This is a genomic window from Streptomyces sp. GL_140, from assembly GCF_057834465.1.
In genome coordinates this window covers 7,035,662-7,092,070 of sequence record NZ_CM174404.1, presented here as the reverse complement: position 1 = coordinate 7,092,070, position 56,409 = coordinate 7,035,662, and the positions used below count along the sequence as shown (strand labels likewise).

The window sequence follows — 56,409 nt, the reverse complement described above, 5'->3', positions numbered from 1 at the left end:
CCGATGAACGCAAGTGTTCGACACGAACCGCGCACCGCGGCACGGGAGTACGACATCGTGCTCTTCGGCGCGACCGGGTTCGTGGGCGCGCTGACCGCCGAGTACCTCGCCGTGCACGCCCCCGCCGACTGCCGGTGGGCCCTCGCGGGCCGCGACCTCGCCAAACTGGAGCGGCTGCGCGAGCGGCTGACCGCCCTCGATCCCCGCTGCGCGGACCTGCCGCTGCTGCGCGCGGACGCCCAGGATTCCGGAGCCCTTCGCGAACTGGCCGCCTCCACCAGGGTGCTGGCCACGACCGTGGGACCTTACGTCTGGTACGGGGCCGAACTCGTGGCCGCCTGCGCCGCCGCGGGCACCGACTACGCCGACCTCACCGGTGAACCCGAGTTCGTGGACCGGATGTACGTCGAGCACGACGCCCGGGCCCGCGAGACCGGCGCCCGCATCGTCCACGCCTGCGGCTTCGACTCGATCCCGGCCGACCTCGGGGCGTACTTCACCGTCGGACACCTGCCGGCCGGGGTCCCGCTGACCGTGGACGGGTTCCTGCGCTCCAACGCCCTCTTCTCGGGCGGCACGCTGACCACGCTGCTCACCGCGATGGGCCGGGGTCCGCAGAACCTGGCGGCCGCCCGCGCCCGCCGGCTGCACGAGCCGCGGCTGCTGGGCCGGCGGGTACGGGGGCCCGTGGGCGCACCGCGCTTCAGCCGGGAGACCGGGGCGTGGGCCCTGCCGCTGCCCACCCTGGACCCTCAGGTCGTGGCCCGGTCGGCGGCCTCGCTGGAGCGCTACGGTCCGGACTTCCGCTACCGGCACTACGCCTCGGTCCGCCACCTGCCCGTGGCGGTGGGCGGTACGGCAGCGGTCGGCGCGACCGTCGCGCTCGCGCAGATCCCCCCGGTGCGGCAGTGGCTCGCCGACCGGTGGGAGCCCGGCCAGGGCCCGGACGCGGAGCGGCGGGCGCGCAGCTGGTTCACCGTGCGGTTCGTGGGCGAGGGCGGCGGCCGCCGGGTCTTCACCGAGGTCTCGGGCGGCGACCCGGGCTACGGGGAGACCGCGAAGATGCTGGCGGAGTCGGTGCTCTGCCTGGCCTACGACGCCCTGCCCGAGCTCTCGGGCCAGCTGACCACCGCGGTGGCCATGGGCGACGCCCTCCTGGACCGGCTCCAGAAGGCGGGCATCCGCTTCCGGGTCGCGTCGGCCGGCTGAAGCCGGCGCCCACCGGCCACCGCTCCAGGGCCTATCGTCAAAGTGCCGTCTGCCTCGCGACGCCCGGCAGGCCGCCCTCCGGGCGACGACGCCACTTTGACGACAGGCCCTAGGCGGCGGCGGTGGCTTCGCGCAGGGCACGCCGGCACAGCGAGTCGGCGTGCCGGGTGGTCTCGGGGATCCGGAAGCGGGGGCTGAGGGCGAGGGCGTGCGCGCAGGCGTTGTCCAGCGACACCCGGTGCCCGACCGACACGTAGACGGGTTTGATCCCGTCCTGGGTGCGCAGCGCCCGCCCGACGACGTCGCCCTCGGCCGCGCGCAGCGGGGCCCACTCGCCGCGCCCGGCGCCCGGTTCCCCGTAGGTGAAGGTGAACGGGTTCTTCGCCACACCGATGGCGGGCAGTCCCGTGACGACGCCGAGGTGGCAGGCGAGGCCGAAGCGGCGCGGATGGGCCAGCCCGTACCCGTCGCAGACGACGAGGTCGGGCGTGACGGCCAGCGCCTCCAGTGCGGCGAGCACGGTCGGCAGTTCGCGGAAGGCGAGCAGGCCGGGCACGTAGGGGAAGCTGACGCGGCCCACGGAGGTGGATTCCTCGACGACTTCGAGGGTGGCGCCGTCCAGCACCACGGCCGCGGCGGCGACCAGGTCGCGCTCGTCGTCGTAGGCGACGTCCACTCCCGCGATCAGCCCGGCGCCAGGCGGCGGCCCGGTCTCGGTCAGAACCACGCGTCCGCGCAGTTCGTCCTGTATCGCCTTGGCCTCGGCCTCGTCGGCGGGGATCTTCGCACTCGTCATAGTGGGCGAGAGTAGCCTGGCGATCATGTTCGTCATGGAGCTCACCTACACCGCGCCCGTCGAAGCCGTCGAAGAGGAGATGGACGCGCACATCGCCTGGCTGGACGGCTACTACGCGGCCGGAATCTTCCTCGCCTCGGGGCGCAAGGTCCCGCGCGACGGCGGAATGATCCTGGCCGGCGGGGTCTCCCGCGCGGAGATCGAGAGGATCGCCGCCCAGGACCCCTTCACGGTGGCGGGCGTCTGCTCCTACCGCATCACGGAATTCATCGCGACGAAGACCTCGGCGGACCTGTCGACGGTGCGGGAGAGCCCGGTGGTCTGAGGCCGTCGGCCACCGCCGCCCTCACACGCCCGCCCACCGGCCCAGCGCGAGCCCGTCGCCGTTCCGGCGGACTTCCACGGCTCCCGAGCCGCCGAAGTGCGCCGGGACGAGCAGCTCGCCCTCGTCCGCGGCGCGTTCGAGAATGCGCCGGCGGCTCGATGCCGCCGACCGCGCGTCCATGCAGAAGCAGCTGTTGCAGGCGGGATCCAGGATCTGCACCGGGCTGTGCAGGAGGTCACCGACGAAGACCGCGCGGTCGCCGCCGGAGGCGAGGCGCAGCACGGACGAGCCGGGGGTGTGGCCGGGAGCGGCTTCCAGGGTGAGGTGTTCGTCGATCCGGTGGGATCCCTCCCAGACCACGGCCTGCCCGGCCCGGTGGACGGGGGCGATGCTGTCCTCGTAGATCAGCCGGTCGTCCTCGCGAAGGCCGTTCCCGTACGCGTTGGCGGGACCGAAGTGGAAGTCGTCCGCGGCCGGGATGAGGTACTGGGCGTTGGGGAACGTGGGCACCCACTCCTGCCCCTCCCCCGCGGAGCCCCCCTCGCTGACCGTGTTCCAGCCGACGTGGTCGCCGTGGATGTGGGTGTTGACGACGACGTCCACGTCCTCGGGCCGGACACCGGCGCGCGCCAGGCTGCCGAGGAAGTCGCCCTGCCGGTGGTGGAACAGCGGCGATCCGGGCCGCTCGCGGCCGTTGCCCACGCCCGTGTCCACCAGGACGGTCCGCCCGCCGCTGCGCAGGACCCAGGTCTGGAGCGTGAGCACCGCCCTGCCGGTGCCGGGTTCCCAGTGGTCCGGCGCCAGCCAGTCCTCGTTGTCCTTCCACGTCCGGGCCGTCGAGTCCGGGACGAGGTCACCGGCGGGGGTGAAGGCCCCGTGCCACTCCACGACCCTGCTGACCTCTACGTCACCCAGGACGATGCCCTGCTTGCTCTCGCTGCTCATGCCCTCAACTCTAGGAAGGCCGAGATGAGCGGATCAATACCTGTTCTGATCATTCGAATACGCAGAGCTCTCAACACCGAGACGGTGCGGGTATCCTGCGGACATGGATGTGGTGAGCGACGCGATCTCCGCCGTACGCATCGGGCGGCCCTCCTCGAACCGGGTCCGGGTCGACGGAGGCTGGTGCGCGAGGTTCGCCCCGTACGAGGGCGCGGGCTTCCACGTGGTGATGGAGGGCAGCTGCTGGCTGCTGCCCGACGGCGGCGAGCCGATCACCCTCGGCACCGGCGACGCGGTGCTCCTGCCGCACGGCGCGGGGCACGTCATCGCCGACTCCCCGGCCGATACGAAGACCGTGGAGCGGGCGGTGCCCTTCGAGCGCTGGGCCGCCGAAGGGCAGCCGCCCCGGCGACCGGCCGCCCCGGCCGCACCGGTCGCATCCCGCGAGGTGGAGCTGCTGTGCGGCAAGTACCGGCTCGACCGGAGCCACGCGCACCCGCTCATGGAGGAGCTTCCGCAGGTCGTCCACCTGCCGAACCGGGTCGGCGTCAACCTCGAACTCCGGTCCGCCATCGATTTGTTGGGGCGCGAGCTGGACGGGCAGCGACCCGGCGCCTGCATCGCGGTCCCGAGCCTGCTCGACCTCCTCCTCGTCTACATGATCCGCTCGTGGATGACCGAGGGCGCGGCCGGCGGCGCCCCGGCCGGGGTCTGGCCGGCCGTGCTCGGCGACCCGGTGACCGCCGCGGCCCTGCGCGCCCTGCACTCGGACCCGGCCGCCCCGTGGACCAATGACCTCCTGGCCGCCGAGGCGGGCGTCTCGCGCCCGACGCTGGCACGCCGGTTCGCGGCCCTCGTGGGCCGGTCCCCGATGGCGTACCTCACCTGGTGGCGCCTGACGCACGCCGCCGCCCTGCTCCGCGACACCCCGGACTCACTGGCGACGATCGCCCACCGGGTCGGCTACGGCACCCCGTACGCCTTCTCGCACGCCTTCAACAGGGAGTTCGGGACCACGCCGGGGCGCTACCGCACCGGGCGGTGAGCCGGACGCTCCCACCCCGTACGGAGCGGTGCACCGGGTGGTCCGGGGCGGGCTTGAGCCTGTGGAGTGAGCTGGAACCGGCCTTCCTGCGACCGCTCCGGGCCGTGCGGGCAGGGTCGAGGAGCCCGCACCCCCGTCACCCTGTGCGATCACACAGAAAGGATCAAGCCATTCGGTGACACAGCTCACGCAACCTCGCGTGCACTGATTCGCCATTTCCGGCGTCTATCCCGTTGCCGGGTCCTACCCCACAACCCGGCAAGAGATCTGCCGCAAGGGAGCGAGCCTTGATCACTGTCATCGAGCAGGCCGTGCAGGCCCGACTGGTCGCCACCGCGCCGAAGGTCGAAACCGTACCGGTCACGTTCTGCTATGACCGGGCCGATCCCTTCGCCGTCCGCATGGCCTTCCCCGCGCCCGCCACCCTGGAGGGCGTCGAGGTCTCGTGGACCTTCTCGCGCGAGCTGCTGGAGTCCGGACTCGACCGGCCGGCCGGCTGCGGTGACGTCCGCGTGCGCCCGTACGACGCCGACCGGACCACGGTGGAGTTCCACGCCCCCGAGGGCGTTGCGATCGTGCTGATGGTGACGGCGGACCTGCACCGGTTCCTCGAGCGGGTCTCGACGATCGTGCCTCCCGGGCTGGAGCACCTGTACCTGGACATGGACCAGAGCCTGGCCGAGCTGATGCGCGACTCCTGCTGATCCTCGCATCCCCTTCCCGCCAGGCCGTCCCTTTCGGATCTTGTCGACTTCGTCCGCGTCGAGATCCGAAAGGGACGGCCTAATTCGTTTGCGGGCGGTTCCGGCCGCCCGTAGCTTCGTGGATGCCCCATCGCCGCCGAAACGGAGCAGGACATTGCTCGTCTGAGGTCCGAGACACCGACCCGAGGCCCGACCACCGTCGGGCCGTCGCCCACGGCCGGCTGTCTCCCCGAGTTGCACTCACCACTCACGCAACCTGGAGGCCTCCATGAGTCCTGCTCCCTCATTCATCACCTGCTCCGCCCTGTCCTTCGCCTGGCCCGACGGAACCCCCGTCTTCGACGGGTTCCAGCTGACGGTCGGCCCCGGCCGCACCGGCCTGATCGGGCTCAACGGCTGCGGGAAATCCACCCTCCTCAAACTCATCGCCGGTGAACTGGCCGCCTCCGACGGCCAGTTGACCACCTCCGGAACGGTCGGCTACCTCCCGCAGACCGTCACCCTCGACACCGCCCTACGGGTGGACGAGGCCCTCGGGATCCACGCCACCCGGGCCGCCCTGCACGCCATCGAGGCGGGCGAGGCCACGGAGGCGAACTTCGAGGCCGTCGCGGACGACTGGGACGTGGAGGAAAGGGCCCTGGCCACGCTCGACCAGCTCGGGCTCGGACACATCGGACTCGACCGCACCGTCGGTGAACTGTCCGGCGGCGAAGGCGTGTTGCTGCGCCTGGCCGCCCTGCTGCTGGCCCGTCCGGACGTCCTGCTGCTGGACGAGCCGACCAACAACCTCGACCTGCGGGCGCGCCGCCGGCTGTACGCCGCGGTCGAGTCCTGGTCCGGAGTGCTGGTCCTGGTCAGTCACGACCGGGAGCTGCTGGAGCGGGTCGACCAGATCGCCGACCTGCGGGACGGCGAAGTCCGCTGGTACGGAGGCAACTTCACGGAGTACGAGGAGATGCTGGCGGCCGAGCAGGAGTCGGCCGAGCGGCTGGTCCGGGTGGCCGAGGCCGACGTCCAGCGCCAGAAGCGCGAACTGTCCGACGCACAGCTCAAACTGGCCCGGCGCAAGCGGTACGGCCAGAAGATGAACGACAACAAGCGCGAGCCGAAGATCGTCATGGGCGCCCGCAAGCGTGCGGCCCAGGAGTCGGCCGGCAAGCACCGCATCATGCACGCCGAGAAGCTGGCCCAGGCCAAGGAGCGGCTCGACCACGCGGCCCTGGCCGTACGGGACGACGCCGAGATCCGGATCGAACTCCCCGCCACCCGGGTCCCGCCGGGCCGCCGCGTACTCACCCTCAGCGAACTGCGCCCGGTCCACGGAGCCGGGGTGGCGGGCGAGTGGGAGCTGCGCGGTCCGGAACGGATCGCGCTGGTGGGCCGCAACGGCTCCGGCAAGACCACCCTGCTGCGGACGATCGCCGGAGAACTGGCCCCGGCCTCCGGCGAGTCGAAGACCCACGTGCCCACGCGGTTCCTGCCGCAGCGGCTCGACGTGCTGGACGACGACCGCACGGTCGTGGAGAACGTGGCGCGCTTCGCCCCGCACGCCACGAACAACCTCATCCGGGCCCGGCTCGCGCACTTCCTGTTCCGGGGTGCGCGGGCGGACCGGGCGGCCGGCACCCTGTCGGGCGGCGAGCGGTTCCGGGCCACCCTGGCGGCGCTGCTGCTCGCGGAGCCGGCCCCGCAGCTGCTGATTCTGGACGAGCCGACGAACAACCTGGACCTGGCGAGCGCGAGGCAGCTGACGGACGCACTGGATTCCTACGAGGGCGCACTGCTGGTGGCCAGCCACGACGTGCCGTTCCTGGAGTCGATCGGCATCACGCGGTGGCTGCTCCTCGACGGAGACGGAGAGGAAGACGGAGCGGGCGAGGGCGACGGAGAGGGCGGGGCCGAGGCCGACCGGGACGGCGGTGGCGGTGGCGGCCGGATGCGGCCGACCACGGCCGAGGAGGTGCGGGAGTCCCTGTGGCACACGTGAGTCGGGCCCTCCCCAGGGACCCGCGGCGCCGAAGGCGCCCGCCGCCGGTCTAACCCGGGATCGACAGCGGAAGCGGCAGCGGAAGCGGAAGCGGAAGTAAGGCCCAGGACTTGGTGCCCCCCATGGCCGTGAGGACGGGGGTCAGGCCCCAGTCTCCGCCGCACGCATCGACGACCGCCGAGAGCAGCCACATCCCGCGGCTGCGCCGCCGTCTGCACTCCTCGCTCGCCTCGGGCGAGGAGTGCGCCGGGTGCTGGTCGTAGACGACGAGCCTGAGCGCGTCGAACTGCCAGCGCACCTTGAGCATCATCTCCTTGTCCGGCGTGAACCGGTGTGCACAGGTGACGAGTTCGGAGACGGCGAGGGCCGCGGTGTCGCACAGGTCGGGCAGCCCGTGCCGATCGAGCAGGGACCGTACGGCTCCCCGGGCGCTGCCCGCGCAGTAGGCACCGCCGGGCAGGCCTATGGAGTAACTCAGATTCTCCGCCTCGGGCGGGACCTGCCGGAACTCGTGGACCGGCCGCAGGCCGCGGAGAGTTCCCGTCATCGTGCTGCTCCAAGGATCTGAATGCGTGGGGCCTGAGGCCCGCGGCCCGATCAGGAGCCGTGTGGTCATGCGCCCCGTGATCAAAGCCGTGTGGTCACAGCCGTGTGGTCATACAAGGCCTCGAGGTCGCCCCGTGTGAGACTTGCGCTACCGACCGTAGCGCAACTGGGTGCACAGTGCTACTACTTGTACGACGACTTGATGATTTCTCATGGCATTTCCGGACTGATGGGGCCCTCCCGCACGCCCCCGACCGGAGGAGAGGGGACCCCGTGCCACCGAGGAGTACGCCGACCGCGCGACAGCAGCGCCTGGGCGCGGAGCTGCGCAGACTCCGTGAGCAGTCGGGCACGACGGTGCAGCAGGCCGCCGCGCTCCTGGGCGTGGACCGCACCCGGATCCCGAACATCGAATCGGGCCGGATCGGCATCAGCGCCGAGCGCGTCCGCACCCTCGCGTTCAACTACGACTGCCCCGACACCGGGCTGGTCGACCTGCTGGCCTCGATGGCACAGGAGCGGGACAAGGGGTGGTGGGAACAGCACCGGGGGGTGCTGCCGCCCGCACTCCTGGACATCTGCGAACTCGAGCACCACTCGGTCGAGTTGCACACCGCCGTGACCACGCACATACCCGGGCTGCTGCAGACCGAGGCGCACGCGCGGGCCGTCTTCGACACCGCCGACCCACCGCTGCCCGAGCCGCACCTGCAGGCCCGACTGGCCCTGCGGATGCAGCGCCAGCGGGTGTTCGCACGCGAGGCGCCGCCGCTCTACGAGGCGGTCGTGCACGAGGCCGCGCTGCGCATGCAGTTCGGCGGCCCCAAGGTGGCCAGGGCGCAGCTCGAGCACATATTGGAGCAGTCGGAGCGGGCGCGTACGACGGTGCGCGTGATTCCGTTCACGGCCGGCGGGTTCCCGGGCGCCGGCCAGTCCTTCACCTACGCCGCGGCCACGATCGGCGAGCTGGACACCGTGCAGCTGGACAGTTCGCACGGCTCGATGTTGCTGGATTCGCAGATGAAGCTGCTCCGCTACCGCGGGCTGCTGGAGCGACTGCGCTCGCTGACGCTGCCGGCCTCCGAGTCCCGCGACTTCGTCCACGCCATCGCACAGGCCCTCTGACCGACCGACCGGCTGACCGGCTGACCGACCACCTGACCGGATCCGACGAGGAGACGAGAGAACGACATGAGCGCGACCACCACGCCCACGACCACTGCGGCGGCGCCGCCGGCAGCCACCCCGGCGGCGTCCGGCATCGCGTGGGACGAGGCCTTCTGCAGCGAAGGCGCGAACTGCTTCCGCTTCGGGCTCGACGCCGAGGGCCAGGCCTACATCGGCACCACGGAGTCCGCCGCATACGTCACCGACTCGATCGAAGCCCTCCGCGCACTCATCTCCGCCGTCAAGGCGGGAGCAGCGGACCACCTCCTGGCGTGACTTTGGTCCTCCCGAAACCCCCTCCACGCCCTTTTAAACTGCATAAATAACGGGACGTAATCGGGCATATGCCTGGGTGGGGCTTGGCTGGCCTTGATGTCGCGCTTAACCTACGACTCCGTAGGCTACGGAACCGTAGGTAATTCGCTTTGCACCCAGGAGTACCCGTGACGATCACCTCTCCCCACCTCGGCAGCTCGGAGGCGTGGACCGACGCCAAGCTGCTGTTCGCGCTGGAAGAGGTGGTCGAGAAGGAACTCAACCGCCATCTGAAGGTCACCAAGGACTGGATGCCCCACGAGTACGTCCCGTGGAGCGACGGCCGCAACTTCCCCGGCTTCTTCGAGGACGGCGAAGCCTGGGACCCGCAGCAGTCCAAGGTCACCGAGATCGGCAAGATCGCGCTCGTCGTGAACCTGCTGACGGAGGACAACCTCCCCAGCTACCACCACGAGATCGCGTCCCTTTTCGGCCGCAACGGCGCGTGGGGCACCTGGGTGCACCGCTGGACCGCCGAAGAAGGCCGCCACGGCATCGTGATGCGCGACTACCTGCTGGCCTCGCGCGCCGTGGACCCGGACAAGCTCGAAGCATTCCGGATGCAGCACATGTCGGAGGGCTTCGAGTCCGACAACCGCCACTCGATGCTCCACTCCGTGGCGTACGTGGCCTTCCAGGAGCTCGCGACCCGCATCTCGCACCGCAACACCGGCCACCAGTCCGGTGACCCGGTCTGCGACCGCATGCTGGCCCGTATCGCGCAGGACGAGAACCTGCACATGATCTTCTACCGCAACCTGCTGGGCGCGGCCTTCGAGATCGCCCCTGACCTGACGATGCAGGCCGTGCGGGATGTCGTGGTCGACTTCCGGATGCCCGGACACGGGATGCCCGGCTTCGAGCGGATGGCCGCGCAGATGGCGATCGGCGGGGTCTACAACCTGCGGATCCACCACGACGACGTACTGAGCCCCGTGATCCGCTTCCTGAAGATCATGGACATCGACGGTCTCGGCCCGGAGGGCCAGAAGGCCCAGGAGGAGCTCGGGCTCTTCATGGACGGCCTGGACTCCGAGGCCCGCAAGTTCGACGAGCGCCTGGCCGCCCGCGCGGCGCGCATCGCCGCCCGCAAGGCCTGACGGCCGCGGCCGTGCACAACGGCCACAACTGACGCGGAGCCCCGGCAGAGCAAAGCTCGCCGGGGTTTCGCGCGTCCTGACGACGGGCGGCGGACAGCGGTCCGGTCAGGGGCGGAGCGGGCGCAGGGCCTGGCGCTCGGATTCCGAGAGGCCGCCCCAGACGCCGAAGCGCTCGTCGTTGGACAGCGCGTACTCGAGGCAGGCCTTGCGGCCCTCACACGCCCCGCAGAGCCGCTTCGCGTCGCGCAGCGAGGAGCCCGGCTCCGGGAAGAAGAACCCGGGGCCCGTCTGAGCGCACAGGGCGAGCTCGTACCAGGCGGGGGCGGCGAGGGCGGCGGTGGTGTTCATCGACATGCCGCTGAGCCTGGTCGGCCGCGATGGACGTCCGATCAACGACTGATCAACACCCGTTCACGTGACCACGTGACCACGTGACCACAGAGTGAACGACCGTGCGTTCGATGAGTTCGGTACGATGAGGACATGGCAGACGGACGCGTGGAGCGCGGAAACCAGACGCGGCGAACCGTCCTTGAGCGGACGATGAGCATCGCCTCGGTGGACGGCCTGGAAGGCCTCTCCCTGGGCAGGATCGCCACGGATCTGGGGCTCAGCAAGAGCGGGGTCTTCGCCCTCTTTGGCTCCAAGGAGGACCTGCAGCTCGCCACCGTGCGGGCCGCCAGGGCCGTCTTCGTCGAGCAGGTCGTGCGGCCGGTGCGGGACGATCCCGCCGGGATCGCCAAGGTGTGGCGGCTGTGCGAGAGCTGGCTGGACTACTCCGGGCGCCGGGTCTTCCCGGGCGGCTGCTTCTTCTACTCCGCCGCCGCCGAGTTCGATTCGCGCCCCGGGCACGTCCGCGACGAGGTCGCCAAGAACCGCGACGACTGGACGCGTTACGTGGAGGGCTTGCTGGACGAGGCCCGGCTGGCGGGCGGGTTCCGCGAGTCGGCCGACTTCACGGACGTGCAGCAGCTGGCCTTCGAGATCATCGCCTTGATGGAACTGGCCAACGCACACTCCCTGCTGCACGAGGACTCCGTCGGCTACGGGCGGGCGAGCCGCGGCATCCTCGCCCGGCTGCGCGCGGCGACGGCCGCCCCGGAGGAACTCCCGGAACGGCCGCCCGTGATCGATTTCCCGCTCTTCGGCGCACCGGCCGACAGCGTTCCCGCCGTCAGCCTCCCCGCCGATTCCGGCCGCTGACGCGCATCCAGCAACCCGCGAGGGCCGCGCCCAGCGCGGTCAGTGCGATGAGCATGAAGACCCCGCGCCAGTGGTCCCCGGCGCCCGCCCCCGTACCCGTACCCGCTCCGGTGAGCAGAGCGGCGGTGGCGGCGACGCCGAGCGCGCCGCCCAGCTGCCGGGCCGTCATCAGCATGCCGGTGCCGGCCGCGAAGCGACCCGGCGGAAGGCCCGCCGAGGCGGCCGTGGAGAGCGCGGTCACGACGACTCCGATGCCGAGTCCGCCGAGCAGCCCGGCCGGCAGGAAGATCCGGGCGTACGAGGAAGAGTCCTCGACCCAGCCCCACAGCAGCATGGCGTTGGCGGCGAAGAGCAGGGATCCGACGGTGACGGCCGCCCACTGGAGGCGGGCGGGGACCCTGCGCCCGACGACGAGCGCGCCGACCATGGCGAACACGGCGCCGGGGGTGACGCCGAACCCGGCTTGCAGGACCGAGTAGTTCCAGCGGCCGATGAGGTAGGACGGGCCGGTCAGCAGCCACGCGTACATGGCGGCCCCGAAGAGCAGGGCGCCGACGTTGGCGCGGGCGAAGAGCGGGTCCCGCCACAGGTCGCGGTCCACGGCCGGGGCCGGATGGCTGAGCGAGCGGCGCAGCGCGAGGCCTCCGGCCAGGGCGCCGCCGATGACGAGGCCGAGCACCTTCGGGTCGGTCCAGCCCCACTCGGCCCCCTGGGACAGCCCGGCGACCACTCCCCCGATGCCGAGGGCGAGGGCGATCGTACCGACGGGGTCGGGGAGGCGGTGGCCGGTGCGCGGCTCCCGGGGGACGACCCGGGCGGCGGCCCAGCAGAGCGCGAGACCCAGCGGCACGTTGACGAGGAAGATCGCCCGCCAGTCCCACCACTCGACGAGCAGTCCGCCGATGCTGGGCCCGACGGCGGCGGCGAGACCGCCCGCCGCCGACCATGCTCCGAGGGCCGCGGCCCGCCGGGCGGGCGGGGTGTGGGCAAGTACGAGGCCCAGCGCCGCCGGGATCATCCCGGCTGCGGCCGCCCCCTGGAGGGCGCGGGCCAGGATCAGCAGGTCGGCGTTTGGAGCGGCGCTCGCGGCGAGCGAGGTGAGGGTGAAGGCGAGGGCGGAGCCGATGAACAGCACGCGTCGGCCCAGGGTGTCAGCGAGCCGTCCGGCCGCGGCGAGCAGGGCGGCGAAGAGCACGGCGTAGGCGCTGACGACCCAGGTCAGACGGGCCAGCGGCACCTCGGGAAAGGCGCGCCGCAGATCGGGGAAGGCGACGTTGACGACGGTGGCGTCGAGGAAGGCGAGGAAGGTGACGGCGGAGGCGAGCCCCAGAATCCGCCCGGCCCCCGGCCTCTCCCCGGAGACACCCAGGCCAAGACGAATGTCGACATCAACATCTCCATGGCCATCGGCTTCGGGCCGGATGGCGCTCATCGCACGCCCGCCGAACTCCCGGTCGGGGCCGAACTCCCGGTCGGGGCCGAACTCCCGGTCGGGGCCGAAGCGTCGGCGGGGGCAGGCGCACGGACCACCGCCTCCGCGAGGAATTCGGCGGCGGTGGCGATGACGTCCGGGTCGGCCAGGATCCTCCGGTGGCCGAGCCCACGGGTCTCGATCAGGCGGGCCCGCTCCCCGTAGGCGGCCGCGAGGGCGCGGGACTGGGAGGGTGCCACGGTGTCGTCGTCGAGGTCGTGCACGAGCAGGATGTCCGAGGGGATCTCCTCGGGGCGGCGGCACGCGTCGAAGCGGGGCCAGACTTCGGGCTCTGCAGGGAAGAGACGACGCTGGACGTGGCGTCGCAGGGCGTCTTCGACGGCCTGGTTCACGCCCAGGTTGGCGCGGAACTGCGCGGCGAGGTAGTCGAAGTCGGCGACGCCCCCGATGCCTACGATCCGGTCGACCCGGATCCCGTCGCGCAGGGCGAAGAACGTGGCGACCACTCCGAAGGAGTGGGCCACGACGGCAGAGAAGTCCCCGTACTGCGCGTGCAGTTGCCGGATGATCTCGCGCTGCCGCAGGATCGTGGTGGCCCGGCCGCCGGACTCGCCGTGGCCGGGGGCGTCGAAGGACACGACGGTCCGGCCCTGCGCGCGCAGGGCCTCGACGAAGCCGGTGAAACGCGAGGCGCGCGAGGTCCAGCCGTGCACGACGAGCACGGGCTGCCCGCCCTCGCCCCAGCGGTACGTGGTGACGGGTATCCCGTCCACGACGATCCGCCCGATCACGGCCCGGGCCATGACCTCCGCTTCCCCGGCCCGCACGCGCGGCCGTCCGAGCGGCCGCACGAACAGCGCGAACGCCACCCGCCCGACCGGGCCCGGGGCCACCCGGGCGCTGATGTTGAGGGTGGTGCTCAGGAGTGAAGCCATGGGATGCATGCCCGGTTCTCCGGATCTCCTCAGAGTGGCCACAAAGATGGCCAGGTCAAGACAGTGAGCAGATATTAGCACGATCGTTCGTGTTCTTTTTGGACCCCGTCGTTCCCTCGGCCACCGCCCTGGACTGCCCGTTGTCATCCAATCGAGACGCTTGACAGCGATCCCAGTCGTTGCGGCTTCCTTGCCGGTCAACCCAGTCGCGTGAGGTGAGCGCGCTGGGGACGCCGTGCGTCCGTACCGGTTGGACTGGGTTGCGCCTGGCCGCATTTCGAAGTGTCTACGTCGATGCCGTCCGACGCTGGCGGCGGCGTCCGTTGCGAGACGGGCCGCTCGGGGACTCCCTGGAGGCCGATAGGCTCCAACCCAGGACGCAGAGGTCGGTAAGCGGGCTTCTCCGCCTGATCGTCCGGTCACGTCCCGCGGGTGGCGGGTCAGTCCTCGTGTTTCGCGCGGCTCGGCTGGACGCGTTTGGGCTCGCCCGGCATCTTCGGGTAGTCCGGGGGGTACGGCATGTCGCCCAGGCCGTGGTCGTGTTCGTGGCGGTCGGCCAGTTCCAGAGCCGCTTCCAGGGAGAAGGCGTGGTCGTCCATGTCCGCGTGCAGATCGCCCAGTTCCGCGAAGCGCGCCGGCATCGTCACGATGTCGAAGTCGCGCGGCTCCGCCGCGTCCACTTCGTCCCAGCCCAGCGGTGCCGAGACGGGCGCGTGCGGGTGCGGGCGGATGGAGTAGGCCGAGGCAATGGTGCGGTCGCGCGCCGTCTGGTTGTAGTCGACGAAGATCCGCTCGCCCCGCTCCTCCTTCCACCAGGCGGTGGTGACCTTCCCCGGCATCCGGCGCTCCAGGTCACGGCCGATCGCGATCGCGCACCTGCGGACCTCGGTGAAGGTCCAGCGCGGTTCGATCGGTACGAAGACGTGCAGGCCGCGGCCGCCCGAGGTCTTGGGCCAGCCGCGCAGCCCCAGTTCCTCCAGCAGCGTGCGCAGTTCGTGGGCGACGGCCACCGCGTGGTGGTAGTCGGTGCCCGGCTGCGGGTCCAGGTCGATGCGCAGTTCGTCGGGACGGTCGGTGTCGTCCCGGCGCACCGGCCAGGGGTGGAAGGTGAGACAGCCCAGATTGGCGGCCCACAGGACGGCGGCCGGCTCGGTCGGGCAGATCTCGTCGGCTGTGCGTCCGCTGGGGAAGGCGATGTGGGCGGTCGGGATCCAGTCGGGCAGGTTCTTCGGGGCCCGCTTCTGGAAGAAGGACTCGCCCTCCACCCCGTCCGGATACCGCTCCAGGGTGGTGGGCCGGTTGCGCAGGGCGCGCGTGATGCCCTCCGCGACGGCCAGGTAGTAGGAGGCCACGTCCCTCTTGGTGAGGCCGCGCTCCGGGAAGTACACCTTGTCCGGGCTGGACAGCCGGACCGCCCGGCCACCCGCTTCCAACTCGATCGCACTGCCCGCAGCACCCATGTCCGCCACGGTAGGCGGGCCCGGCCTGGCCCGCACACCGAGCGGGTCCGGGCGTACCACCGCAGAATCGGAGTCATGGATCTGCCGGTGATGCCACCCGTGAAGCCGATGCTCGCCAAGTCCGTGGCCAAGATCCCACCAGGCATGCAGTACGAGGCCAAGTGGGACGGCTTCCGCGCGATCGTCCACCGGGACGGGGACGAGATCGAGATCGGCAGCCGTACCGGGAAGAGCCTGACCAGGTACTTTCCCGAGCTGGTGGTCGCGCTCAGGGACAATCTGCCCGACCGCTGCGTCGTCGACGGCGAGATCGTCCTCATCCACGGCGGGCGGCTCGACTTCGACCGGCTCAGCGAGCGGATCCATCCCGCTGCCTCCCGGGTGAAGACGCTCGCCGAGAAGACTCCCGCCGCTTTCGTCGCCTTCGATCTGCTCGCGCTCGGCGACGAGGCCCTGCTCGACACGCCGCTCGCCGACCGTCGTACCGCCCTGACCCGGATGCTCTCCACTGCCCGTCCCCCCGTGCATCTCGCGCCCGCGACCACCGACCCCGCGCTCGCGCAGGAGTGGTTCGAGCGATTCGAGGGCGCCGGGCTCGACGGGGTGGTCGCCAAACCCCTCGATCTTCCCTACCGGCCCGATGCCCGCCTCATGTTCAAGATCAAGCACGAGCGTACGGCCGACGTCGTCATCGCGGGATTCCGTTTCCACAAGAGCGGTCCGATTGTCGGATCGCTGCTCCTGGGTCTGTACGACGCCCACGGCGTCCTCCAGCACGTGGGCGTCTGCGCCGCCTTCCCCATGAAGCGCCGCGCCGAACTCGTCGACGAGCTCGCACCGCTGCGGATGCCCGATCCCGAGGGCCACCCGTGGGCCGCCTGGGCCGAGGAGGCCGCCCACGAGAGCGCCCGGCTCCCCGGGGCGCAGAGCCGCTGGACGGGAAAGAAGGACCTGTCCTGGGTACCGCTGCGCCCCGAGTGGGTCTGCGAGGTGGCCTACGACCACATGGAGGGCGACCGCTTCCGGCACACCGCGCAGTTCCGCCGGATGCGGCCCGACCGGGCGCCCGCGAGCTGTACGTACGACCAGCTGGAGGAGGTCGTCGGCTACGACCTCGCCGATGTGCTCGGGCCCACCGCCGCCGCCGGCTAGCAATGTGGCCGGGAAGCCCGGCGGCGCTCAGCCCGACGTCAGCTTCTCCCACTCCGCCCGGCTCGGGCCGGCCTCGTGCGGGGCGTAGTCGGGGTGCTCCGACAGCCAGCGCGTCACCCGCGCCCTGATCTCCGGATCCGCGTAGGCCCGCGCCGGCGGGTCGGCCAGGTGGCGGACCCTGGCCCGCGCCCGCATCACCTCCGGATCCTCCAGCGCGCAGTCGAACAGGGCCGCCACCTCCCGGGCCGTCCCCGTCCGCCCGGCCCGGGTCGCGAACCGTTCCCCGATGGCCCCGTCCGCGACGACCTGGAAGTCGAACCACGGCTTGAGGGTGCGCACCGCCCACCCGTGGTACTCGGCCGCGAACCGCTCCGATCCCGGGTCCTGGTGTGCCGTACGGGCCACCCGGTGCGCGGCCCACAGCGTGAGCGAGGTGCCCTGCCCGAGCGTCGGGTTGGTGTGGGTGACGGCGTCGCCGACGGGCACGAACCCGGTCACCACCGGCCCCCGTTCGTCGACGAGGGCACTCCAGCGGTTGTCGAGCCCCGCCGTGGCCAGTACGTCCGACAGCGGTTCGGCGCCCAGTCCCAGCCAGGCCGCGCCGGGCGGAAAGGACCGTGCGGCGGCCTCGAAGACGGCGGGGTCGCGCAGCGCGGAGCGGGTGGCGTCCGCCGTGTGCACGAACAGCGTCACGGCGAACACCCGGTTGTCGGCCGGGAAGACGGCGCATCCCGCGAAGCTGCCGCCGGTCACCGCCCAGGGCCGCCGCGGCCCCTCCTCGCGGCCCTCGGGCAGCCGGTACCAGCGGCAGAAGTAGGCGAGGCCGGTGCGGTGCCGTTCCACGATGCCGGGCCGGCAGCCGATGGCCGCCAGCCAGCGTTCGGCTCCGCCGCGTCGCCCGCCCGCGTCCACGACGAGATCCCCCTCGTACGTTCCCTCCTCGGTGGCCACACCCGTCACACGCACTCCGGAAGCCCTGCCGCCCCGAGCGGACCCTCCCCCGACGGCTCCGTCGCCCGCCGCGATCAGTCCGGTCACCGGCTCCCCGTACCGGGAGACCACACCCGGTTCCGCTCTCAGGGCCGTGGCCAGCGCGCTCTCCAGCACGATGCGCCGGGCCTGGAGCATCACGAGGTCCTCGTCGCCGGGCCGGGCGGGCGGACGCTCCTCGAACCAGTCCAGCTCGTGCCGCTCGCGCGCGCCCAGCCGGAGCATCTCGGCGTGCACATCGGGCAGTTCCTCGCGCAGCACGTTGCGCGCGGCACCGAGCAGCGCGTGCGGCTGGTTCGCCTGCGGTACGGTCGGCCGGCGCCAGCCGAAGAAGTCCCGGTCGAGCGCGGTGCCGGGAGCCCTCGTATCGCGTTCGAAGAGCTCGGCGGTGTGTCCGTGGCGTGCCGCGAGCAGAGCGGTTGCCAGCCCTCCGACGCCCCCGCCGACAACCAGCACATGTGCCATTGCGCCCCCTGAGCCGATGAACGTACGACGATCAGACCGCCGGAAGCCTGCGCGGGCGGAGCCTGGCCGAAACCCGCACAGTTGTCCCATTCGCAGGCCGCGCCCACCCGGACACCCGAAGGAGACCCATGAGCACACAGCCCGCCGCACGCTCCGTCCCCCGCCCCAACGCCGTCGTCGGCGTCGGCCTGGTCGTGGTCGCCCCGGACGGCCGGGTGCTGCTCGGCCAGGCGCACGACGGCCGCTGGGAGCTGCCCGGCGGCAAGGTCGACCCCGGGGAGGGGTTCGAGCAGGCCGCCGCGCGGGAGCTGGCCGAGGAGACGGGCCTACGGGTCGCACCCGAGGGGATCCGGATCCTGTCGGTGCAGATCGACTCGGTACGGGTCGACCCGGCGCAGACCGACGCCCCGTCCGACGCGACCCGGCTGACCGCGGCCGCCGTCACCACCACCGCCGAGGGGTCGCCCTCGGTCACCGAGCCCGACAAGATCGCCCGCTGGGCCTGGTTCGCACCGGCCGAGCTCCCGACGGCCCTCTACGGCCCGTCCCGCGCGGTGCTGCGGGTGTGGCGGCCCGACCTCGCGCAGCCCCTGCCGCACGAGTCTTCGTACGACTATCCGATCACGAGGCCCTGACCAGACGACGACCAGGCAACGACCGCGGACACCCGCCCCCTACGGCCGCCCCGCCATCGCCCGCGGCGCGAAGTTGCCGTCGCCCAGGTCCTCCGCCAGCAGCCGCTTGGCGATCGCGTCCGCGGCCGCCCGCAGTTCCGCGCTGCGCGGCCGCCCGCGGTCCTTCTCCAGCTGGTCGCCCAGCCACTGCGCCCAGGCGGCCGAGATCACTCCCGCCTCCCGCTCCCCCGCCGGGGTGTGCGTGTAGAAGCCGTTCTGCCGCGTCAGGTAGCCCTCCTCCACCATCCGTTCGAAGACCGGGAGCAGCACCTCCGGGGGCAGGTGGCGCCGGGCCGCCATGAATCCGAGGCTCGCGTGGCCGACCGTGCGGGTCATCAGGTCCACCTGCATGACCGCCCACGCCCCGGCCATGTCCAGCCGCGTGTCCGAGGCGTCCACGATCCCGCGCGCCGTCTCCGCCCCCATGCTCCGCACCAGCTTGCCGACCGCCAGCTCCAGCAGCTTCGCCGAGTCCCCGGAGGCGGTGGCCGGCGAGCCGAAGCCGTCGCCCATGTCGGTGGAGCCGGCGCGGGCGCTGTCGCGCAGCTTGACCTGCTTGAGGAACAGCGCGACGACGAAGCCGACCACCGCGACCGGCACGGTCCACAGGAACACCGTCTGCAGGGTGTCCGCGTAGGCGCCGACGACCGGTCCGGCCGCCGCCGGATCGAGCCCCTTGACGCCCTGCGGGCTCTGCGCGGCCTTGCCCAGGAGCTGTGGATCCTGCCCGGTGGCGCGCGCGGCCTCGGCGACCGCCTTGGCCAGTGCGGGCTTGAGGGTGTTGGCGTAGATCGTGCCGAAGACGGCGGTCCCGAAGGCGCTGCCGAGCGTGCGGAAGAAGGTGACGCCGGAGGTCGCGGTGCCGAGGTCGACGTAGTCCACGGTGTTCTGCACGGCGATGGTCAGCACCTGCATGCACAGGCCGATGCCCACGCCGAGCACGAACATGTAGAGGGATTCCAGCCAGGCGTTGGTCTGCGGGCCCATCAGGGACAGCAGGTAGAGCCCGATCCCCATGACGGCGGAGCCCACGATCGGGAAGATCCGGTAGTGGCCGGTCTTGCTCGTGACGTTGCCGCTGAAGACCGACGCGATCAGCAGGCCGATGACCAGCGGGAGGGTCCGTACGCCCGAGACGGTGGCTGAATCCCCGTCCACGTACTGCAGGTAGGTCGGCAGGAAGGTCATCGCGCCGAGCATCGCGAAGCCGACGACGAAGCTGAGGACCGAGCAGACCGCGAAGACGGGGTTGCGGAAGAGCCGCATCGGCAGCATCGGCTGCTCGGCGCGGCTCTCCACCAGGCAGAACAGCGCCAGTGCCACGACGCCGCCCACGAAGAGGCCGACGATCAGCGGCGAGCTCCAGGCGTACTCGTTCCCACCCAGGCTGGTGGCCAGGATCAGCGCGCTCGCGCCGATCGCGACCATCGCGATGCCCAGGTAGTCGATGACCGGCTTGCCCGCGGCGCGCACCGAGGGGATCGTCCTCGCGGCCGCGACGACCACCAGGATCGCGATCGGGACGTTGACGTAGAAGGCCCAGCGCCAGGTCAGGTGGTCGGTGAAGAGTCCGCCGAGCAGCGGCCCGATCACGGTGGCGACGCCGAAGACGGCGCCGATCGCGCCCTGGTACTTGCCGCGTTCGCGCAAGGGGACCACGTCGGCGATGAGCGCCATGGCGGTGACCATCAGTCCGCCGGCGCCGATGCCCTGGATGCCCCGCCACACGATGAGCAGGGTCATGTTGCTCGCCAGGCCGCACAGGAACGATCCGGTGATGAAGACGATCGCGGAGACCTGGAAGATCAGCTTCCGGCCGAAGAGGTCGCCGAACTTGCCGACGAGGACGGTCGCGACCGTCTCCGTGAGCAGGTAGGAGGTCACGACCCACGACATGTGGTCCCCGCCGCCGAGGTCTGCCACGATCGTGGGCAACGCGGTTCCCACGATCGTCTGGTCGAGCGCGGCCAGCAGCACTCCCAGCATGATCGTGCCGAAGACGACGTTGCCCCTCCGCCGGTCGAGCACGGGGGGCGCGGTGGCGGGTATCGCGGAGGCAGTGGTCACATCTCGCACTCTCACAGCGCGCCCGCCCGGCCGCATGCGGCGCTGGCCCGTCCGGGTGTAAGGGCCAACGGGCATGCGGCTACGAACGTGCGGCTCCAGGCGTACGGGCCCACCGGCGCCCCGTCAGCGCAGGTAGGCCAGCCCCCGGTGCTCCGCCGCGTACCCGTCCAGCAGCCGTCGGGCCACCCCGACCGAGTCCACCAGCGGGTGCAGGGCGAAGGCCTTGACCGCCGCCGCCCTCGATCCGCTCGCGGCGGCCTCCAGGACCTCCCGCTCCACGGCCTTGACCGAGGTCACCAGTCCCACCGCGTGCAGCGGCAGCGGATCGACGGCCACCGGGTGCGCCCCGTTGGCGTCGACCAGGCAGGGCACTTCGATGACCGCCTCCGCGTCGAGCGCCGCGAGCGTGCCACGGTTGCGGACATTGAGGATCAGGGTGGCGCGCTCGTCCCGGGCGATGGCCCGCATCAGGGCCAGCGCCACCTTCTCGTAGCCGCCCGACTCCAGGTCGCTCTCGTCGCGCTCGCCGACCCCCGCGACCTCGCGGTTTTCGGCCATGTACGTGGCTTCGCGCTCGGCCCGGGTCAGGTCCCAGGCGCTCAGCGCAGCCCCGGCGGCCAGATCCGGCCGTCCCGCCTCGGCGTAGAACCCGCGCTGCTGTTCGCGCAGGAACGCCCCGCGCGTCTGCTTGACCTCCTGGTACGCCCGTACCGTGTCACGGTTGAAGTAGTAGTAGTGCAGGTACTCGTTGGGGATCGCCCCGAGCGAGCGCAGCCACTCGGCCCCGAACAGCCGGCCCTCCTCGAAGGACTCCAGCGCCCCGGTGTCGGCGAGCAGCCGCGGCAGCTCGTCACGCCCGCCGATCCGCAGCCCGCGCACCCAGCCCAGGTGGTTGAGGCCGACGTAGTCGATCCAGGCCTCATCGGGCCGGGCGCCGAGCAGCCGGGCGATCCGCCGCCCGAGCCCGACCGGCGAATCGCAGATCCCGATCACCCGGTCCCCGAGTTCCTCGGCCATGGCCTCGGTGACCACCCCGGCCGGGTTGGTGAAGTTGATGACCCAGGCATCGGGGGCGATACGGGCCACCCTGCGCGCGATTTCACGGGCCACCGGTACGGTCCGCAGCCCGTACGCGATCCCGCCCGCGCCCACCGTCTCCTGGCCCAGTACTCCCTCGGCCAGCGCGATCCGCTCGTCCGCGGCCCGCCCTTCGAGCCCGCCGACGCGAATGGCCGAAAACACGAAGTCGGCTCCGCGCAGGGCCTCGTCGAGATCGGTGGTGGCCGTGACCACCGGGGGGTCGACGGCTCCGGAGGCGGCCGCCTGGTCGGCGAGGACCCGCGCCATGGCGCCGAGCCGTCCGGAGTCCTCGTCGTACAGGGTCACGTGCGACACCCTGCCCTCGGCATGGTCGCCGAGCAGGGCTCCGTAGACGAGCGGTACCCGGAAGCCGCCCCCGCCGAGAATCGTCAGCCGCACGCCCTTACCGCCCTTCGCAGTGCCACGTTCCGTGGCACCAGTGTCCCCCGCCGGTCAGTCCACCGGCGACGGCACGGCCCGCAGCCGCGGCGCCTGGTGCGCGGTCGTACCCGTGCCACCCCGGACCGGACCCATCGGCAGGCCCTGCGGCGCAGAGAGGATCAGTGTCATCCGGGTCAGCCCCATGTTCTCGAGCATCCGGCTGGATTCGGCCACCATCCGGCAGCGCACCAGGCCCCAGCTCGGGTCCGGGTGGCGCACCGAGCGCACCGCCCCGTCCTGCTCGGCGGCCTCGACCCCGTTGGTGGTCAGCCAGTGCGGGACCCCGTAGCGGTAGGCGGCCTCCATGAACGGGTCGCGGGCCACCTCCTGACGGATGCTGCGCAGCCCCTCGTCGTCGGGGGACGCCATCAGCGCGGTCGCGAACCGGGCCAACAGCGGTACGCACCAGGCGGGTTCGTGGTCCTCCAGCACGGCCGCGGCGTCCGGGTGGAACAGCACGAAGCGCAGGAAGTTGTCGTCGGGCAGGGCCGTCGGGTGGGGGCGCACCGACTGGAAGAGCCGGTCGAAGGCCGAGTTGGTGAGGGCCACGTCCCAGCGGTGGTCCACCAGGAAGCTCGGGTAGGGGACGGATTCCATCAGGGCGGCGTAGTCGCACAGGTAGTCGCGCTGGGCCGGGTCCTCGGGCAGCCGGTTGTCATCGGCGGCCCGCCAGGTGCGCGGCGGGTCCCGGTCGACCATGACCCGGAAGAGCCAGAAGCACTGCCGCTCGCTCATCTCCAGGGCCTCGGCCAGGGCGAGGAGTTTGCGGTCGGTCCACTCCTTGACCAGGCCTCGTTCCCAGTTTCCGTACGCACGTACGCTGATGCGCAGACGCGCCGCCAAGTCCTCCTGACTCAGCCCGAGTTCCTCCCGGCGCTGACGCAAAATCTCCTTGCGCCGCTCCGAGCGCACGGCGCCGCGTGCGGATTCCTCGCCCGCCAGGCGCTCTCCACCGGCGTGGGCGAGGCCATCGGACAGGCCCACCGCTGCGAGATGTGGCACCGAGAGCTCCCCCTCATTAATACGGTCTGGATCTTCATTTCTGTGTTGCGATCCTGCTACCGACTTCATTGGAGTGTCAACTATTGTGGCAATTCCAGCCTCTTGACAGCTCATTCCCGCCACAGCTGTGGCAAGTTCTAGCCCTACGGAGTGAGAGCGGATAGATTCCAGGAGCCGACCCACGTGCCCGCACCCCGACCTCGCGCGATCTAGGAGAACCACTGGTGACAGACGGCTTCCCGGCTCCCGTCGCGGTGGCCAACGCGCACCTGGCAGCCACCGTCACGCGCGTCGCCGAACTCGCGGGCAAAATGGGCCGCGACCCGAACCAGGTCTTCGACCTGCGCCGCCTCTCCGAGGCCTCCGGCGTACCCGCCGACGTGGTGCGGACCCTGCTCGACGGCCGGCCCGCGGGTGAACCCGACCTCCAGACCCGGTTCCTCCAGCGGCTCGACCTGCTGCGGCGCACCCGCGTCAAGCCCAACGGCCGCCGCTACACGCAGCAGGAGATCGCGGACGGCGCGGCCATGTCGCGCCAGCAGGCCGGGGCCCTGATCAACGGCGACCGTCGGCCGACCATGGAACACTGTGACGCGATCCAGCGGTTCTTCGGAGTGCACGCCGGATTCCTCACCGCTCACGACTCGGACGCCCTGACCGACGCGCTCCAGAGGACCGAGCAACAGCTGCTCCAGGACTTCGCGGGAAGAGCCCGGGAAACCGTACCCGCCGCGGCTGCTTCGACCGGCGATCCACTGGCAAGACTTCTCCAGAACCACGGCGTACGCGGCATCGCCTGGCGAGCCGCCCAACTGCCCAGCGACAAGCACCGGGACAAGGTGACCGAATGGCTGGACATGCTTCTCGAAAGCGTCAAACCGAATGAATCCTGACCCAGTCGAAAGTCTGGGTCTGATCCTTGAGTCCTGATCCGGATCCGCGCCGACGGGGAGAACGGTGAGCATAGGCAGAGAGCAGCGGCGGTTGTGCGGGGAACTGGTGGCCGGCATCACGCTGACCGCGCCCGTGGAACCTGTGGACCTCTACGCCGCCCTCTGCGAGGGCATGAGCAAGTACCGCGGCCGCCGGGTTGAATTCCGGATGGCCTCGTTCCCGCCGGGAACGGCCAGCGGTCTGTGGCTCGACATGGCGGACCGCGATCTCGTGGTCATCGAGGAACGCACCGCACCCGACCATCAGCTGGTGATCCTCGGTCACGAGCTGTGGCACATGAAGGCCGGCCACTGCAGCCACCACGTCGACGGCGCCGCCGTCGCCGCCCGGCTGCTGTCGGACGAGGCCGACATCGGCGAGACCGTGCGGCGCGTAGCCGCGCGCACGCGCGCCGACGTCCAGGAGGAGACCGAAGCCGAAACCTTCGGTTTACTACTGGGCAGCAGGTGCCGTACGTGGCTGGCCGGATCGGCGAGCCACCGGGCACCGGCACAACGTGATCAGCTGGCGGGCCGCATCGAGGCATCGCTCGGATACCGGGGGCACAGGAACGACCGTTGAACGGCCAGGATTACTACATACCGGCAGCCGCCATGGGAACGGCGCTCGCCTTCAAGGTGCCGGCCCTGCGCAACAACTGGCGCGACCCGCTCCTGCGGTCCGTCTGCGCCCTGCTCACCCTGGCAGCCGCGGTCTTCACCTTCGCCGCTCCGCCCACCATCGAGGCGGTCAACCGATGGACGGGCATCCCCAATTTCTCCGCCCCGCTCGTCTACTGCCTGATCACCGCGTTCAGCGCCGCCTGCCTCGTGCTGATCGTCAACTGGCGCGGGGGCCCGCCCGAGCAGACCCGGCGCTTCTCGCGCCGCTGGATCCTCGGCTATTCCGTCGTGATCGTCGCGCTCACCCTGCTCTTCGCCCTCGGCGAGGCCCCGGTCGAGCGGCTGCGCGACTTCGACACGTACTACGCCAACACACCGTTCATCCGTGAGCTCATCGCGCTCTACCTGGTGGCGCACAACGTGGCCGCCTTCGTGATGGTCGCCATGTGCTGGCGGTGGTCCCTCCAGGTGCGCGGCTGGCTCCGGGTCGGCCTGGTGATCATCGTCGTGGGGTACGTCTTCAACCTCAGCTACGACGCCACCAAGATGACCGCCGTCATCGCCCGCTGGAGCGGCCACGACCTGGACTGGCTGAGCACCTCGATGGCGCCGCCCCTCGCCTCCGTCGGGGCCAACATCAGCGCGATCGGCTTCGTGCTCCCGCTGGTCTGCCAGCGGGCCTCGGACAGCCTGCGGCACTGGACCACGTACCGGCGCCTGGGCCCGCTCTGGAACGAGGTCCGCACCTCCGGCGCGGACGCCCCCGTGAGCGTCCGGATGTCCTGGTGGTCCGCCGCCGACATCCGGGTCATCCAGCGCGAGTCGGACATCCACGACGGATTCCTGCACCTCGGCCCGTACTTCGACCCGAACCACCGGGACGAGGCCCTCGCGCGGGCCCTGTCCTGCGGCTGCGACGAGGAGGGCGCGCGCGCCGTCGCCGACGCGGCAATGGTCGCGGCGGCCGTACGGGCGCGCCGCGCCGACCCCGAGGGGCGGGTCATCGGAGCCAGCGAGGAGGGGGCCCCGCCGGCCGCCGACGGGCCGCGCGACCTCGTACGGATCTCGCACGCCCTGCGGAACTCGCCCGTGGTGGCCGAGTTCCGGCGCCAGGCGGCGCTGTCGGGGGTCTGAGACCGCCCGGAGCTCAGCTCCCGGCGGCCAGGGTCAGCCCCGGGAAGAGGTCCTGGAACGGCGCCGCCGAATCGATGCCGTCCCGGCCGAAGGGCGCGTCGAAGCTCCACACCATGAACAGCAGGAACACGATCAGCGCGCTGAAGAGCCCCGCCAGCAGCAGCTCCCGCCCGGACCGCCGGATCTGCAGGGTGAAGATCAGCCCGACCGTGACCAGGCCTCCCACCACCAGCCCGAACCACACCACGCCCGGCAGCGTCGACTCGTCGCTCTGCGTCCGCTCGTGCCGGGCGTCGTCGGCGGCCGCGATGTGGTCCAGGAGCGGCTGGTAGGCCTGGGCCTGGAGCTCGTTGCCCGGGCTCTGGTGGGTCACGTCGCCGCGCAGCTTGCCGAGCAGCTCGCCGCCCTCCGGGGACGCGGGCGCCCCCGCGGTCAGCCGCGGCCAGTCCACGCTGACGGTGTGGGAGACGTACGCGTTGACCTCGCCCCGGATCCGGTCGCGGACCGGGGCCGGGTAGACGTCGGCCCGCTGGGTGACCTCGTACAGGGACTGGGCCTCGCGGCGGACGCTGTCCTCGGCGGCGCCGCGCGCCTCCCAGACACCCGCGATGGCCAGGCCGAGCACGATCGCGTAGACCACGCCGACCATCATCACCATGTACTCGATGACGTCGGGGGTTTCGCTGGTGTCCTCGTCGGCCGCGACCCGGCGGTGCCGGATCGCGGTGAAGGCGAGGACGAGGGCGCAGACGAGCGCCATGGCGATGGCCAGGACCAGCCATTCGGACACGAGGGTTCTCCGTAGGTTCCGTGGGTTGAATGAACGGCGAAACGATCAGCTGCGGCTCTTGGAACGCGGTCGCAGCGCGACGGCCGCGAGGACCGCCGGGGTGGTCACGACGACCATGAGCATCACGGTGGACATTCCGTCCGGGCCGCGCCTGGCCAGCGCCGAGGAGTGGTACGGGCGCACGTGGAACCGGCCCGCGGGCCCGGCCCCGGCTGCGCCCCGGACCGGAGCCGCCCCTTCGCCCGGCGCCGCATGCGCACTCCCCGGGGCATCCACCGCGGCCACCGCAGGCTCCGCCACCCCGGCCGCTGCCTCCGCCGTCGACCCCGCGTGAGGCTGCGCCACCGAGCCCGGCTGCGACGCCACGTCCGGCGGCGGACCCGGAACCAGGAGCGGGCTCCGCCCGGGATGGACCACGGTCGGCCCCACCGCGCCGGGCAGGGTCACCCGCAGCGGGGGCCGGGCGGAGGGCTCCGGCGCGGGCGGCGCCGGCTTCGACCCGGCCGGAACACACAGGTCGACCCGGGCTCCGTGCCCGCCCCGGCCGTCTCCGGCGACCTCCATGTGACCGTGCAGCGGGCAGAGCGCCGCCACCAGGCCGGCCCCGGCGAAGTACTGCCAAGCGGTCACCGCGCGTTCTCCCGATTCCGCAGCAGGGATGAGGGTTACGCCTGAAGAAACGATCACCGCAGGGGTTCGATACGCGGCAGACAGGTCAAGATCCCCCCACGAGGGCTCAGTTCGAGCCACGTCCACCACCAGGTCCGCGCCCCTCCTCACGCCCCGCCGCACGCCCCGCCCCACCCCGTCCCGCCCCTCCCGTCGCACGCCCCGGCCCGCGGCAACCGGCTCACCCGACCGGCCCATTCCGCCACGCGGCCCCCGAGGCCCCGCCCCATGATCGGAGAACCGATTCCGCAGCTCGGCGGGGTCTCCCCGGGAGCACAGGGACGGTGGCGGGTGGAAACGGACGGCGGGCGCGGCGGGAACGGCAGCAGCCACGGCGGCGGGAGCGACCGGGGCGAACGGGGCGGCCGGGATGCCCGGAACGGGCATGGTGGCCCCGGCCGCGCCCGAGACCTCGAAGAGCAGGTGGACGCCCTGATGGACGACCTGCAAGCCGACCTCGAACGCCTCGCGGCGATCCCCTCGATCTCCTTCCCCGGCTATCCGCCGGAACCCGTCGAGGAGGCGCACGACCTGATCGTCTCCCTCCTGCGCCAAGCGGGCGTCCCCTCGATCGAGCGGATCGACCTCCCCGACACCGCCCCGGTGATCTACGGCGAGATCCCGCCCCCGCACCCGGACGCCCCGACCGTGCTGCTCTACGGGCACTACGACGTCCAGCCTGCCGGCGCCGCCTCCCTGTGGCTCTCCCCGCCCTTCGAGCCGACCCCGGTCCCCGGCGGACTGCGGGCGCGCGGCATCGCCGACGACAAGTCGAACGTGATCGCACACCTGGGCATGCTGCGCGTGTACGGCGGCCGCCCGCCGGTCGGGATCAAGCTGGTGATCGAGGGCCAGGAGGAGTACGGCAGCCCCTTCGACGACTACCCGCCCACCGATCCGGAACGGTTCGCCTGCGATGCCATGGTCATCGCCGACCTCGGCAATCTGCGGCCCGGCACCCCGACCCTGACCACCGGTCTGCGCGGGGCCTGCGAGGTGACCGTGGAGGTGCGCACGCTCGCCGAGCCCCGGCACAGCGGGGAGTTCGGCGGCGCCGCCCCGGACGCCCTGCTCGTCCTGCTCCGCGCGCTCGCCACCCTGCACGACAGGAACGGCGACGTCGCCGTGCCCGGACTGCGGCGCGATCCCTGGGACGGAACGACCTACACCGAGGAGGAGTTCCGCGAGCTCGCCTCGGTCCTCCACGACCTGCCGCTGATCGGCACCGGCTCGCTCGGCGAGCGGCTCTGGAGCGGTCCCGCGATCACCGTCATCGGTCTGGACGCGCCCAGCGTGGACCATGCCGCCTCGGCCGTGGTCCCGTACGCGCGGGCCAAACTGAACCTCCGCTTCCACCCGCACCAGGACCCGAGGGAGGCCCGCGCCCTGCTCGTGGCACACCTGCGGGCGCAGGCGCCCTTCGGCATCCCGCTCACCGTCACCCCGGGCGACACCGGCCCCGGCTTCGAGGCCAGGACGGGCGGGCCGGCGTACCGGGCGGCGCTGACCGCTCTCAAGGAGGCCTGGGGCACACAGGCCTCGTACGTCGCCACGGGCGGCTCCATCCCGCTGGTGAACGGCCTCGCGCAGGCGGCTCCGGGCGCGGAAGTGCTGCTGTTCGGCGCGCAGGACAGCATGTGCAACCTGCACGCGCCGAACGAGCGGGTGCTCCTGTCGGAGCTGCGGAACACGGTGGTGGCGATGGCCGCCTTCGTACGGGAGTACGCGGCCGACTTCGAACCGCCGGCCTCCGGAGGCGCACGGTGACCACCTCGGCCCCGGCCCCCGCCGCGCCCACTCCGCAGGAGGAGCCGCCGGCGAAGAAGTACTCCTTCCCCAGCGCCCTGACCGTGCTGGCCATCGTCACCGTCGCGATCTGGCTGCTGGCCTTCCTCGTACCGGCCGGCCAGTACGACCGCAACGACAGCGGCGCCCCCGTCTCCGGCACCTACCACCGGGTCGACGACACCCAGAGCATCACGGACCGCCTGAACGACCTCTTCCTCTCCCCCGTCAACGGCCTCTACGGCATCCAGGACCCCACCACCCACCAGGTCGGACCCACCTTCAGCGGCGACCTGTACGGCAGCGCGGGGGTCTTCCTCTTCGTGCTGGCCATCGGCGCGTTCATCACCGTCGTCTTCGCCACCGGCGCCCTCGACCGCGGCATCGCCCGCCTCGCCCACCGGCTGCGCAACCGCGGCGCGCTGCTGATCGCCGCCGTGATGGTGGTCTTCTCCATCCTCGGCACCGTCGAGGGCTTCGCCGAGGAGACCCTCGGCTTCTACGGACTGCTGGTGCCGATGATGCTGGCCCTCGGCTACGACCGGCTCGTCGCGGTCGGCGCCTCCATCCTCGGGGCGGGCGTCGGCGTGCTCTGCTCCACCGTCAACCCGTTCGCCACCGGTGTGGCCTCCTCGGCCGCCGACATCTCGCTGGGCGACGGGATCGGGCTGCGGTTCCTGATGTGGATCGTGCTGACCGCCGTGACCGTCCTCTACGTCATCCGGTACGCGCGGCGGGTCCAGAAGGATCCGGCCAAGTCCCTGTGCGGGTTCCTGCCCGGCGACCGGGAGCAGAAGGCCACCGGCGACGAGGAGGCGGAGCCCGAGCTGACCGGCCTGCACAAGACGGTGCTGGTGCTGCTGGTCCTCGTCTTCACCTTCATGATCTTCTCGGTGGTGCCCTGGTCGAGCGCGCTCACGGGCAAGGCGGACGCGACCCCGTACGGCTGGGAACTGGACTGGTCCTTCGCGCAGCTCGCGGCGCTCTTCATCTGCGCGGCCGTGCTGATCGGCCTGGTGGCCAGGATGGGCGAGGCGAAGCTCAGCTCCACGATCATCCAGGGCGCCGCCGACTTCATCTCGCCGGCCCTGGTCATCATGCTGGCGCGCGGGGTCACCGTCATCATGAACAACTCGAAGATCACCGACACCGTGCTCCACTCCATCGAGGGCGTGGTCAAGGGAACTTCCTCGGGGGTCTTCGCGATCATCGTCTTCCTCGTGAACCTCCCGCTCGCCTTCCTGATCCCCTCCACCTCCGGTCACGCCACCCTCACCATGCCGATCCTGGCCCCGCTCGCCGATTTCGCGGGCGTCTCCCGCGCGCTGATGGTGACGGCCTGGCAGTCGGCGAGCGGCTGGATGAACCTCTGGGTCCCGACCACCGCGGTGACCATCGGCGGCGTCGCCCTGGCCAAGGTCGGCTACGACAAGTACCTGCGCTTCGTCTGGCCGCTGCTCGGCATCCTCTTCGTCCTGATCTGCGGATTCCTGGCCCTGGGCGCAGCGCTGTAGCCACCCCGCGCGGGAACGCCGCAGGGGCGCGACCCCAACGGGTCGCGCCCCTGCGTCAGTTCGATCGGTGCCGTCCGGCTCCGGGGACTCAGGCCTCCGGGTTGCCGCCGAAGCGCTCGCGGTAGGACTCCAGGTCCTCTTCGGTGACCCTCGCGAAGAGGACCGGCGGCACGGTGAACGGCGTCCCCGCCGGTACCGCGTCCAGGGACTTGGCCTGCTCGGGGGTGATCCAGGCCGCCGTGTCCCCGTCGAGGGCGAACGCGGAGCGCATGGCGCGCGCCGAGGCCGGGATGAAGGGCTCGGAGACCACCGAGTAGAGGTGGATGAGGTTCATCGCGGTGCGCAGCGTGAGCGCGGCGCCGTCCAGGTCGGTCTTGACCTCCAGCCAGGGGGCCTTCTCGTCGAGGTAGGAGTTTCCGGCCGACCACAGGGCGCGCAGCGCGGCCGCCGCTTTGCGGTACTGGAGGGACTCCATGTGGCCCTCGTACTCCGCCAGCAGCTCGGCGATCTGCTCGCCCAGCTTGGCCTCGACCTCGCCGGCCGGGCTGCCCGACGGGACCTCGTCGCCGAAGCGCTTGAGGGAGAAGGTCAGCACGCGGTTGACGAAGTTGCCCAGCGTGCCGCCGAGGTCCTTGTTGACCGTGGCCGCGAAGTGCTCCCACGTGAAGGAGGAGTCGTCGGACTCGGGCGCATTGGCGATGAGGAAGTAGCGCCAGAAGTCGGCCGGCAGGATTTCGAGGGCCTGGTCGGTGAAGACGCCGCGCTTCTGCGAGGTGGAGAACTTGCCGCCGTAGTACGTCAGCCAGTTGAAGGCCTTGACGTAGTCGACCTTCTTCCACGGCTCGCGGGTGCCGAGCTCGGTGGCGGGGAACATCACCGTGTGGAACGGGACGTTGTCCTTGGCCATGAACTGGGTGTAGCGGACGTCCTCGGCCTCGTACCACCAGGACTTGTAGTCCCGGTTGGCCGGGTCGGCGTCGGCCCACTCCTTGGTGGAGGCGATGTACTCGATCGGGGCGTCGAACCAGACGTAGAACACCTTGCCGTCGGCGGCCAGTTCGGGCCACGTGTCGGCGGGGACCGGGACGCCCCAGTCGAGGTCGCGCGTGATGGCGCGGTCGTGCAGGCCCTCGGTCAGCCACTTGCGGGCGATGGAGGAAGCCAGCTGCGGCCACTCCTCCTCGTGCTCCGCGACCCAGGCCTCGACCTCTCCCTGGAGCTTGGACTGGAGGAGGAAGAGGTGCGTGGTCTCACGGACCTCCAGCTCGGTGGAGCCGGAGATGGCCGAGCGGGGCTCGATCAGGTCCGTGGGGTCCAGGACGCGGGTGCAGTTCTCGCACTGGTCGCCGCGGGCCTTGTCGTAGCCGCAGTGCGGGCAGGTGCCCTCCACGTAGCGGTCCGGCAGGAAGCGGCCGTCGACCGGCGAGTAGACCTGCCGGATCGCGCGCTCCTCGATGAAGCCGTTGGCCTGGAGCCGGCGCGCGAAGTGCTGGGTGATCTCGCGGTTCTGCTCCGATGAGCTGCGGCCGAAGTAGTCGAAGGACAGCTCGAAGCCGTCGTAGACCGCCTTCTGGGCGTCGTGGGCCTGCGCGCAGAACTCGGCGACCGAGAGACCGGCCTCCTTGGCGGCGAGCTCGGCGGGGGTGCCGTGCTCGTCGGTGGCGCAGATGTAGAGGACGTCGTGGCCGCGCTGACGGAGGTACCGGGAGTACACATCCGCCGGAAGCATCGACCCGACCATGTTGCCCAGGTGCTTGATCCCGTTGATGTAGGGAAGCGCGCTGGTGATCAGGTGTCGAGCCATCCTCGGATGCTCCATTTCATTTATGCCGGTTACAACGTGACGTGCGGTTCATCGTATCCAACCGCCGAAACGCCGCGTCCCGTATTTCTTCGGGCGTGGACAGGGGTGGCCGCCTGCGGCCGTAACGCAAAAGCGAGGGTGGTGACCTCTGCGTCACGGCCCTCGCGCTGCGGCCATGGTACAGCGGGGGAAGGTGGGACCCGACCGCCGTCCGGTCCCTGATCAGTGCCGCGTCAGGCAACGTTCGCCGGTCGCGACGCCCGGCACCGGCTTCAGTCCCGGCCGCCCGCGCCGCCGTCGATCGCGGTGATCCGGGCGCCGCTCGCCAGGGTGCCCGCCAGGGAGACCGGGGCGCTCTGCGGACCGGCGACGGGCGCCGTGAGGGTCCGGCCGGTCGCCTCCACCCGGACTGCGCCGTCCGCCGTGATCCCGGTGACCTCGCGGCTGCCGGCCGCCAGCAGGTACCAGCGGCCGGCGGGCGACCGCCACCGGGTGCCCGCGAGGAGGTGCTGGCCGAAGCGGCCGCACGCGGCGGTCGAGCGGGCCCGCGCCACGTCCTGCGGGGGCCCGGCGGGCGGCCGCAGCTGGACCAGGACGTCGCCCGGACCGGCCCAGCCCGAGGCCCGGGTGCAGGACCAGACCGCCCGCCCGGCGCCGTCGGGGAGCTCGGAGTCGGCGAAGTCCCAGATGTTGACGGCCCGCACCGAGGCGCCGTGCAACTCCCGCAGCCGGCAGGCGACCGCCGCCCAGGCCGCCCGCGCGGCGGGACCGGTGGCCTCGCGCGGCTGCCGCGCTGCCACGGCCGTCGGCCCGTCGGGAAGAGGCGTGTAGGTCAGGTGTACGGGGGTCAGCGCGGCCCCCGGGTCGGCGAGGACGAAGGCGTGCTTCTCCACGATGCGGGCGGAGGAGGTCAGTTCCAGCGCGGGCCAGGAATCGCAGGCCCCGCCCGTACGGGGTACCGCGGTCTCCTCGGTGACCCCGTCGGCCGACACGGCCAGGGGCCTGGCCTCGTCCCCGGCCCGGAGCAGGTCGCGGGTGGCGGCCTTCGCGATCCAGGGCGCGAGCAGGTACCGGGCCCGGCCCCCGCCGCCGCCGGACCGGCTCAGCACCAGCGCGGCGGCGGTGGTCACATTGGCCTCGTCGGTACGGGCGAACGCGAGCTCCCGGCCGCGCGGCCCGTCGGCGGCTTCGCCGTAGCGCACCACCCGGTCCGCGTCGAGCAGCAGGACCACGGCCCGCCCCGCGGTGTCCCCCGCGTACAGGAGCTGCGGCGCGTGGCCCGGCGGGTCGGTCGCGGTGCCCGGCGCGACGGTGACCGCCACCTCGCGGGGCCGGGCGGCCCAGGCGGCCAGGGCGCGGGCGAGGAGCGGCCGGTCGGCGGTGCGCCCGCCGCGCGCGGGCCAGGCGGTGAAGTCGACCCGGGCGGTGTCCGCCCAGGCCTCGGCGGGCACCCGGACCAGCCGGGCGGGATCCAGCGCCCCGGCGACGGCCGGTCCGGCGAGCGGGATCGCCTCGGGGCGCGGCGGCGATCCGTCGGCGGCGAGGATCCCGGTGGCCAGGGCCAGCGCGGCCACGGCGGTCCAGGCCGCGCGGGTCCGGCGGCGCCGGCGCAGCAGGTCGGTGGGACGGGCGCTGACCACGCTGGCGTCGAACTCCGGGCCGCGCCCTGCCCGCAGGAGCATTTCACCGAGGCCTCCCCCGGTCCCGCCGACGGCCCGCCCGGCCGCCCACCCGCCTGCGCCGACGCCTGCGCCGACGCCTGCGCCGACGCCTGCGCCGGTCCCGGCCCCGAACCCGGCCCCGGCCCCGGCCCCGCTCCCGGCCTCCGCCCATCCCCCGATCCCGGGCTCGTCGCCGGTCCTGCCCCCGCCCCGGGCCTGGCCACCGGTCCCGGCCGCCGGTTCCGACCCCGCCTCGGGCGCGGGCCCCTCCGCCGCGGGCGCCTCCGCGCGGACCGTCAGCGCCTCGCGCACGGCGTCCGCCGGGTCGGGCACCCCGGCCGCGCCGAGCAGCCGGACGGCCGTCTCCTCGGGCAGGCCGTCGAGGCGGTGGAGCACGAAGGCGGCCCGGACCGGTCCCGGCGCCCCCGCCAGCAACCGGGCGGCCTCGTCGATCCCGCCCGCCGGGGGCCACAGCCGCAGCCCCCACACGAAGGGCGGGACCGGGGGCCAGCCCAGCGCGGCCGCGGTGACGCGGGCCCGGCCGGTCGGAGCCAGGCTCGCGCGCAGGACCCGTACCCGCACCTCCGCGAGCGGACTGCCCGGACTGTCGGGACCGGCGGGGGCCCCGGTGCTGCCGCGTCCGCCGCGCGGCAGGGCCCGCTGGACGGCCTTGTGCGCCAGGAGGACCCGGGTATGGCGGCCGAGGGAGACCGGGAGGGTCACGTAGGCGAGCCGCACCAGTTGGGGGTACTGCTCGACGAGAACGGCCTCGGCCTGCTCCACGGCGGTGGAGCGGAATCGCTGTGTTGTGCCCACGCTCCGACAAACGAGTGAATCTTGGGATGGTCACACGCTGTGCCCCCGCGGCGGAGGTGCGAAACGGGCGCACGGGATCGCGGCATATGCGTTTGCGCTGGTTGGACGCATGCGCGGTCGTCTTCGATCATCGACCGATCATCACTGAATGTAATTCTCTCACCTTTCGTCTATGCGCCCTCCGAGTGCGCCCGCGCTGATTTCCTTGGGCCGCGCACACGGGATGGGGTGGAGCGGTGAGCGATGGCAGCGGACCGGAGGAGTCCGGTGGCGGGGCCGTGGGTCTGCCGAGCCGGCGAAGGCGGCCGACTCCCATGACCCAGTGGGATTCGACGGCACGCCTGTCGTACTGGGCCTTCCACGCCGACCGGCGCCCGGCCTACATGAGGTTCGCGTACCTGCAGCTGGGTACCGACGCGGCGGCCGAGGGCGCGGTCGACGCGGCCTTCGACTCGATCATGAGCGAATGGCTGCGGATGCTGCACATGGACCGACTCGACGCGTACGCCTGGACCGTGCTCAAACAGCGGATAGCCGACCGCCAGTACCGCCGCACCCCCTGGCCGGAGCCGATGGACATCAGTGCCTTCGAAGCCGCGCTCAAGGAAGCCCCCGTGGAAGCCGACCAGTACGAGGTGCTCACCGACACCATCCGGTTCTACTCCGCCGTCTCCCGGCTCGCCGAACGGCAGCGCGACACCGTGCTGTTGAGGTACGGGCTCCAGTGCACCCCGGGCGAAGCCGCCGCCATGATGGGTGTGGACGAGGCCACGGTCCGCTCGCAGCTCGGCCAGGCGCAGCGGCGCCTCGCCCGGCTGCTCGACACCTCGGCCGAGTCATGAGCCGGGGCACGAGCCACGGGACCAGGCGCGAGGACGGCGGACTGCCGCGCTCCCTGGACGAGTTCCTGGCGCGGGCGGGCGTACGCGACCGCTATCCGCACTACGACCTGGGCGCGGCGGAAGCCCGGCTGCTGCGGGGCGACGGCGGCGGCCGCGGCGACCTAGCCCTGGCTCCGGCGTCGCCGCAGCCGGTCCCCCGCCGACGCGGAACCCACGGCCGGCGCAGGTCGTTGGGCTGGTGCGACCCCGCGCGGGACGTGCCGCTGGACTCCGAGCGGGCGGGACACGACCTCAAGGCCGCCTGCCTGGCTTCCGTCTGCGCGCCCAAGGCCCGGGAGCGGCTCGACGCGTTCCAGGCCGGCAACCAGGCCGATCTGCCCGGAGCCGTGGTCTTCGGCTGCCTGCTCCATCTGGCCGGACTGCGCGAAGGGGCCCGCTTCTGGTGGCAGTTCGCGGCAGGGTCCGGCCGGTCCCGCACCACGCACGCCGCGTACTGCCTCTTCCTCGACCACTCCCGGCGCGGAGAACACCACGACGCCCGGATCTGGGCCAGGGAACTGGGCCGCCGCCGCTTCAGGCCGGGCGGCCCCCGGGACCTGCGGGAGGTGCGGCTGTGCGCGCAGGCGGCCGTCCTGCGCTACGTCGACCAGCTCGACGACCCCGACCTGGGCCCGGTGCCGCTGCCCAAGCCGGGGCTGTCCGGGGTGCTGGAAGCCTTCCTGCCCCCGTCGGCGGCTCCGGTGCGGCCGCCCCGGCCGGGTGCGGGCCCGCTGCGCCACCCGTCACTGACGGCCGCGGCCCGCGGCACCGTCGTCCAGCCCGGCGGCGGCGAGGCCCTGGCGCAGGCGCGCCGCGCCCTGGCCCTCGTACGCGTCCTCGAACGCCGGCCGCTCGGGGTGCGGACCGGCGAGCTGGCGCGGGAGGCCGGCCTGGCGGAGACGGAGCTCGGGCCCCTGCTGTCGATGCTCTGCGAGGAGGGGTACGCCTACCGTCCCGGCGTCGGGGTGTACGCACCCGGACCGGCCCTCGGCCGGGGCCTCACCGGCCAGCTCCAGCACACCCTGTCCCTGGCCAGGGACAGTGCGGGCGCGGCCGTGTACCTCAGCCGGTACGCGGAGGGGGAGGTCCGCATCACCCAGATGGCCGACGGGCCGGGCACCCCGCCCGTGCGGGAGTGGGTCGACTTCCGGGACGCCGCGCACGCCAGCGCGGTGGGCAAGTGCCTGCTGAGCCAGCTCGACCACGACGGCCGCGCCGACCACGTGGCCCGGCACCGGACCGCCCGGCTCACCGAGCGGACCATCACCGACAGCCGGGCCCTGTTCACGGCGCTCGACGCGGTGGCCCCGGGCGCGCCCGTCTTCGACCTGCGCGAATACGCCCCGGGCGTGGTCTGCGCGGCGGTGCCCCTGGCGATCGGCGACGCGGCCGGCAGCCTCGCGCTGTCGCTGCCGGGCGCGCACGCGCACCGGCTGCGGCCGGCCACCGAGGCGCTGCGGCGCAAGGCCGTACCGGTCCTGCTGGCGCTGCTGCTGGCGGGGGCGATCCCGCCGGACGCGGACCCCGGAGCGGATCCCGGCACAGATCCCGACGCGGCCCCCACCGCGGAGGGCGGACCGGGCCGGGAGCCGGGCACCGACCCGGGCACGGACCCGGACGTCACGGAGCCGCGGGATCCGGCGCCGCCGACCGCGCCGGATCCGGTCCCGGTCTCCGCGGAGACGCTGCGCCACCTGCGCAGGCTCTTCCGGACCCCGCTGGCGCGGGCCACCGCCCAGGAGGCGAACGGGCCGCACCTGGTCAGCGACAGCGCCTCGGAGGCGGCGTACCTCTTCGACGCGCCGCCGGACGGGGACTTCCCGGGCCTGGCGCTCCCGCGCACCTTCGCGCCGCTGGTCCCGGGCAGCCTGCGGACGGCCGAGGGTCTGGTGGTGCTGCGTACCTGAGCAGGCGCCGGGTTACGGAACCGGCGTTCCCTGGGATCCGGCGGACCCGGCCGCTCCGGGCTCGAATGTGGCGACGACTGTGTCGAATTGGCGCTTGACCTCCGCCGGCTTGCCGACCGGCCCGGAGACCCAGACGTCGTACATCCGGCCGTTCTGGTCCCAGCAGAGGTCGTAGGTGTGCCGGGGCCCCTCGGCCTTGGTGAAGCCGTTCCAGTTGAACTCCCAGAGGGCTGCGGGCCTTCCCTGGTGGGTCGTGGAGACAACCGAGCCGTCCCGGTAGCCGGGGTTGGTGTCCGGACCGTTCGTGTGGGACTGCCGCATCACGCCGAGCGCCCCGCCGGGCACCGACATCTTCACCCGGATCCCGATGCGGAAGGCCCCGTCCGGGGAGAGGTAGAAGACCCGCTGATCGTCGGTGGCCCGCTGGTATCCGTCGGGCACGGCGACGACGAAGCCCTGCGGGTCCTGGACCGAGCGGTACCCGGCGGGCAGCGCACCGCCCGGCACGGCGCTCGGCTGCGGCACGCTCACGGCCGGGCTTCCGCTCGCCGCCGGACTGCCGGAGGGGGACCGGGGTGCGGACGGTCCGGGGGCCGCCGTCGGAGCCTCCCGCGCGGCCACGGGCTCCCGCTCCTCGTCGCCGAGCAGCGAGGTGGCGGCCACCGCCCCGCTCGCCGCCAGGACCACGGCGGCCGCGATCAGCCCGATGCGCAGGGCCGGGCGGGCGGTCGCGCGCTGCCGCGCCGTCAACCGCTCGGAATCCAGGGCCTGTTCCGGGGTGTCACGGCCGGTGAGCTCCCCATCCACCGGCGTCCGCTGCACCGGCGTCCGGTCCAAGGGCCTCCGGTCCGCAGGGTCCGCAGGGTGCTCAGGGTGCGGAGACATCCGGTCCGCAGGCGTCCGCTCCGCGGGGCTCCGGTCCTCGGGCATCCCGCCCGCGGACACGGGGCCGGCGCTCCCGCCCGCCAGGTACGCCGACAGCAGCCGCTCGGCCTCGGGCGCGGTCATCCGGCGCTCCGGATCGCGTTCCAGCAGACCCCGGATGACCGGGAGCAGCGGGCCGGCCTGGGACGGCGGCCGGATCTCGGCGGACACCACGGCGTGCAGGATCCCGCCCAGCGAATCGCGGCGGAAGGGCGACTCCCCGGCCAGGGCGGCACACATCAGGGTGCCGAGCGACCACAGGTCGGAGGCCGGACCGGCCTCGGCGCCCTGCATCCGCTCGGGGGCGGTGTACTCGGGCGAGCCGACGAACGCACCCGTCTCGCTGATCGTGGTGGCTCCGGAGAGACGGGCGATGCCGAAGTCGGTGAGCACCACCCGGCCGGTGCCCTCCTCCATGAGGACGTTGGCCGGCTTCACGTCCCGGTGGAGCACGCCCCGGCCGTGCGCCGCCGTGAGGGCGCCGAGCAGGGCGAGCCCGGTCCTGGCGGTCTCCACGGGCGTGAGGGTCTTCCCGGCGGAGATCAGGCCGGCGAGCGAGCCGCCGTCGACCAGTTCCATGACGATGCAGGGGTGCCCGTCGTGCTCGATGACGTCGTGGACCACGACGACGTGGGGGTGCCGGACGTGCGCCACGGCGCGCGCCTCGCGCAGGGCGCCGGCCGCCACGCCGCCGTCCTCGTCGCCGTCGCCCACGTGGAGCACCTTTACGGCGACCGGCCGCCCGAGCAATTCGTCGGCGGCCCGCCAGACCGTACCCATCCCGCCCCGGCCCAGCCGCTCCTCCAGGCGGTACCGCCCGGCCACCACGACACTGCCGCGCGCCTCGTCCTGAGTCACCGCGCCCCCCTCACCTGGTCCCGGGCCCATGATGCCGCAGCCGTCCTCCGGAGAGCGCCCCCGTACCCCCGCGGGGCGGGGCCGCCTCACTTTAGGATCGTGGCGGTACCGGTCAACGCTCTACGGGGGGGCACGCGTGGAACCCACAGCCATCGGACTGAAGCTGGCCTCGTCCGTCATCGGACCGCTCGTGAAGAAGTTCTTCGTCGCCGACGCCCCGGGGGCGGGCCTCGTCGACAAGCCGATCCGGCTCAGCGGCTACGTCTCCTTCAAGGGCGAGAAGCGCACCCTCACCGAGTCCGACGTGCGCGGCCTGGCCACCACCCTCGTCGAACGGGCCCTGGAGGCGGGCGAACGCCCCGTACCGGCGGACGAGCACGTGGCCGTCACCGACGCCCTCGCCGCGACCCTGTACGCCCTCGGCGACCTCACGATCACCGACGTCGACGCGGTGGCCCTCGGTCCGGAGGCCTTCGCCCGCGCACTGCGCCGAGCCGGCGACCACCCGGAGCGCGGGCTCTCGGCCGATGCCACGTACTTCTACGAGGGCTTGCTGGTCCTGGCGGCCCGCCACATCCTGGAGTTCTTCACCCAGCGCAAGACGTTCGTGGCCCACGCGCTGGTCCGCCAATCACGGGGTCTGGACGAACTAACGGCCAAAACGGATGAGTTGATCCGCCGCACTCCGGTCCCCGACGCGCAGGACGCCGCGTTCGAGGCGACGTACCTCCCGTACTTGGCGAAACGGCACGGCAAGCTCACCATCTACGGGATCGACCTGAGCAACTCGCCGACGCGATGGCCTCTGGATGTGGCGTACCTGAGCCTGGAGGCCGCGCCGCTCGGTTTCACGGAGCCGAGTACGCGCTCGCGCGACGCCATGGCGGCGGCGAGCATCGCCCGCCAGGGCATTCCCGAGCCGCAGCCCGCGGACCAGGTCCTGGCCCACCGCCACCGCGTCCTCCTGCGGGGCGAGGCCGGTTCGGGCAAGACCACGCTCGTCCAGTGGCTGGCCGTCACCGCCGGCCGGCTCGAACCCGGCGCGCGGCCGGACTACCTGCGCAACCGGGTCCCCTTCGTGCTCCCTCTGCGCACGCTCACCCGTCACGGCCAACGACTGCCCGGGCCAAGGGAGTTCCTGGCCTCGACCGGCTGTCCTCTCGAAGGCACCCAGCCGGCGGGCTGGGAGCACCGGGTGCTCTCGGCCGGCCGGGGACTGGTCCTCGTCGACGGCATCGACGAGATCCCGGAACCCGAGCGGGAACGGACCCGTCGCTGGCTGCGGGAGCTGATCGACGCGTACGACGGCGACAACCGCTGGCTGGTCACCTCCCGCCCTTCGGCGGTCGGCCAGAACTGGCTGGACGAGGACGGGTTCACGGAGCTCACCCTCTCTCCCATGGGGCCCGCCGACGTCTCCACCTTCATCAGGCGCTGGCACGCGGCGGCCCGGGCCGGGGAGGCGGGCTCGGCCGACCTCGACGCCTACGAAGGGCAGTTGCTCACCGCGGTCCGCACCAAGCCCGACCTGGGTCTGCTGGCCACCAATCCGCTCATGTGCGGCCTCATCTGCGCGCTGCACCGCGACCGGCGGGGGTATCTGCCGCACGGGCGGAAGGATTTGTACGAGGCCGCGCTCTCCATGCTCGTCAGCCGCCGCGACCGGGAGCGGGACATGACCGTGCCCGACCTCCGGGAGGAGCCGCAGCTCGATCTCCTGCAGCGGCTCGCGTACTGGCTGATCAAGAACGGCCGTACGGAGATGGACCGTTCACGGGCCGAGGAGATCATCGAGCGGGCCCTGCCCGCCGTGGCCGAGGTGGCGGCCCTGGGCGACGCGCCGACCGTGCTGGAGCACTTCCTCCAGCGCAGCGGACTGCTCCGCGAACCCGCCCCCGGATCGCTGCACTTCGTCCACCGCACCTTCCAGGACTTCCTCGGCGCGCGGGCGGCCGTCGAAGAGGGCGACCTCGGCCTGCTCACCGCCCATGCCGCCGACGACCAGTGGGAGGACGTCATCCGGATGGCGGTCGCCCTGGCCCGGCCCCGCGAGCGCGTCACCCTCTTCCAGGACCTGCTCTCCCTCGGCGACCGCACCACCGACCGGCGCACCCGGTCCCGGGTCTTCCTGCTCGCCGCCGCCTGCCTCGAACACGCCACCACCCTGGAGCCGGCGGTCCGCGAGGCGGTCGAGCAGCGGACGGCCACCCTGATCCCGCCGCGTGACGAGGACGAGGCGAGGGCACTGGCGGAAGTGGGCCCGCTGATCCTCGACCTGCTGCCCGAACCGGAGGGCCTCGACGATCACATGACCGCCTACCGCGTGGCGCTGGCCGCGTCCCGCGTGGCCTCCGACGCGGCCCTTCCCTACCTGGCCCGGTTCGTCGGACATCCTTCCCTCCCGGTCCGGAGCCAGCTCGTGTGGGCCTGGTCCCGCTTCGACAGCACCCGGTACGCCGACGAGATCATCGCGCGGCTGGACCCGGCAGGCCTCAACTACACCGTCACGTCGGACGAACAGGTCCGCCAGCTGGTGCGCCTGGGGCTGGATCCGCGCTCCCTCGACGTCAGGACGAGGGTGTCCCAGAAGACGCTGACCGAATACCTCTCCGGGCAATCGCTCGTCGAGCTCACGCTGTCCAGCCCGACGGCGACCGATCTGGGATTCCTCGCCGGGCAAACCGAGCTGGTGAACCTCATCGTCGACGAGTGTCCGGCGCTCATGGATATTTCCGCACTGGCGGAGCTTCCCATCCAGCTCCTGGACATCTCCGCCACTCCGGAATTGGACCTGAGCCCGCTGTCGCGGCTGGCCCACCTGTCGGAACTCGAGCTCGACGGTCCCAGCCTCGGCAGGCCCTGGTCCCCGGAGATGCTGCCCGCGCACGCCCCCCTCACTTCCCTGCACGTGAAGGGCGGCATCAGGCCCAGCCGCGGACTGCGGGGACTGGGGCGCCTCGCCAAGCTCAGGTACCTCTCGCTCAACTACTCGTCGAGCCCTGCCTCGGCCGGGGACTGGCGGGAGGTCGAGAGCCTGCCCGACCTCACTCATCTCTCCCTGGACCCGGCGTCCTTCGAGACCCTGCCCGCTCGCCTGAGGCTGGAGAACCTCGCCTTCCTGGTCCTGAACAGCTACCACCCGCCCCATCCGGCGATGCTCGAACGCTTGCCCGAGTTCGCCCCCCGCCTGAGCTCCCTCGCCTTGAGGGGAAACCTGTCGGCGGGCGGCCACCTCGACATCACGGCGCTGGCCGCCCTCCCCGAGCTGCGGGAGATCACCCTCGGCGTGACGCGTGCCCGGCTCCGGGGCCTCGACACGCTGCCCCCCTCCGTCAGGGTCGAGACCCTGGCCTGACCAGGCCGTTCCTTCCGGATCCTGCCGGGTCCGACAAGATCCGGAAGGGACGACCTACGCCGCCGGCTTCCCCGGCTCGTCGTGCGTGGAGCAGTGGATCCCACCGCCGCCCGAGGCGATGGTGTCGATCTTCACCATGACGACCTCGCGCTTGGGGAAGTGCTCCTGCAGGATGCTCTTCGCGCGGGCGTCGGCCTGGGCGTCGCCGAACTGCGGCATGAAGAGGGAGCCGTTGGCCACGTAGAAGTTCGCGTACGTGGAGACGAAGGCGTCGCCGCGGCCGGTGATCTTCTCCAGGTCGGGCTGCGGGAGGTCGACGACCTCCAGCTTCTTGCCGCGGGCGTCCGTCGCGTCCTTGAACACCGACCGCGCCTGGTCGGCCGCGCGGGACCAGACGTCCGGCGGGGAGTCCGCGTGCGCCTGGTCCAGCAGGACCACTCCGGGCTCGGTGAACCGTACGAGGCTGTCGACGTGCGCGTCGGTGATGTCCTGGCCACGGACTCCGGCGAGCCAGATGACCTTCTTGATGCCGAGGGTGCTCTTCAGCTCGGCTTCGATCTGGTCCCGGCTCTTTCCGGGGTTGCGGTTCTTGTTGACCACGGAGCTCTCGGTGACCAGGAGCGTGCCCGCGCCGTCGGTCTCGAAGGAGCCGCCCTCGGCCACCAGCGGGGCCTGGACCCGCTGGATGCCGTACTTCGCGAGCAGCAGCTTGCCGACCTGGCCGTCGTTGCGGTGTTCCTGCTTGTTGCCCCAGCCGCTGAAGTTGAAGTCGATGCCGAGCAGCTTGCCCGGCTCCTCCACGAAGACCGGTACGGTGTCCCGCGCCCAGAGGTCGTCGACGGCCAGCGGAATGACCTCGACCTGCGATCCGCAGGCCTTCTGGGCGGCGTCCACCTGCTCGGGGCGGGCCATCATCACGACGGGCTCGTACTCTCCGACGGTGCGCGCCACCCGGGCGATGTCCTCACGGACTCCGGGGAGCATCTCGCCCCAGACCCGCTCCAGGGCCGGCCAGGACATGAAGGTGCGGGCATGGCTCTCCCACTCGGCGCCGAAGCGGCGGCCCTCGGCGCTCTCTCCGGGGGCGGGGGAGTTCTCGGCCTCGCCCGGCTCGGAGGGAGCGCAGGCTGCGGCTCCGAGGGCGATCGCTCCGCCGATACCGGCGAGGGAGCGCAGTGCGGTGCGGCGGGACATGGGGGGATTCAACACAGGAAGCTCCGGCATGCGACTGGGGGCTACAGGGGGCGCTGGGCGACGCTGGGGACGCTGCTGAGCGGGCTGTCCGTGGGTGTACGTACGGTCGGGGCCTAGCTCTAGCGTGCGCGCGCAGCGGACGGGCGGCGACGCGGCCCGTGCCTCGAAAGCGGGATCTCGAAAGCAGGATGCGGAATGCGGCATTTGCCGATCCGACCGGCCCCACTGTTGCACTGACTAGATATTCAGTCAATCCAGGCCTCACCCGAGAGGGCGGGCGGCGGGTAGGGTGTCGGATCGTGGCTGACCGTCGAACAGCAATCATGGAAGGGGCCGCGCGGGTCATCGTCCGGCGCGGCGTCCGAGGCCTGCGCGTGGAGGAACTCGCCGCGGAGGCGGGGGTGTCCACGGCCTTGATCTACTACCACTTCAAGGACCGCGCGGGGATCCTGCGCGCGACCCTGGAGTTCATCAACGACCGCGCGGCGCGGTACACCACGGAGCGCGATCCCGGCGACGAGCCGCTGGACGCCCGGGGCGAGCTGGAGCAGACGCTCCTCCTGGAGCTCCAGGACACACCCGGGGTACGGGAGAACAGCACGGCCTGGGGAGAACTCCGGGCCAGCGCGGTGTTCGACCCCGACCTGCGGGAAGACCTCGCGCGGGCGACGCTCGTATGGGTCCAGGAAGTGGGCGAGCTGCTCGGGCGCGTCCGCCCCACGGCCGGGGCGGCGGCGCTCGCCGGCACCGCCGAGCGGCTGACGGCCCTGGTGGAGGGCCTGAGCTCGCGCTGGCTCAGCGGCAGCCTGCCCCTGCAGCACGCCCGCGAGCTGATGACTTCGGCCATCGACGCCGAGCTGGACCGCCTCGCCCGGACCTGATCCGGCCGCCCGCCCCTGACGGTTTCCTGCCGGGCCGCTCGCGGCAGCCCGGCAGGAAACCGCTCCCCCTCGAACACGCCGAGCGGGCCGAAGGTGCCGATCCCGCCTGCCCCGGCGGCCGGCCGCCGATCGCGCCCCCCTGCCCCTCGCACCCTCCCGGACCCCGCCGGACAGCCCTCGGGCCCACCCATGACATGGAGCTTGACTGAATTTTCAGTCAGTGACAGAGTGCGAGCCGTGGCCGAAACCGGCACGCCCACCTGATCTGGAGAAATACCGATGAGCGACTCCCCCGGCGCCAGCCGCTCCCTCGTCAGCCGGCTCTTCGGAGCCACGCCCTCCCGTCGCCGCGTGCTGGGGGCCGCCGGCCTCGGCGCGGCCGGTGCGGTGCTGGGCGGTTCGGCCGCCTCGATGGCCTCGGCTGCGCCCCGGCCCGCCAATCCGACGCTGCCGCGCTGGTGGGTCGACCGCGACGACGTCCCCCACGCGCGCACCTGGATGTCCTGGCCCTCGCGCTCGTCGATCTGGGGCGGCCGCGCGCTCGGCGGCGTCCAGGAGGACATCGCGCTGATCGCCAAGACCATCGCGCGCTACGAGCCCGTGGTCATGTGCGCGCCGGACTCCTACACCGCCTCCACCGCCCGTTCCTGGTGCGGCCCCGCGGTCACGGTGCTCACCTCGATCCCCACCGACGACCTCTGGATGCGCGACACCGCCCCCGTCTTCCGCCGGGACGGCCGCGGCGGGCTCGACGCGATCGGCCTGAACTTCAACGGCTGGGGCAACAAGCAGACGCACTCCTACGACGCCGACGTCGCCGAGCTCATCGCGCACGACGGTTACCTCGCCTTCAGCCGGACGGACTTCGTCGGCGAAGGCGGCGCGATCGAGACCGACGGCGACGGCACCGTGATGGCCACCGAGAGCAGCCTGGTCAACAAGAACCGCAACCGGGGCATGAGCCGGAGCCAGGTCGAGGAAGCCGTCCTGCACGCCTACGGCGCGGACAAGATGATCTGGGTGCCCGGCATCAAGGGCAAGGACATCACCGACGACCACATCGACGTGACCTCCCGCTTCATCGGGCCCGGCGTCGTGATGGTGCAGGTGCCCCCGGCGGACCGGGACGACGTCTGGGCGCGCGATGCCCGCGAACAGCTCTCGATCCTCTCCAACGCCACGGACGCCCGGGGCCGGCGGCTGAAGGTCATCCAGGTGGCCGGTCCGGACACCGTACGGTCGAAGAACCCCCAGTTCGTCGACTCGTACCTCAACTTCCACGTGGTCAACGGGGCTGTCATCACCGCCCAGTTCGGTGACCAGGCGAAGGACGCGGCGGCCAAACAGGCCCTCGCGGCGGCCTTCCCCGGCCGCTCGGTGGTGCAGCTCGACGTGGACCGCCTGATGGCCGGCGGCGGCGGCATCCACTGCTCCACGATGCACGAGCCGCTCCCGTAGGACCGCCACCCCCGTCCGGACCCGGTCGGCCGGCGGGCCGTCCCGCGGCCGTCCGATCCCTTCACAGATGAGGCCGTATGCGACTGACACCGACCGAGCGGGACCGGCTGCTGATCTTCACGGCGGCCGAGCTGGCTCGGGCCCGACGCGCCCGGGGCGTGAAGCTCAACGTTCCCGAGGCGACCGCGCTGATCACCGACACCGTGTGCGAGGCGGCCCGGGACGGCCGCAGGCTGGCCGAGGCGATCGCCGCGGGGCGCCACGTGCTGAGCGCCGACGAGGTACTGCCCGGGGTGCCCGACGTGGTCACCTCGATCCAGGTCGAGGCCGTCTTCGACGACGGCACGCGGCTCTGCGTCATCGACGACCCCTTCCGGCAGGAGGGTTCGCTCGGGGCCGACGCCCCGGGCGCCGGGCTGCCCGGGGACGGCGCGGGCTACGAGCCGGCCGGGGCAACGATCCGGCTGCGCGTGCGCAACACCTCCAGCGTGCCGATCAGCGTCACCTCGCACTTCCACTTCTTCGAGACGAACCCGCGCCTCGCCTTCGACCGAGGTGCGGCCTACGGCTCCCGGCTCTCCGTACCGGCGGGCTCCTCGGTCCGCTTCGACGTCGGGGCCTCGGTGGAGGTGGAGCTCGTACCCATCGGCGGGGCACGCGTCGCCATCGGTTTCGCGGGGCTGGTCGACGGCCCCCTGGACGCGCCCGGCGCCCGCGAGGCCGCCCTGGCCAAGGCCCGTGCCACGGGGTACCTCACCGAATACCAGGAGGAGCAGCAGTCATGAGCGCCAGCGTCTTCGACTCGGCGGGCTGCCACGGCCGTCCGGGCGCCGCCCCGGCCGACAGCACCGATCCGCACGACTACATGGCGGTCCACGGCCCCAGGGCCGGGGACCGGATCCGGCTCGGCGACTCCGGGCTCATCGTGCGCGTGGAGTCCGACTCCCAGAAGCCCGGCGACGAGTTCCTGGCCGGCTTCGGCAAGACCGCCCGCGACGGCCTGCACCTCAAGGCCGCCGCCGTCCGCGACACCTGCGACATCGTCATCAGCAACGCCCTGGTCATCGACGCCGTCCTCGGCATCCGCAAGACCAGCATCGGCATCCGCGAGGGCCGCATCCACGCGATCGGCCGGGCCGGCAACCCCGACACCCTCGACGGGGTGGACGTGGTCGTCGGTACCGGCACCACGATCGTCTCCGGCGAGGGCATGATCGTCACCGCCGGTGCCATCGACACCCACGTGCACCTGCTGTCGCCGCGCATCATGGAGGCCTCGCTGGCGTCCGGTGTGACCACGATCATCGGCCAGGAGTTCGGCCCGGTCTGGGCGGTCGGCGTCAACTCCCCCTGGGCGCTGAAGCACGCCTTCAACGCCTTCGACGCCTGGCCCGTCAACATCGGCTTCCTCGCCCGCGGCTCCTCCTCGGACCCGGCCCCGCTGATCGAGGCCCTGGCCGAGGGCGGCGCCAGCGGCTTCAAGGTCCACGAGGACATGGGCGCGCACACCCGCGCCCTGGACACCGCCCTGCGCGTGGCCGAGGAGCACGACGTCCAAGTCGCGCTGCACACCGACGGGTTGAACGAGTGCCTCTCCGTCGAGGACACCCTGCGCGTCCTGGACGGCCGGACCATCCACGCCTTCCACATCGAGGGCTGCGGCGGCGGACACGTCCCCAACGTCCTCAAGATGGCCGGCGTCCCCAACGTCATCGGCTCCTCCACCAACCCGACCCTGCCCTTCGGCCGGGACGCGCTGGGCGAGCACTTCGGCATGATCTTCTCGGCCCACGACCTCAAGGTCGACCTGCCCGGCGACGCGGCCATGGCCCGCGACCGGATCCGCGCCGGCACCATGGGCGCGGAGGACATCCTGCACGACCTCGGGGTCATCGGGATCACCTCCTCCGACGCCCAGGGCATGGGCCGCGCGGGCGAGACCGTACGCCGCACCTTCGCCATGGCCGGGAAGATGAAGACCGAGCTCGGGCCGCTGGACGGCGAGGGTTCGTACGGCACGGCGCAGAGCGGCGACGACAACGAGCGCGTGCTGCGCTACATGGCCAAGCTGACCATCAACCCGGCCATCGCACACGGCCTGTCGCACGAGGTCGGCTCGATCGAGGTCGGCAAGCTCGCGGACCTCGTCATGTGGTGGCCCCAGTACTTCGGCGCCAAGCCCCAGTTGGTACTCAAGGGCGGCTTCCCGGCCTACGGGGTGACCGGCGATCCGAACGCCTCCACGGACCGCTGCGAACCGCTGGTCCTCGGGCCGCAGTTCGGCTCGTACGGGGCCACCGCGGCCGACATATCCGTGGCGTTCGTCGCGGAGGCTGCCGTCCAGAACGGTGACCTGATGCCCACCCGGCGGCGCCGCGTCGCGGTCCGCGGGACCCGGGGCATCGGACCGAAGGACATGCTCCGCAACGCCCGTACGGGCAGCGTCGACGTGCACCCCGGTACGGGTCTGGTCTCGCTCGACGGCGAACCGCTGGTGTCCGAGCCGGCCGATTCCATCTCGCTCAGCCGCCTGTACTTCCTCTAGGCCTGTTCGTCCGAGTGGGGCTGCTGAGGCCCCACTTGGACGACGGCACGCCCAAAATCCCTACAGGGTCCGGCGGAAGTCCAGCATGCAGAGCACCTTGTCGTACCGGCGTTCGCCGACGGCCACGAAGTCGGGCAGCCGCCCGTACTCGGTGAAGCCCAGCGAGGCGTAGAGCCCCAGGGCGCGCTCGTTGTCCCCGCGCGCGTCCAGGGTGAGGACCTCGATGCCGGCCGTCCGGGCGTCCTCGATCAGTGCGGCCGTCAGCGCCCGGCCGATGCCGCGGCCGTGGATCCCGGGGGCGACCGCGATCTTCTCCAGGTCCGCGTGCGGCCGGTGGGTGGGGCGGGCGTAGCGCTGCCAGTACCCCAGCCCGACGAGCCGGGGGCCGAGGTAGGCGGCGCGCAGGGCCGCGTCCCCGGCCCGTACGGCGGCTACGAGGCGTTCGAGCAGCTCCGTGACCTCTTCGGGCCCGGGCGGCTCGACCCAGCCCAGGGCCGCTCCCTGGGCCACCAGCTCGGCCAGGATCCGGTGCGCCTGCGCGCCGAACCGGGCCGCCCGCTCGGGGTCGCAGGCCGGGTCCAGGGCGTCGAGCAGGCTCAGCACTGTGACCGGACGGTCGCTTGCGGACACTAGACGTCCAGCTCCGTGTCGATCGCGTCGGCGAGGAGCCTGCGCGCGTGCTCCAGGGGCAGGGAGCCGCTGAGCCAGCGCACGCTGAGGCCTTCGAGCAGGGCGGTCAGCCGTTCGGCGGCGGCCGCATGCTGCGGGGCGGTGCCGGTGGGCCGGGCCTGGGCCAGGAGGTAGGAGATCTCGTGGACCCAGCTGTGCGTGGCCTTCGCGACGTCCTCGCGCAGGTCGGCGTCGAACACGGCGCTCGCCCTGAGCTCGCCCCAGGCCGTGCTGTTCTCGCGGACCTCCGGGGTGTCCTGGAGCTCGAGGAGCAGGACCTGCGTCAGCTCTGCGCGGGGGCTCTCGGGCTCGTCCAGGCCTGCTTCGCGCTCGGCGGTGTAGCGCTCGGCGCGGTCGCTGATGAACTCCAGGGTCCGGCGCAGGATCCCCGCGCGGTCGGTGAAGTGGTAGTAGATCAGCGAGGTGGACACGCCCGCCTCGGCTGCCAGCTCCCCCACGCGGAGCCCGCGCACGCCGCGTCGCGCGATCACTCGCGTGGCGGCTCTGAGTATTTCTGTTCGACGGTCTGACACGAAGGGTCACTCTACCCGTCGGGTCCGCCACCTGGGGCTTTTTCCTGACCGTAACATCAGGGGCAATATTTCCGGTGAATATGTCGCGATCATGCGCATTCGGAAGCCCCCCACCCCCTCGTCCCGCCTCGGGACGAGGGGGTGAGATCGGCCCACACGAGACCCGGTGTGGCCGATTCCGCATCAGCTTGGCCAGAACCATTGACTGAATTTTCAGTTCGGTGGAGGATGCGGGCACATCATCACACCTCTTGGCCGCGGCGACGGCATGTCCTCGGCGCGAAGACTGACTAAATTTTCAAACAGGAGAGATCATGACTACCTTCCGGATGCCGGCCGAGTGGACCGACCACGAAGGCTGCCTGATGGCCTGGCCGACACGGCAGGAGCTGTGGGGCGACGTCTTCGACGAGGTCAAGGCCGAGTACGCCCAGGTCGCCACGACGATCGCCGAATTCGAGCCGGTCACCATGGTCGCCGTGCCCGGCAGTGGCGACGAGGCCCGCGCGCTGTGCGGCGCGGGCGTCACCGTGATCGAGCTCCCGATCGACGACTCCTGGTTCCGCGACTCCGGCCCGATCTTCGTCCTCGACGAGAACGGCGAGCGGGCGGGCGTGGACTTCCGCTTCAACGCCTGGGGCGGCAAGCACTCCCCCTACGACACCGATGACAAGATCGCCGGCGCCCTGCTCGACCACTTCGGCGTGGACCGCATCGACTCCCGGATGATCCTCGAGGGCGGGGCGATCACCGTGGACGGCGAGGGCACCCTGATCACCACCGAGCAGTGCCTGCTGCACCCGAACCGCAACCCGGACATGACCAAGGAGGAGATCGAGGCCGAGCTGATCGCCCGCCTCGGTGTCACCAAGGTGATCTGGCTGCCGTACGGCGGTCTGCTGGACACCGAGACCGACGGTCACGTGGACGGCGTCTGCGCCTTCGTCGCCCCCGGCAAGGTGATCATCTCGGTACCGAGCGACCCCGCCCACCCCGACTACGAGCGCATGCGTGTGAACCGCGCCGTCCTGGAGTCGGCCACCGACGCAGCCGGGCGCCCGCTCGAGATCATCGACCTGCCGCAGAGCAACCTCGTCGAGGTCGACGGCCGGGAGACGGAGGTCAGCTACATGAACTTCTACGTCGCCAACGGCGGGGTCGTCGTACCGGTCGCCGACACCCCCGAGGACGAGGGCGCCCTCGCGGTCATCGCGGCCGCGCTGCCGGGCCGCAAGGTCGTCGGGGTCCGCACGCGCGTGGTCGCGTGGGGCGGCGGCGGCATCCACTGCATCACCCAGCAGGTACCCTCCGCCCACCGCACCGCCTGACCGGCTCACCCCCTTCGCCGCGCACGGGCCGGCGGCCCGCACCCGAGTTCCCCTCCTCGTCCCAGTCGGCCGCCCGGCCCGTACCTCCCCCGCCCAGCATGGAAGAGAGAGCACCGATGCCCAGATCCCTGCCCTGGTCCAGCGCCGCCAGCTCCGCGCGCGGCCAGTCCGCCGGCACCGGGTCCGCCAGTACCCGCTCCGCCCGGCGCCGGTACGCGCTGCCCGTCGCGGCCCTGGCCGCCATCAGCCTGGTGGCCGCCTGTTCCGGGCCGCCGAAGGGCGGCGCGCCCGCGAACGACACGGCCTTCAAGCTGTCCGCCGGTACCCCGGCCGCCGCCGGTGAGCTGGACTCCTTCACCTGGGCGCTCTACGCGGAGCCCCCCACGCTGGACTACATCTCGGCCTTCGACTACCCGCAGAACACGATCCTGTCGAACGTCTGCGAAAGCCTGATGAAGTGGACCCCGCAGCTCACCATGGCTCCGGGGCTGGCCGAGAAGGCCACCAATTCCACCCCGCTGACCTGGGTCTACGATCTGCGCCCGAACGTGAAGTTCCACGACGGCGGCACGATGACCGCCGACGACGTGGTCTTCAGCCTCGGCCGCCAGATGAACCCCGACCTCGGGGCCGCCTGGAACAGCAACTTCGCCAACGTCGAGTCCATCCAGAAGACCGGACCGCTCCAGGTCACGGTCAAGCTGAAGGAGCCCGACTCGCAGTTCCCGCAGTACATGGCGACGGCCGCCGGCGTGGTGGCCTCGAAGGCCGGCGTGGAGAAGGCGGGCCAGAACTACGGCACCGCCGGCAGCCTGGACTGCACGGGCCCCTTCAAGCTGGGCACCTGGAACAAGGGCCAGTCGATCGAGCTCCAGCGCTTCGACGACTACTGGGGCACCAAGGCCAAGTCCAAGAAGGCCCTCTTCACCTTCCTGACCGACCCCTCCGCCCGGACCAACGCCATGCTCAACGGCGAGGCCGACGGCGGCTATCTGATCCCCACCGAGAGCTACGACCGGCTGCGCAAGAGCGGTGCGGGCACGCTCTACTTCGGCGAGGGCCTCAGCACGGTCAACGTCAACGTCACCAGCATGAAGGGCGCCCTCGGCGACGTCCGCGTCCGCCGGGCCCTGTCCCTGGCGCTGGACCGCCGCGGCTTCGTCAAGGCGGGCCTGGGCGGCGCGGGCACCGTCACCACCTCGCTCACCACCAAGGGCGTCTGGGCCACGGCCCCCGAGAACCTCAAGAAGGCCGCCTTCGACGGGCTCCCCTCGGCCGACCAGAACATCGAGGCGGCCAAGAAGATGATCGAGGAGGCGGGTGCCACCGGCAAGACGGTCACCATCGCCACCAGCTCGATCGGCCAGGACGTCTCCCTGCTGGCCACCGCGGTCCAGGACGCCGGCACCAAGATCGGGCTGAAGGTCGAGCTGAAGACCATCGCCCCCAACGCCTTCACCTCGCTGTTCACCGACCCCAAGGCGCGCGAGGGCCTGGACATGTTCCCGGAGACGTACTACGACTCCATCACCGACCCGATGGACCTGCTGAGCAACTTCCAGACCGGGGCCTACCAGAACTACGCCGGCTACAGCGACGAGGCCTACGACTCGCTCGCCGACAAGGCCCGCGCCGAGTACGACCCGGCCAAGCGCTTCTCCGCCGCCGTCGAGCTGCAGAAGAAGGCGGCCGACCAGCTGCTGTGGATCCCGGTCGCCGAGTGGCCGACCGCCGTCTTCCTGAACAAGCGGATCACCGGCGCACCGACCACCATCTCCTACCTGTACTACCCGTGGGCCGCGGACGTCGGGGCGGCCGCGCGATGAGTTTCCTCCGCTTCGCCGTACGGCGGCTGGCCGAGATGGCAGCCACCCTGCTCGCGGCCTCCTTCATCATCTTCGGCGCCCTGTACCTGGCCCCGGGCAACCCGGCGAGCTTCCTCCTGGGCGGCCGGTCGGCCTCCCCGGAGGCCCTGCAAGCGATCAACGAGCACTACCACCTGGACGACCCGTTCGTGGTCCGCTACGGGCGCTGGCTCGGCCAGGTGCTGCACGGCGACTTCGGCCGCTCGATCACCTACCGCACCGACGTGTCGCGGCTGCTGGCCGACCGGCTGCCCAACACCCTGATGCTGATCACGATGGCGCTGGTACTGGTCCTCGTGTTCGGCCTGATCCTCGGCTGGATCGGCGCCGTCCGCGGCGGGAAGACCGACTCGGCGATCCTGGTGACCACCACCTTCGCCATCGGAACCCCCTCGTTCGTCGCCGCGGTCATGCTCCAGGGCCTGTTCGCGGTGACCCTGCACTGGTTCCCCACCGGGGGCACCGGTGACGGGTTCCTCTCGATGCTGTGGCACCTGACCCTGCCGGCCGTCGCGCTGGCGCTCTACCTGATCGGCATGCTCGCCCGGGTCACCCGGGCCGCCATGCTCGACGTCCTGGGCCAGGAGCACGTCACGGTCGCCCGCAGCCGGGGCGTCTCCGAGAGCCAGGTCATCCGGCGCCACGTGTTCCGCAACGCGCTGGGCACCGTGCTCACCACGGGCGGGCTGATCGTCTCCACACTGCTGGTCTGCACCGTCCTGGTGGAGTCGGCCTTCAGTGTGGGCGGCATCGGCCAGCTCCTCGAACTGTCCACCACGACCAAGGACTTCCCCACCGTGCAGGCCATCTCCCTCATCATGGTCGCGCTGTTCATGACGGTGAACCTCGTCGTGGACCTGCTCCATCCCCTGGTCGACCCCCGGGTCGCCCTCGGCCCCGCGAAGAAGGCCGCGTGAGTTCCGTCCTGGTGCGCCGGCCGGGCCTGTCCCGGATCCGGACCTCCCGCTCCCCCCTCTCCCTGCTCTGCATGGGCTTCGTCGCCGTCCTCGTGATCGTCGCGGTGTTCGCCCCCTGGATCGCCCCCTACGATCCCAACGCCATCGACCTGGGCAACGCCCTCGCGGGACCCTCCGCCGACCATCTCCTCGGGGTCGACGCCTCCGGCCGGGACACCCTGTCCCGGCTGGTCCTGGGAGCCCGCACCTCGCTGCTCGGCCCGCTCGGCGTGGTCGTCTTCTCCACCCTGGCCGGTGTCGCGATCGGCACCACCGCCGCCTGGCGGGGCGGCTGGCTCGACTCGGTGCTCTCCCGCAGCACCGAGCTGGTCTTCGCCTTCCCCGGCATGCTGCTGGCCATCCTGATCGTCTCTGTCTACGGCGAAGGGCTGCTGGCCCCCGTCATCGCCCTGGCGATCGCCTACCTCCCCTACGTCAGCCGGCTCACCCGCTCCCTCGTACTGGCCGAGCGCGCTCGCCCGTACGTGGAGGCGTACCGGGTACAGGGCCACTCGGGGCTGCAGATCTGTCTGCGCCACGTCATCCCCGGCATCGCACCCGTCGTGCTGGCCCAGTCCACGATCAACTTCGGCTACGCCCTGATCGACCTGGCGGGCCTGTCCTTCCTCGGGCTGGGCGTACCCGCCCTGACCCCCGACTGGGGCCGCATGGTCTTCGACGGCAACGTCGCCATCCAGTCCGGCTACCCGCTCTCGGCGATCGTGCCGTGCGTGGCCATCGTGCTCACCGTGGTCGCCTTCAACGTGGTCGGCGAGCGCTGGGCCGACAAGGTCGCCAGGAGGGACCGATGACCACACCCGACACCAGGAGCCTGGACATCCAGGGACTCCGGCTGCACCTGCCGAACGCCGTCCGGCCCGTCCTCGACGGGGTCGACCTCGCCGTCGGCGCCAGCGAGACGGTGGCCCTGGTCGGCGAGTCCGGCTCGGGCAAGTCCCTGACCTCGCGCAGCGTGCTGCGGCTGCTGCCCGAAGGGGCCCGGACGGAGGGCGCGGTACGGGTCCTCGGCGACGACGTGCTGACGATGACCCCGGCGCAGCTGCGCGTACTGCGCACCAGCACCGCGGCCATGATCTTCCAGGATCCCCGGGCGGCCATCAACCCGATGCGGCGCGTCGGCGACTTCCTCACCGAGAGCATGCGGCTCAACGCCAAGATGGCCAAGGACGCCGCCGAGGAGCGGGCGGTGACGATGCTGGAGGCCGTCGGCCTCACCGGTGCGTCCCTGCGCAAGTACCCCGGACAGCTCTCCGGCGGCATGCTGCAACGGGTCATGATCGCGGCCGCGTTGATGGGCGATCCCGCCCTGATCCTCGCGGACGAGCCCACCACCGCGCTCGACGTCACCACGCAGGCCGAGGTGGTCGCCCTCCTCGGTGATCTGCGCGAACGCTTCGGCACCGGGCTGCTGTTCGTCACGCACGACCTCGGTCTGGCCGCCGCGATCAGCGACCGCGTGTACGTGATGTACGCGGGCCGGATCGTCGAAACGGGCTCCGCCGACGACCTGTTCAACCGGCCGCGCCACCCGTACACGGTGGCGCTCCTGAACTCCACCCCGCGGCTGGACGGACCCCGGGGGCGGCTCGCCGCCATCGAGGGCCGGCCGCCGAGCCTGCGCGAGGAGCTCACGGGCTGCCCGTTCGCCGCGCGCTGCGTGTTCGCGACCGATGTGTGCAGGCAGGAGGCGCCCGAGCTGCTCCCCCTGGTCACCGAGCCGGCCCGGCTCGTCTCCTGCCACCACAGCGACGAGGTCGCGGCGAAGGAACGGAAGGAACTCCACCCATGACGACCACGACGAAGACCGTTCTGGAGGTCTCGGGCCTGCACCGCTCCTACGGGAGCGTCCGGGCCGTGGACGACGTGTCGTTCCAGCTGTCCGAAGGCGGCTCCCTCGGGATCGTCGGCGAATCGGGGTCGGGCAAGACGACCACCGCCCGCATCGTCGTCGGTCTGGAGACCGCCGACAGCGGCCGGGTCGAGATCAACGGCCGTGACCGGACGGAACACCGGCGCGGCAAGGCGCGTCGCCTGGAGCGGGCCCGCGAGATCCAGATGGTCTTCCAGGACCCCTTCCTGTCCCTGGATCCCCGCATCACCGTGGGCGGGGCGATCCTCGAAACCCTCAAGCTGCACTTCCCCGGCACCGACCACACCGGCCGGATCACCGAACTGCTCGACCAGGTCGGCCTCGGAGCACGCGAGGCCGACGCACTGCCCCGGCAGCTGTCGGGCGGACAGCGCCAGCGTGTGGCGATCGCC

At 72.0% G+C, this 56,409-nt stretch carries 47 protein-coding genes and 1 pseudogene (1 of these 48 running past the window's edge); 29 read left to right on the top strand and 19 right to left on the bottom strand.

All coding sequences use genetic code 11. The features are described 5' to 3' along the window. Positions 1-3: 3 nt before the first annotated feature. The gene (locus tag AC3IYJ_RS33010; protein WP_489398159.1) at positions 4-1,209 is read left to right on the top strand and encodes a saccharopine dehydrogenase family protein; all 1,206 of its coding nucleotides are present in this window, start codon (positions 4-6) and stop codon (positions 1,207-1,209) included. Positions 1,210-1,318: 109 nt separating this feature from the next. On the opposite strand, the gene AC3IYJ_RS33005 is transcribed toward AC3IYJ_RS33010, so the two are convergent. Then, a complete protein-coding gene (locus tag AC3IYJ_RS33005; RefSeq protein ID WP_489398158.1) occupies positions 1,319-2,005 on the bottom strand; it encodes an endonuclease V in 687 nt (228 codons plus the stop codon). 25 nt (positions 2,006-2,030) lie between these two features. Here AC3IYJ_RS33005 and AC3IYJ_RS33000 point away from each other — a divergent pair, with 25 nt between their 5' ends. After that, positions 2,031-2,330 (top strand): YciI family protein, encoded by a 300-nt coding sequence (locus AC3IYJ_RS33000; RefSeq protein ID WP_489398157.1) that lies wholly within the window; start codon positions 2,031-2,033, stop codon positions 2,328-2,330. Between the two features lie 21 nt (positions 2,331-2,351). Here AC3IYJ_RS33000 and AC3IYJ_RS32995 read toward each other — a convergent pair whose 3' ends face one another. Then, on the bottom strand, positions 2,352-3,275 hold the full coding sequence (locus AC3IYJ_RS32995; protein WP_489398156.1) for an MBL fold metallo-hydrolase: 924 nt from the start codon (positions 3,273-3,275) through the stop codon (positions 2,352-2,354). A gap of 103 nt (positions 3,276-3,378) precedes the next feature. On the opposite strand from AC3IYJ_RS32995, the gene AC3IYJ_RS32990 reads away from it, so the two are divergent. The 3 genes from AC3IYJ_RS32990 to AC3IYJ_RS32980 all read left to right on the top strand — a co-directional run bounded on the left by AC3IYJ_RS32990 (position 3,379) and on the right by AC3IYJ_RS32980 (position 7,014). After that, entirely contained in the window at positions 3,379-4,320 is a 942-nt protein-coding gene (locus AC3IYJ_RS32990) for an AraC family transcriptional regulator (RefSeq protein ID WP_489398155.1), read from the top strand. 287 nt (positions 4,321-4,607) lie between these two features. Beyond that, on the top strand, positions 4,608-5,024 hold the full coding sequence (ssgD, locus tag AC3IYJ_RS32985; RefSeq protein WP_489398154.1) for a spore wall synthesis regulator SsgD: 417 nt from the start codon (positions 4,608-4,610) through the stop codon (positions 5,022-5,024). A 268-nt stretch (positions 5,025-5,292) separates the two neighbouring features. Next, positions 5,293-7,014 (top strand): ABC-F family ATP-binding cassette domain-containing protein, encoded by a 1,722-nt coding sequence (locus AC3IYJ_RS32980; RefSeq protein ID WP_489398153.1) that lies wholly within the window; start codon positions 5,293-5,295, stop codon positions 7,012-7,014. Positions 7,015-7,063: 49 nt separating this feature from the next. Here the strand turns inward: AC3IYJ_RS32980 and AC3IYJ_RS32975 are convergent, their stop codons facing one another. Further along, on the bottom strand, positions 7,064-7,561 hold the full coding sequence (locus AC3IYJ_RS32975) for an ATP-binding protein (protein WP_489398152.1): 498 nt from the start codon (positions 7,559-7,561) through the stop codon (positions 7,064-7,066). 272 nt (positions 7,562-7,833) lie between these two features. Between AC3IYJ_RS32975 and AC3IYJ_RS32970 the strand changes: the two genes are divergently transcribed. The 3 genes from AC3IYJ_RS32970 to AC3IYJ_RS32960 all read left to right on the top strand — a co-directional run bounded on the left by AC3IYJ_RS32970 (position 7,834) and on the right by AC3IYJ_RS32960 (position 10,142). Beyond that, positions 7,834-8,685: a helix-turn-helix domain-containing protein gene (locus tag AC3IYJ_RS32970; protein WP_489398151.1), complete on the top strand. Its 852-nt coding sequence runs from the start codon at positions 7,834-7,836 to the stop codon at positions 8,683-8,685. A gap of 66 nt (positions 8,686-8,751) precedes the next feature. Continuing rightward, positions 8,752-9,003 (top strand): hypothetical protein, encoded by a 252-nt coding sequence (locus AC3IYJ_RS32965; RefSeq protein ID WP_489398150.1) that lies wholly within the window; start codon positions 8,752-8,754, stop codon positions 9,001-9,003. A gap of 167 nt (positions 9,004-9,170) precedes the next feature. After that, on the top strand, positions 9,171-10,142 hold the full coding sequence (locus AC3IYJ_RS32960) for an acyl-ACP desaturase (RefSeq protein ID WP_489398149.1): 972 nt from the start codon (positions 9,171-9,173) through the stop codon (positions 10,140-10,142). A gap of 105 nt (positions 10,143-10,247) precedes the next feature. On the opposite strand, the gene AC3IYJ_RS32955 is transcribed toward AC3IYJ_RS32960, so the two are convergent. Continuing rightward, a complete protein-coding gene (locus tag AC3IYJ_RS32955) occupies positions 10,248-10,496 on the bottom strand; it encodes a WhiB family transcriptional regulator (RefSeq protein ID WP_489398148.1) in 249 nt (82 codons plus the stop codon). A 129-nt stretch (positions 10,497-10,625) separates the two neighbouring features. Here AC3IYJ_RS32955 and AC3IYJ_RS32950 point away from each other — a divergent pair, with 129 nt between their 5' ends. Next, the gene (locus AC3IYJ_RS32950) at positions 10,626-11,345 is read left to right on the top strand and encodes a TetR/AcrR family transcriptional regulator (RefSeq protein ID WP_489398147.1); all 720 of its coding nucleotides are present in this window, start codon (positions 10,626-10,628) and stop codon (positions 11,343-11,345) included. Here the strand turns inward: AC3IYJ_RS32950 and AC3IYJ_RS32945 are convergent. From AC3IYJ_RS32945 to ligD, 3 genes are all read right to left on the bottom strand, one after another. After that, positions 11,317-12,777, bottom strand: a complete 1,461-nt coding sequence (locus tag AC3IYJ_RS32945) for a DHA2 family efflux MFS transporter permease subunit (protein ID WP_489398146.1) — start codon at positions 12,775-12,777, stop codon at positions 11,317-11,319. The two genes, AC3IYJ_RS32950 and AC3IYJ_RS32945, sit on opposite strands and share 29 nt — an antisense overlap. Next, complete coding sequence (locus AC3IYJ_RS32940; protein ID WP_489398145.1) at positions 12,774-13,712, bottom strand: alpha/beta fold hydrolase; 939 nt, start codon at positions 13,710-13,712, stop codon at positions 12,774-12,776. Before AC3IYJ_RS32940 ends, AC3IYJ_RS32945 begins: the two co-directional genes overlap by 4 nt. A 440-nt stretch (positions 13,713-14,152) precedes the next feature. Next, positions 14,153-15,172, bottom strand: a complete 1,020-nt coding sequence (ligD, locus tag AC3IYJ_RS32935; protein WP_489398144.1) for a non-homologous end-joining DNA ligase — start codon at positions 15,170-15,172, stop codon at positions 14,153-14,155. A 75-nt stretch (positions 15,173-15,247) separates the two neighbouring features. Here ligD and AC3IYJ_RS32930 point away from each other — a divergent pair, with 75 nt between their 5' ends. Then, positions 15,248-16,324, top strand: a complete 1,077-nt coding sequence (locus tag AC3IYJ_RS32930) for an ATP-dependent DNA ligase (RefSeq protein WP_489398143.1) — start codon at positions 15,248-15,250, stop codon at positions 16,322-16,324. A gap of 27 nt (positions 16,325-16,351) precedes the next feature. Here AC3IYJ_RS32930 and AC3IYJ_RS32925 read toward each other — a convergent pair whose 3' ends face one another. Next, complete coding sequence (locus AC3IYJ_RS32925) at positions 16,352-17,779, bottom strand: NAD(P)/FAD-dependent oxidoreductase (protein WP_489398142.1); 1,428 nt, start codon at positions 17,777-17,779, stop codon at positions 16,352-16,354. 128 nt (positions 17,780-17,907) lie between these two features. Between AC3IYJ_RS32925 and AC3IYJ_RS32920 the strand changes: the two genes are divergently transcribed. Further along, positions 17,908-18,414: a nucleotide triphosphate diphosphatase NUDT15 gene (locus tag AC3IYJ_RS32920; protein WP_489398141.1), complete on the top strand. Its 507-nt coding sequence runs from the start codon at positions 17,908-17,910 to the stop codon at positions 18,412-18,414. A 39-nt stretch (positions 18,415-18,453) separates the two neighbouring features. Here AC3IYJ_RS32920 and AC3IYJ_RS32915 read toward each other — a convergent pair whose 3' ends face one another. From AC3IYJ_RS32915 to AC3IYJ_RS32905, 3 genes are all read right to left on the bottom strand, one after another. Beyond that, positions 18,454-20,556, bottom strand: coding sequence for an MDR family MFS transporter (locus AC3IYJ_RS32915; RefSeq protein WP_489403007.1), 2,103 nt, complete (start codon positions 20,554-20,556; stop codon positions 18,454-18,456). Positions 20,557-20,643: 87 nt separating this feature from the next. Beyond that, positions 20,644-21,999, bottom strand: coding sequence for a 6-phospho-beta-glucosidase (locus AC3IYJ_RS32910; RefSeq protein ID WP_489398140.1), 1,356 nt, complete (start codon positions 21,997-21,999; stop codon positions 20,644-20,646). Between the two features lie 54 nt (positions 22,000-22,053). Then, the gene (locus AC3IYJ_RS32905) at positions 22,054-23,043 is read right to left on the bottom strand and encodes a helix-turn-helix domain-containing protein (protein WP_489398139.1); all 990 of its coding nucleotides are present in this window, start codon (positions 23,041-23,043) and stop codon (positions 22,054-22,056) included. Positions 23,044-23,267: 224 nt separating this feature from the next. Between AC3IYJ_RS32905 and AC3IYJ_RS32900 the strand changes: the two genes are divergently transcribed. The 3 genes from AC3IYJ_RS32900 (at position 23,268) to AC3IYJ_RS32890 (ending at position 25,733) form a co-directional block, all read left to right on the top strand. After that, positions 23,268-23,936, top strand: a complete 669-nt coding sequence (locus tag AC3IYJ_RS32900; RefSeq protein ID WP_489398138.1) for a helix-turn-helix domain-containing protein — start codon at positions 23,268-23,270, stop codon at positions 23,934-23,936. Positions 23,937-24,000: 64 nt separating this feature from the next. Beyond that, positions 24,001-24,558 carry a toxin-antitoxin system, toxin component gene (locus tag AC3IYJ_RS32895; RefSeq protein WP_489398137.1) on the top strand — a complete coding sequence of 186 codons (558 nt, stop codon included), beginning with the start codon at positions 24,001-24,003 and terminating at the stop codon, positions 24,556-24,558. Continuing rightward, the gene (locus tag AC3IYJ_RS32890) at positions 24,555-25,733 is read left to right on the top strand and encodes an MAB_1171c family putative transporter (RefSeq protein WP_489398136.1); all 1,179 of its coding nucleotides are present in this window, start codon (positions 24,555-24,557) and stop codon (positions 25,731-25,733) included. Before AC3IYJ_RS32895 ends, AC3IYJ_RS32890 begins: the two co-directional genes overlap by 4 nt. A 13-nt stretch (positions 25,734-25,746) precedes the next feature. Here the strand turns inward: AC3IYJ_RS32890 and AC3IYJ_RS32885 are convergent, their stop codons facing one another. Together AC3IYJ_RS32885 and AC3IYJ_RS32880 are read right to left on the bottom strand one after the other, a co-directional pair. Next, entirely contained in the window at positions 25,747-26,523 is a 777-nt protein-coding gene (locus tag AC3IYJ_RS32885) for a bestrophin-like domain (protein WP_489398135.1), read from the bottom strand. 45 nt (positions 26,524-26,568) lie between these two features. Further along, positions 26,569-27,153 carry a hypothetical protein gene (locus AC3IYJ_RS32880; RefSeq protein ID WP_489398134.1) on the bottom strand — a complete coding sequence of 195 codons (585 nt, stop codon included), beginning with the start codon at positions 27,151-27,153 and terminating at the stop codon, positions 26,569-26,571. 474 nt (positions 27,154-27,627) lie between these two features. Between AC3IYJ_RS32880 and AC3IYJ_RS32875 the strand changes: the two genes are divergently transcribed. Both AC3IYJ_RS32875 and AC3IYJ_RS32870 read left to right on the top strand, forming a co-directional pair. Further along, positions 27,628-28,959: a M20/M25/M40 family metallo-hydrolase gene (locus AC3IYJ_RS32875; RefSeq protein ID WP_489403006.1), complete on the top strand. Its 1,332-nt coding sequence runs from the start codon at positions 27,628-27,630 to the stop codon at positions 28,957-28,959. After that, a complete protein-coding gene (locus tag AC3IYJ_RS32870) occupies positions 28,956-30,491 on the top strand; it encodes a YfcC family protein (protein WP_489398133.1) in 1,536 nt (511 codons plus the stop codon). Before AC3IYJ_RS32875 ends, AC3IYJ_RS32870 begins: the two co-directional genes overlap by 4 nt. A gap of 88 nt (positions 30,492-30,579) precedes the next feature. On the opposite strand, the gene metG is transcribed toward AC3IYJ_RS32870, so the two are convergent. Both metG and AC3IYJ_RS32860 read right to left on the bottom strand, forming a co-directional pair. After that, a complete protein-coding gene (gene metG / locus AC3IYJ_RS32865; RefSeq protein WP_489398132.1) occupies positions 30,580-32,295 on the bottom strand; it encodes a methionine--tRNA ligase in 1,716 nt (571 codons plus the stop codon). 272 nt (positions 32,296-32,567) lie between these two features. Further along, the gene (locus tag AC3IYJ_RS32860) at positions 32,568-34,772 is read right to left on the bottom strand and encodes a hypothetical protein (RefSeq protein WP_489398131.1); all 2,205 of its coding nucleotides are present in this window, start codon (positions 34,770-34,772) and stop codon (positions 32,568-32,570) included. A gap of 314 nt (positions 34,773-35,086) precedes the next feature. Here AC3IYJ_RS32860 and AC3IYJ_RS32855 point away from each other — a divergent pair, with 314 nt between their 5' ends. Next, complete coding sequence (locus AC3IYJ_RS32855; RefSeq protein WP_489398130.1) at positions 35,087-35,614, top strand: RNA polymerase sigma factor; 528 nt, start codon at positions 35,087-35,089, stop codon at positions 35,612-35,614. 836 nt (positions 35,615-36,450) lie between these two features. Next, a pseudogene (locus AC3IYJ_RS32850) lies at positions 36,451-37,149 on the top strand (IclR family transcriptional regulator domain-containing protein); the annotation flags it as partial. A 423-nt stretch (positions 37,150-37,572) separates the two neighbouring features. Here AC3IYJ_RS32850 and AC3IYJ_RS32845 read toward each other — a convergent pair. Next, positions 37,573-39,372 carry a serine/threonine-protein kinase gene (locus tag AC3IYJ_RS32845; RefSeq protein WP_489398129.1) on the bottom strand — a complete coding sequence of 600 codons (1,800 nt, stop codon included), beginning with the start codon at positions 39,370-39,372 and terminating at the stop codon, positions 37,573-37,575. Positions 39,373-39,478: 106 nt separating this feature from the next. Here AC3IYJ_RS32845 and AC3IYJ_RS32840 point away from each other — a divergent pair, with 106 nt between their 5' ends. After that, complete coding sequence (locus AC3IYJ_RS32840; protein ID WP_489398128.1) at positions 39,479-42,697, top strand: NACHT domain-containing protein; 3,219 nt, start codon at positions 39,479-39,481, stop codon at positions 42,695-42,697. Positions 42,698-42,751: 54 nt separating this feature from the next. On the opposite strand, the gene AC3IYJ_RS32835 is transcribed toward AC3IYJ_RS32840, so the two are convergent. Then, entirely contained in the window at positions 42,752-43,891 is a 1,140-nt protein-coding gene (locus tag AC3IYJ_RS32835; protein ID WP_489398127.1) for an agmatine deiminase family protein, read from the bottom strand. Positions 43,892-44,214: 323 nt separating this feature from the next. On the opposite strand from AC3IYJ_RS32835, the gene AC3IYJ_RS32830 reads away from it, so the two are divergent. From AC3IYJ_RS32830 to AC3IYJ_RS32815, 4 genes are all read left to right on the top strand, one after another. Then, positions 44,215-44,772, top strand: a complete 558-nt coding sequence (locus AC3IYJ_RS32830) for a TetR/AcrR family transcriptional regulator (RefSeq protein WP_489403005.1) — start codon at positions 44,215-44,217, stop codon at positions 44,770-44,772. Positions 44,773-45,051: 279 nt separating this feature from the next. Continuing rightward, positions 45,052-46,230 (top strand): agmatine deiminase family protein, encoded by a 1,179-nt coding sequence (locus AC3IYJ_RS32825; RefSeq protein ID WP_489398126.1) that lies wholly within the window; start codon positions 45,052-45,054, stop codon positions 46,228-46,230. Positions 46,231-46,307: 77 nt separating this feature from the next. Beyond that, positions 46,308-47,015, top strand: a complete 708-nt coding sequence (locus AC3IYJ_RS32820; RefSeq protein WP_489398125.1) for an urease subunit gamma — start codon at positions 46,308-46,310, stop codon at positions 47,013-47,015. Positions 47,016-47,095: 80 nt separating this feature from the next. Then, entirely contained in the window at positions 47,096-48,775 is a 1,680-nt protein-coding gene (locus tag AC3IYJ_RS32815) for an urease subunit alpha (protein WP_489403004.1), read from the top strand. Between the two features lie 60 nt (positions 48,776-48,835). Here AC3IYJ_RS32815 and AC3IYJ_RS32810 read toward each other — a convergent pair whose 3' ends face one another. Further along, a complete protein-coding gene (locus AC3IYJ_RS32810) occupies positions 48,836-49,405 on the bottom strand; it encodes a GNAT family N-acetyltransferase (protein ID WP_489398124.1) in 570 nt (189 codons plus the stop codon). Further along, entirely contained in the window at positions 49,405-49,977 is a 573-nt protein-coding gene (locus AC3IYJ_RS32805; protein ID WP_489398123.1) for a TetR/AcrR family transcriptional regulator, read from the bottom strand. The genes AC3IYJ_RS32810 and AC3IYJ_RS32805 overlap by 1 nt, the downstream gene beginning before the upstream one ends. Before the next feature lie 314 nt (positions 49,978-50,291). Here AC3IYJ_RS32805 and AC3IYJ_RS32800 point away from each other — a divergent pair, with 314 nt between their 5' ends. From AC3IYJ_RS32800 to AC3IYJ_RS32775, 6 genes are all read left to right on the top strand, one after another. Beyond that, a complete protein-coding gene (locus AC3IYJ_RS32800; RefSeq protein ID WP_489398122.1) occupies positions 50,292-51,305 on the top strand; it encodes an agmatine deiminase family protein in 1,014 nt (337 codons plus the stop codon). Between the two features lie 116 nt (positions 51,306-51,421). Continuing rightward, positions 51,422-53,131, top strand: coding sequence for an ABC transporter substrate-binding protein (locus AC3IYJ_RS32795; RefSeq protein ID WP_489398121.1), 1,710 nt, complete (start codon positions 51,422-51,424; stop codon positions 53,129-53,131). Next, positions 53,128-54,087, top strand: a complete 960-nt coding sequence (locus AC3IYJ_RS32790) for an ABC transporter permease (protein WP_489398120.1) — start codon at positions 53,128-53,130, stop codon at positions 54,085-54,087. The genes AC3IYJ_RS32795 and AC3IYJ_RS32790 overlap by 4 nt, the downstream gene beginning before the upstream one ends. After that, on the top strand, positions 54,084-54,938 hold the full coding sequence (locus AC3IYJ_RS32785; protein WP_489398119.1) for an ABC transporter permease: 855 nt from the start codon (positions 54,084-54,086) through the stop codon (positions 54,936-54,938). Before AC3IYJ_RS32790 ends, AC3IYJ_RS32785 begins: the two co-directional genes overlap by 4 nt. Beyond that, entirely contained in the window at positions 54,935-55,936 is a 1,002-nt protein-coding gene (locus AC3IYJ_RS32780; protein WP_489398118.1) for an ABC transporter ATP-binding protein, read from the top strand. The genes AC3IYJ_RS32785 and AC3IYJ_RS32780 overlap by 4 nt, the downstream gene beginning before the upstream one ends. Further along, positions 55,933-56,409: the 5' portion of an ABC transporter ATP-binding protein gene (locus tag AC3IYJ_RS32775; protein ID WP_489398117.1), read on the top strand. 330 nt of this gene lie beyond the right edge of the window; 477 of the gene's 807 nt are visible here — the first part of the coding sequence; the start codon lies at positions 55,933-55,935; its stop codon lies beyond the right edge, outside the window. The genes AC3IYJ_RS32780 and AC3IYJ_RS32775 overlap by 4 nt, the downstream gene beginning before the upstream one ends.

What these genes read in the sequence shown, in the direction of transcription:
- AC3IYJ_RS32955 (WP_489398148.1), bottom strand. Translation starts at nt 10,496, where the DNA reads ATGTCGATGAACACCACCGCCGCCCTCGCCGCCCCCGCCTGGTACGAG.
- AC3IYJ_RS33000 (WP_489398157.1), top strand. Translation starts at nt 2,031, where the DNA reads ATGTTCGTCATGGAGCTCACCTACACCGCGCCCGTCGAAGCCGTCGAA.
- AC3IYJ_RS32835 (WP_489398127.1), bottom strand. Translation starts at nt 43,891, where the DNA reads ATGTCCCGCCGCACCGCACTGCGCTCCCTCGCCGGTATCGGCGGAGCG.
- AC3IYJ_RS32980 (WP_489398153.1), top strand. Translation starts at nt 5,293, where the DNA reads ATGAGTCCTGCTCCCTCATTCATCACCTGCTCCGCCCTGTCCTTCGCC.
- AC3IYJ_RS33005 (WP_489398158.1), bottom strand. Translation starts at nt 2,005, where the DNA reads ATGACGAGTGCGAAGATCCCCGCCGACGAGGCCGAGGCCAAGGCGATA.
- AC3IYJ_RS32990 (WP_489398155.1), top strand. Translation starts at nt 3,379, where the DNA reads ATGGATGTGGTGAGCGACGCGATCTCCGCCGTACGCATCGGGCGGCCC.
- AC3IYJ_RS32790 (WP_489398120.1), top strand. Translation starts at nt 53,128, where the DNA reads ATGAGTTTCCTCCGCTTCGCCGTACGGCGGCTGGCCGAGATGGCAGCC.
- AC3IYJ_RS32975 (WP_489398152.1), bottom strand. Translation starts at nt 7,561, where the DNA reads ATGACGGGAACTCTCCGCGGCCTGCGGCCGGTCCACGAGTTCCGGCAG.
- AC3IYJ_RS32825 (WP_489398126.1), top strand. Translation starts at nt 45,052, where the DNA reads ATGAGCGACTCCCCCGGCGCCAGCCGCTCCCTCGTCAGCCGGCTCTTC.
- AC3IYJ_RS32800 (WP_489398122.1), top strand. Translation starts at nt 50,292, where the DNA reads ATGACTACCTTCCGGATGCCGGCCGAGTGGACCGACCACGAAGGCTGC.
- AC3IYJ_RS32945 (WP_489398146.1), bottom strand. Translation starts at nt 12,777, where the DNA reads ATGAGCGCCATCCGGCCCGAAGCCGATGGCCATGGAGATGTTGATGTC.
- AC3IYJ_RS32780 (WP_489398118.1), top strand. Translation starts at nt 54,935, where the DNA reads ATGACCACACCCGACACCAGGAGCCTGGACATCCAGGGACTCCGGCTG.
- AC3IYJ_RS33010 (WP_489398159.1), top strand. Translation starts at nt 4, where the DNA reads ATGAACGCAAGTGTTCGACACGAACCGCGCACCGCGGCACGGGAGTAC.
- AC3IYJ_RS32920 (WP_489398141.1), top strand. Translation starts at nt 17,908, where the DNA reads ATGAGCACACAGCCCGCCGCACGCTCCGTCCCCCGCCCCAACGCCGTC.
- AC3IYJ_RS32820 (WP_489398125.1), top strand. Translation starts at nt 46,308, where the DNA reads ATGCGACTGACACCGACCGAGCGGGACCGGCTGCTGATCTTCACGGCG.
- AC3IYJ_RS32965 (WP_489398150.1), top strand. Translation starts at nt 8,752, where the DNA reads ATGAGCGCGACCACCACGCCCACGACCACTGCGGCGGCGCCGCCGGCA.
- AC3IYJ_RS32925 (WP_489398142.1), bottom strand. Translation starts at nt 17,779, where the DNA reads ATGGCACATGTGCTGGTTGTCGGCGGGGGCGTCGGAGGGCTGGCAACC.
- AC3IYJ_RS32830 (WP_489403005.1), top strand. Translation starts at nt 44,215, where the DNA reads ATGGAAGGGGCCGCGCGGGTCATCGTCCGGCGCGGCGTCCGAGGCCTG.
- AC3IYJ_RS32930 (WP_489398143.1), top strand. Translation starts at nt 15,248, where the DNA reads ATGGATCTGCCGGTGATGCCACCCGTGAAGCCGATGCTCGCCAAGTCC.
- AC3IYJ_RS32950 (WP_489398147.1), top strand. Translation starts at nt 10,626, where the DNA reads ATGGCAGACGGACGCGTGGAGCGCGGAAACCAGACGCGGCGAACCGTC.
- AC3IYJ_RS32875 (WP_489403006.1), top strand. Translation starts at nt 27,628, where the DNA reads ATGGACGACCTGCAAGCCGACCTCGAACGCCTCGCGGCGATCCCCTCG.
- AC3IYJ_RS32940 (WP_489398145.1), bottom strand. Translation starts at nt 13,712, where the DNA reads ATGGCTTCACTCCTGAGCACCACCCTCAACATCAGCGCCCGGGTGGCC.
- AC3IYJ_RS32995 (WP_489398156.1), bottom strand. Translation starts at nt 3,275, where the DNA reads ATGAGCAGCGAGAGCAAGCAGGGCATCGTCCTGGGTGACGTAGAGGTC.
- AC3IYJ_RS32845 (WP_489398129.1), bottom strand. Translation starts at nt 39,372, where the DNA reads ATGGGCCCGGGACCAGGTGAGGGGGGCGCGGTGACTCAGGACGAGGCG.
- AC3IYJ_RS32795 (WP_489398121.1), top strand. Translation starts at nt 51,422, where the DNA reads ATGCCCAGATCCCTGCCCTGGTCCAGCGCCGCCAGCTCCGCGCGCGGC.
- AC3IYJ_RS32915 (WP_489403007.1), bottom strand. Translation starts at nt 20,556, where the DNA reads ATGCGGCCGGGCGGGCGCGCTGTGAGAGTGCGAGATGTGACCACTGCC.
- ligD (WP_489398144.1), bottom strand. Translation starts at nt 15,172, where the DNA reads ATGGGTGCTGCGGGCAGTGCGATCGAGTTGGAAGCGGGTGGCCGGGCG.
- AC3IYJ_RS32815 (WP_489403004.1), top strand. Translation starts at nt 47,096, where the DNA reads ATGGCGGTCCACGGCCCCAGGGCCGGGGACCGGATCCGGCTCGGCGAC.
- AC3IYJ_RS32855 (WP_489398130.1), top strand. Translation starts at nt 35,087, where the DNA reads ATGACCCAGTGGGATTCGACGGCACGCCTGTCGTACTGGGCCTTCCAC.
- metG (WP_489398132.1), bottom strand. Translation starts at nt 32,295, where the DNA reads ATGGCTCGACACCTGATCACCAGCGCGCTTCCCTACATCAACGGGATC.